At 65.3% G+C, this 56009-nt stretch carries 56 protein-coding genes, 1 tRNA gene, 1 rRNA gene and 2 pseudogenes (1 of these 60 running past the window's edge); 28 read left to right on the forward strand and 32 right to left on the reverse strand.

The features are described from left to right. The first annotated feature begins 2 nt into the window (after positions 1 to 2). From rrf to RF641_RS15475, 8 genes are all read left to right on the forward strand, one after another. Positions 3 to 119: ribosomal RNA gene (rrf, locus tag RF641_RS15440) — 5S ribosomal RNA — on the forward strand. A gap of 262 nt (positions 120 to 381) precedes the next feature. Next, entirely contained in the window at positions 382 to 1164 is a 783-nt protein-coding gene (locus tag RF641_RS15445) for an SDR family oxidoreductase (RefSeq protein WP_082123728.1), read from the forward strand. A gap of 206 nt (positions 1165 to 1370) precedes the next feature. Then, complete coding sequence (locus RF641_RS15450) at positions 1371 to 3344, forward strand: M13 family metallopeptidase (protein WP_082123729.1); 1974 nt, start codon at positions 1371 to 1373, stop codon at positions 3342 to 3344. 76 nt (positions 3345 to 3420) lie between these two features. Further along, a complete protein-coding gene (gene lysS / locus RF641_RS15455; protein ID WP_053797147.1) occupies positions 3421 to 4980 on the forward strand; it encodes a lysine--tRNA ligase in 1560 nt (519 codons plus the stop codon). A gap of 5 nt (positions 4981 to 4985) precedes the next feature. Further along, positions 4986 to 5153, forward strand: coding sequence for a hypothetical protein (locus RF641_RS15460; protein WP_181728182.1), 168 nt, complete (start codon positions 4986 to 4988; stop codon positions 5151 to 5153). Between the two features lie 136 nt (positions 5154 to 5289). Then, positions 5290 to 5610 carry a histone-like nucleoid-structuring protein Lsr2 gene (locus tag RF641_RS15465; RefSeq protein ID WP_047117705.1) on the forward strand — a complete coding sequence of 107 codons (321 nt, stop codon included), beginning with the start codon at positions 5290 to 5292 and terminating at the stop codon, positions 5608 to 5610. A 264-nt stretch (positions 5611 to 5874) separates the two neighbouring features. After that, positions 5875 to 8388, forward strand: a complete 2514-nt coding sequence (locus tag RF641_RS15470; RefSeq protein ID WP_047117706.1) for an ATP-dependent Clp protease ATP-binding subunit — start codon at positions 5875 to 5877, stop codon at positions 8386 to 8388. Positions 8389 to 8498: 110 nt separating this feature from the next. Then, positions 8499 to 8963 carry a hypothetical protein gene (locus tag RF641_RS15475; protein WP_161449867.1) on the forward strand — a complete coding sequence of 155 codons (465 nt, stop codon included), beginning with the start codon at positions 8499 to 8501 and terminating at the stop codon, positions 8961 to 8963. Here the strand turns inward: RF641_RS15475 and RF641_RS15480 are convergent. Genes RF641_RS15480 through RF641_RS15495 form a run of 4 tightly spaced genes read right to left on the reverse strand, consistent with a single transcriptional unit; the run spans position 8960 to position 11493 of the window. Then, positions 8960 to 9406 carry an iron chaperone gene (locus tag RF641_RS15480; RefSeq protein ID WP_053797150.1) on the reverse strand — a complete coding sequence of 149 codons (447 nt, stop codon included), beginning with the start codon at positions 9404 to 9406 and terminating at the stop codon, positions 8960 to 8962. The genes RF641_RS15475 and RF641_RS15480 overlap by 4 nt on opposite strands. Positions 9407 to 9417: 11 nt before the next feature. Then, positions 9418 to 9825 (reverse strand): VOC family protein, encoded by a 408-nt coding sequence (locus tag RF641_RS15485; RefSeq protein WP_424573552.1) that lies wholly within the window; start codon positions 9823 to 9825, stop codon positions 9418 to 9420. A gap of 48 nt (positions 9826 to 9873) precedes the next feature. Continuing rightward, the gene (locus tag RF641_RS15490) at positions 9874 to 10272 is read right to left on the reverse strand and encodes a helix-turn-helix domain-containing protein (protein ID WP_047117710.1); all 399 of its coding nucleotides are present in this window, start codon (positions 10270 to 10272) and stop codon (positions 9874 to 9876) included. A 3-nt stretch (positions 10273 to 10275) separates the two neighbouring features. Beyond that, entirely contained in the window at positions 10276 to 11493 is a 1218-nt protein-coding gene (locus RF641_RS15495; RefSeq protein WP_424573553.1) for an MFS transporter, read from the reverse strand. A 131-nt stretch (positions 11494 to 11624) separates the two neighbouring features. On the opposite strand from RF641_RS15495, the gene RF641_RS15500 reads away from it, so the two are divergent. Then, complete coding sequence (locus RF641_RS15500; RefSeq protein WP_047117660.1) at positions 11625 to 12131, forward strand: amino-acid N-acetyltransferase; 507 nt, start codon at positions 11625 to 11627, stop codon at positions 12129 to 12131. Position 12132: 1 nt separating this feature from the next. On the opposite strand, the gene RF641_RS15505 is transcribed toward RF641_RS15500, so the two are convergent. Both RF641_RS15505 and RF641_RS15510 read right to left on the reverse strand, forming a co-directional pair. Next, positions 12133 to 12933 (reverse strand): DUF1206 domain-containing protein, encoded by an 801-nt coding sequence (locus tag RF641_RS15505; protein ID WP_047117661.1) that lies wholly within the window; start codon positions 12931 to 12933, stop codon positions 12133 to 12135. Between the two features lie 52 nt (positions 12934 to 12985). Further along, the gene (locus RF641_RS15510; protein WP_047117662.1) at positions 12986 to 13894 is read right to left on the reverse strand and encodes an A/G-specific adenine glycosylase; all 909 of its coding nucleotides are present in this window, start codon (positions 13892 to 13894) and stop codon (positions 12986 to 12988) included. 84 nt (positions 13895 to 13978) lie between these two features. Here RF641_RS15510 and RF641_RS15515 point away from each other — a divergent pair, with 84 nt between their 5' ends. Then, positions 13979 to 14581 carry a hypothetical protein gene (locus tag RF641_RS15515; RefSeq protein WP_424573554.1) on the forward strand — a complete coding sequence of 201 codons (603 nt, stop codon included), beginning with the start codon at positions 13979 to 13981 and terminating at the stop codon, positions 14579 to 14581. A gap of 19 nt (positions 14582 to 14600) precedes the next feature. On the opposite strand, the gene disA is transcribed toward RF641_RS15515, so the two are convergent. From disA to RF641_RS15530, 3 genes are read right to left on the reverse strand one after another with little or no spacing between them, the layout of a single operon-like run. Further along, positions 14601 to 15674, reverse strand: a complete 1074-nt coding sequence (disA, locus tag RF641_RS15520) for a DNA integrity scanning diadenylate cyclase DisA (protein WP_424573555.1) — start codon at positions 15672 to 15674, stop codon at positions 14601 to 14603. Positions 15675 to 15707: 33 nt separating this feature from the next. Next, positions 15708 to 17102, reverse strand: coding sequence for a DNA repair protein RadA (radA, locus tag RF641_RS15525; protein ID WP_047117665.1), 1395 nt, complete (start codon positions 17100 to 17102; stop codon positions 15708 to 15710). Between the two features lie 20 nt (positions 17103 to 17122). Beyond that, the gene (locus RF641_RS15530) at positions 17123 to 18265 is read right to left on the reverse strand and encodes an FUSC family protein (protein ID WP_424573556.1); all 1143 of its coding nucleotides are present in this window, start codon (positions 18263 to 18265) and stop codon (positions 17123 to 17125) included. Between the two features lie 216 nt (positions 18266 to 18481). On the opposite strand from RF641_RS15530, the gene pstS reads away from it, so the two are divergent. From pstS to RF641_RS15560, 6 genes are all read left to right on the forward strand, one after another. Beyond that, entirely contained in the window at positions 18482 to 19600 is a 1119-nt protein-coding gene (gene pstS, locus RF641_RS15535; protein WP_424573557.1) for a phosphate ABC transporter substrate-binding protein PstS, read from the forward strand. A 115-nt stretch (positions 19601 to 19715) separates the two neighbouring features. Then, complete coding sequence (pstC, locus tag RF641_RS15540; protein ID WP_047117668.1) at positions 19716 to 20651, forward strand: phosphate ABC transporter permease subunit PstC; 936 nt, start codon at positions 19716 to 19718, stop codon at positions 20649 to 20651. Next, positions 20651 to 21793, forward strand: coding sequence for a phosphate ABC transporter permease PstA (gene pstA, locus RF641_RS15545; protein ID WP_424573558.1), 1143 nt, complete (start codon positions 20651 to 20653; stop codon positions 21791 to 21793). The genes pstC and pstA overlap by 1 nt, the downstream gene beginning before the upstream one ends. 49 nt (positions 21794 to 21842) lie before the next feature. Then, positions 21843 to 22622: a phosphate ABC transporter ATP-binding protein PstB gene (pstB, locus tag RF641_RS15550; RefSeq protein WP_047117669.1), complete on the forward strand. Its 780-nt coding sequence runs from the start codon at positions 21843 to 21845 to the stop codon at positions 22620 to 22622. A gap of 204 nt (positions 22623 to 22826) precedes the next feature. After that, positions 22827 to 23303 carry a hypothetical protein gene (locus RF641_RS15555; protein WP_052772149.1) on the forward strand — a complete coding sequence of 159 codons (477 nt, stop codon included), beginning with the start codon at positions 22827 to 22829 and terminating at the stop codon, positions 23301 to 23303. Next, positions 23303 to 23500 (forward strand): helix-turn-helix transcriptional regulator, encoded by a 198-nt coding sequence (locus tag RF641_RS15560; RefSeq protein ID WP_047117670.1) that lies wholly within the window; start codon positions 23303 to 23305, stop codon positions 23498 to 23500. The genes RF641_RS15555 and RF641_RS15560 overlap by 1 nt, the downstream gene beginning before the upstream one ends. 24 nt (positions 23501 to 23524) lie before the next feature. On the opposite strand, the gene RF641_RS15565 is transcribed toward RF641_RS15560, so the two are convergent. The 4 genes from RF641_RS15565 to RF641_RS15580 form a co-directional block, all read right to left on the reverse strand. Continuing rightward, entirely contained in the window at positions 23525 to 24544 is a 1020-nt protein-coding gene (locus RF641_RS15565; protein ID WP_424573559.1) for an anion permease, read from the reverse strand. Between the two features lie 5 nt (positions 24545 to 24549). After that, positions 24550 to 25164: a hypothetical protein gene (locus tag RF641_RS15570; RefSeq protein ID WP_047117672.1), complete on the reverse strand. Its 615-nt coding sequence runs from the start codon at positions 25162 to 25164 to the stop codon at positions 24550 to 24552. 242 nt (positions 25165 to 25406) lie between these two features. Beyond that, on the reverse strand, positions 25407 to 26618 hold the full coding sequence (locus RF641_RS15575) for an MFS transporter (protein WP_231736035.1): 1212 nt from the start codon (positions 26616 to 26618) through the stop codon (positions 25407 to 25409). A 74-nt stretch (positions 26619 to 26692) separates the two neighbouring features. Beyond that, a complete protein-coding gene (locus RF641_RS15580) occupies positions 26693 to 27358 on the reverse strand; it encodes a hypothetical protein (RefSeq protein WP_424573560.1) in 666 nt (221 codons plus the stop codon). A 113-nt stretch (positions 27359 to 27471) separates the two neighbouring features. Between RF641_RS15580 and RF641_RS15585 the strand changes: the two genes are divergently transcribed. Further along, positions 27472 to 27547: transfer RNA gene (locus RF641_RS15585), tRNA-Lys, on the forward strand. Positions 27548 to 27610: 63 nt separating this feature from the next. On the opposite strand, the gene RF641_RS15590 is transcribed toward RF641_RS15585, so the two are convergent. Next, positions 27611 to 28192, reverse strand: coding sequence for a TetR/AcrR family transcriptional regulator (locus RF641_RS15590; protein ID WP_237562437.1), 582 nt, complete (start codon positions 28190 to 28192; stop codon positions 27611 to 27613). A gap of 302 nt (positions 28193 to 28494) precedes the next feature. Here RF641_RS15590 and RF641_RS15595 point away from each other — a divergent pair, with 302 nt between their 5' ends. After that, positions 28495 to 29418 (forward strand): alpha/beta fold hydrolase, encoded by a 924-nt coding sequence (locus tag RF641_RS15595; protein ID WP_082344592.1) that lies wholly within the window; start codon positions 28495 to 28497, stop codon positions 29416 to 29418. Positions 29419 to 29428: 10 nt separating this feature from the next. Here the strand turns inward: RF641_RS15595 and RF641_RS15600 are convergent, their stop codons facing one another. From RF641_RS15600 to RF641_RS15630, 7 genes and pseudogenes are all read right to left on the reverse strand, one after another. Beyond that, the gene (locus RF641_RS15600) at positions 29429 to 31165 is read right to left on the reverse strand and encodes an MOSC domain-containing protein (protein WP_424573561.1); all 1737 of its coding nucleotides are present in this window, start codon (positions 31163 to 31165) and stop codon (positions 29429 to 29431) included. A gap of 46 nt (positions 31166 to 31211) precedes the next feature. Next, positions 31212 to 31805 (reverse strand): annotated as a pseudogene (locus RF641_RS15605) (dienelactone hydrolase family protein); the annotation flags it as partial. A 69-nt stretch (positions 31806 to 31874) separates the two neighbouring features. After that, positions 31875 to 32126, reverse strand: a complete 252-nt coding sequence (locus RF641_RS15610) for a hypothetical protein (protein ID WP_047117676.1) — start codon at positions 32124 to 32126, stop codon at positions 31875 to 31877. Between the two features lie 65 nt (positions 32127 to 32191). Further along, positions 32192 to 33796 carry an ABC-F family ATP-binding cassette domain-containing protein gene (locus RF641_RS15615; RefSeq protein WP_424573562.1) on the reverse strand — a complete coding sequence of 535 codons (1605 nt, stop codon included), beginning with the start codon at positions 33794 to 33796 and terminating at the stop codon, positions 32192 to 32194. 267 nt (positions 33797 to 34063) lie between these two features. After that, positions 34064 to 34765: a class I SAM-dependent methyltransferase gene (locus tag RF641_RS15620; RefSeq protein WP_053797159.1), complete on the reverse strand. Its 702-nt coding sequence runs from the start codon at positions 34763 to 34765 to the stop codon at positions 34064 to 34066. Between the two features lie 56 nt (positions 34766 to 34821). Continuing rightward, the gene (locus RF641_RS15625) at positions 34822 to 35793 is read right to left on the reverse strand and encodes an SRPBCC family protein (RefSeq protein ID WP_424573563.1); all 972 of its coding nucleotides are present in this window, start codon (positions 35791 to 35793) and stop codon (positions 34822 to 34824) included. Positions 35794 to 35803: 10 nt separating this feature from the next. Next, positions 35804 to 36142: an ArsR/SmtB family transcription factor gene (locus tag RF641_RS15630; protein ID WP_424573564.1), complete on the reverse strand. Its 339-nt coding sequence runs from the start codon at positions 36140 to 36142 to the stop codon at positions 35804 to 35806. Positions 36143 to 36440: 298 nt separating this feature from the next. Here RF641_RS15630 and RF641_RS15635 point away from each other — a divergent pair, with 298 nt between their 5' ends. The 8 genes from RF641_RS15635 (at position 36441) to RF641_RS15670 (ending at position 44022) form a co-directional block, all read left to right on the forward strand. Further along, entirely contained in the window at positions 36441 to 37664 is a 1224-nt protein-coding gene (locus RF641_RS15635; RefSeq protein WP_424573565.1) for a transcriptional regulator, read from the forward strand. A gap of 235 nt (positions 37665 to 37899) precedes the next feature. Next, complete coding sequence (gene exaC, locus RF641_RS15640; RefSeq protein ID WP_120991912.1) at positions 37900 to 39423, forward strand: acetaldehyde dehydrogenase ExaC; 1524 nt, start codon at positions 37900 to 37902, stop codon at positions 39421 to 39423. A gap of 155 nt (positions 39424 to 39578) precedes the next feature. After that, a complete protein-coding gene (adhP, locus tag RF641_RS15645) occupies positions 39579 to 40604 on the forward strand; it encodes an alcohol dehydrogenase AdhP (RefSeq protein ID WP_047117683.1) in 1026 nt (341 codons plus the stop codon). Positions 40605 to 40792: 188 nt separating this feature from the next. Then, positions 40793 to 41206: a DUF779 domain-containing protein gene (locus tag RF641_RS15650; protein WP_047117684.1), complete on the forward strand. Its 414-nt coding sequence runs from the start codon at positions 40793 to 40795 to the stop codon at positions 41204 to 41206. Positions 41207 to 41498: 292 nt separating this feature from the next. Then, positions 41499 to 42695 carry an epoxide hydrolase family protein gene (locus tag RF641_RS15655; RefSeq protein WP_424573566.1) on the forward strand — a complete coding sequence of 399 codons (1197 nt, stop codon included), beginning with the start codon at positions 41499 to 41501 and terminating at the stop codon, positions 42693 to 42695. Between the two features lie 63 nt (positions 42696 to 42758). Then, positions 42759 to 43217 carry a pyrimidine dimer DNA glycosylase/endonuclease V gene (locus tag RF641_RS15660; RefSeq protein WP_424573567.1) on the forward strand — a complete coding sequence of 153 codons (459 nt, stop codon included), beginning with the start codon at positions 42759 to 42761 and terminating at the stop codon, positions 43215 to 43217. A 38-nt stretch (positions 43218 to 43255) separates the two neighbouring features. Beyond that, a complete protein-coding gene (locus RF641_RS15665) occupies positions 43256 to 43690 on the forward strand; it encodes an acyl-CoA thioesterase (protein ID WP_424573568.1) in 435 nt (144 codons plus the stop codon). Beyond that, a complete protein-coding gene (locus RF641_RS15670; protein ID WP_424573569.1) occupies positions 43690 to 44022 on the forward strand; it encodes a hypothetical protein in 333 nt (110 codons plus the stop codon). The genes RF641_RS15665 and RF641_RS15670 overlap by 1 nt, the downstream gene beginning before the upstream one ends. A 71-nt stretch (positions 44023 to 44093) precedes the next feature. Here RF641_RS15670 and RF641_RS15675 read toward each other — a convergent pair whose 3' ends face one another. The 9 genes from RF641_RS15675 to RF641_RS15715 form a co-directional block, all read right to left on the reverse strand. Beyond that, positions 44094 to 45077: a diaminopimelate dehydrogenase gene (locus RF641_RS15675; protein ID WP_424573570.1), complete on the reverse strand. Its 984-nt coding sequence runs from the start codon at positions 45075 to 45077 to the stop codon at positions 44094 to 44096. Between the two features lie 245 nt (positions 45078 to 45322). Continuing rightward, entirely contained in the window at positions 45323 to 45484 is a 162-nt protein-coding gene (locus tag RF641_RS15680) for a hypothetical protein (RefSeq protein ID WP_113608018.1), read from the reverse strand. A 36-nt stretch (positions 45485 to 45520) separates the two neighbouring features. Then, on the reverse strand, positions 45521 to 45799 hold the full coding sequence (locus RF641_RS15685) for a metal-sensitive transcriptional regulator (RefSeq protein ID WP_047117752.1): 279 nt from the start codon (positions 45797 to 45799) through the stop codon (positions 45521 to 45523). Between the two features lie 43 nt (positions 45800 to 45842). Beyond that, positions 45843 to 46214 carry a thioredoxin gene (trxA, locus tag RF641_RS15690; protein ID WP_047117689.1) on the reverse strand — a complete coding sequence of 124 codons (372 nt, stop codon included), beginning with the start codon at positions 46212 to 46214 and terminating at the stop codon, positions 45843 to 45845. A 24-nt stretch (positions 46215 to 46238) separates the two neighbouring features. Further along, on the reverse strand, positions 46239 to 47126 hold the full coding sequence (locus tag RF641_RS15695; RefSeq protein WP_082344596.1) for a sulfite exporter TauE/SafE family protein: 888 nt from the start codon (positions 47124 to 47126) through the stop codon (positions 46239 to 46241). 9 nt (positions 47127 to 47135) lie between these two features. Further along, a complete protein-coding gene (locus RF641_RS15700) occupies positions 47136 to 47741 on the reverse strand; it encodes a rhodanese-like domain-containing protein (protein ID WP_047117691.1) in 606 nt (201 codons plus the stop codon). A gap of 33 nt (positions 47742 to 47774) precedes the next feature. Next, positions 47775 to 49172 (reverse strand): MBL fold metallo-hydrolase, encoded by a 1398-nt coding sequence (locus RF641_RS15705; protein ID WP_047117692.1) that lies wholly within the window; start codon positions 49170 to 49172, stop codon positions 47775 to 47777. 639 nt (positions 49173 to 49811) lie between these two features. Further along, positions 49812 to 50264, reverse strand: a complete 453-nt coding sequence (locus RF641_RS15710) for a hypothetical protein (RefSeq protein WP_047117694.1) — start codon at positions 50262 to 50264, stop codon at positions 49812 to 49814. 17 nt (positions 50265 to 50281) lie between these two features. Next, on the reverse strand, positions 50282 to 50935 hold the full coding sequence (locus RF641_RS15715; protein WP_047117695.1) for a GntR family transcriptional regulator: 654 nt from the start codon (positions 50933 to 50935) through the stop codon (positions 50282 to 50284). 132 nt (positions 50936 to 51067) lie between these two features. Here RF641_RS15715 and RF641_RS15720 point away from each other — a divergent pair, with 132 nt between their 5' ends. Then, on the forward strand, positions 51068 to 53899 hold the full coding sequence (locus tag RF641_RS15720; protein ID WP_424573571.1) for an FAD-binding and (Fe-S)-binding domain-containing protein: 2832 nt from the start codon (positions 51068 to 51070) through the stop codon (positions 53897 to 53899). 60 nt (positions 53900 to 53959) lie between these two features. On the opposite strand, the pseudogene RF641_RS15725 reads toward RF641_RS15720, so the two are convergent. Together RF641_RS15725 and RF641_RS15730 are read right to left on the reverse strand one after the other, a co-directional pair. Continuing rightward, positions 53960 to 54376, reverse strand: a pseudogene (locus RF641_RS15725) (FABP family protein); the annotation flags it as partial. Between the two features lie 15 nt (positions 54377 to 54391). Further along, positions 54392 to 54571: a hypothetical protein gene (locus RF641_RS15730; protein ID WP_424573572.1), complete on the reverse strand. Its 180-nt coding sequence runs from the start codon at positions 54569 to 54571 to the stop codon at positions 54392 to 54394. A 148-nt stretch (positions 54572 to 54719) separates the two neighbouring features. Here RF641_RS15730 and RF641_RS15735 point away from each other — a divergent pair, with 148 nt between their 5' ends. After that, positions 54720 to 56009: the 5' portion of a TIGR01777 family oxidoreductase gene (locus RF641_RS15735; protein WP_424573573.1), read on the forward strand. It continues 57 nt past the right edge of the window; only the first 1290 of its 1347 coding nucleotides appear in the window; the start codon lies at positions 54720 to 54722; the stop codon falls past the right edge of the window.

Genomic DNA, 56009 nt, shown 5'->3' on the forward strand with positions numbered 1-56009 from the left:
GTTACGGCGGTCATAGCGTGGGGGAAACGCCCGGTCCCATACCGAACCCGGAAGCTAAGGCCCATTGCGCCGATGGTACTGCACTCGTGAGGGTGTGGGAGAGTAGGTCACCGCCGGACTTAACTTGGTGCGTGTGGTCCTGGACTTGTCAGTCCGGGGCCGCACGTGGTTAACGGGAGGCCCTGACACGTCATGTGTCGGGGCCTCCCGCTATTTAAAACCCCGATTCCGGGCCGATAATTGACTTAGACAATGGAGTTCCGGACCAAGATTGATTTCCTGCTAAACGCCTTTTTGTCGCTAACCTGTTCTTAAGCGCTCACCGCGAACTCATTTCCGCGGTTCAGCGACAGACATCGAGATGAATCGAGGACTCAGGTTTTGAGAACTTACATCGTAACTGGAGCAGGATCCGGAATCGGCATGGCAACCGCAGAACTTCTGCGCGAACGCGGCCAGAAGGTGATCGGCGTGGACCTTCGCGGTGCTGAAATCACCGCAGATCTCTCTACCCCCGAGGGACGCAAGGCTGCCATTGAAGAGACGCTGCGCTTGAGCGAGGGCAAGATCGACGCAGTGATCGCAGCTGCTGGCATTTCCGCTCCCAAGGCGCTGACCGTTGCCGTCAACTTCTTCGGCGTCACCCAGTACCTCGAGGGACTGCTGCCGGCACTGTCTCAGTCCGAGGCCCCACGCGTTGCCGTGGTGTCCTCGATGGCGTCGCTGCAGCCGAACTCGGTCGAGCTTGTCGACGCCCTGCTGTCGGGCGACGAAGACGCTGCACTGGCCATCGGCAAGTCCCTGGAAGAGCAGGGCCCGAGGACTGGCTACCTGAACTACCCGTCGTCCAAGCGTGCCCTCAGCCGCTGGGTCCGCCGCGAATGCATCACCCCCGCCTGGGCCGGCGCCGGCATCCCACTGAACGCCGTGGCGCCAGGCACCGTGATCACCAACATGACGCGCGAGATGCTTTCGACCGAAGAGGGCCGTGCCGGCGTTGACGCCCACGTGCCAATGCCGCTGAACTACCACTCGGAAGCGGTTGTCATCGCCAAGCTGCTGCTCTGGCTGACCAGCGAGGAAAACACCCACGTCACCGGCCAGACCATCTACATCGACGGCGGCGCGGATGCCTCGCTGCGCGGCGATGATATCTGGAGCTGATTCTAGGCACGCGAAGCCTGCTGACCGCAGCGAACTGTTGCGGATTTCAGGCTTTCCCATGTATCTGCTGCCCCGAACACCATGGTGTTCGGGGCAGCAGCTGTTTAAGCCGTGGGTGGAGGACTCCCGGAGCCGAACCCTATTTCAGAAGAACTGGTTACAGTGTGTAATAGGTTTAGCCCGATCTTCTACGAAGGAGCAGCTCCTTGACTACCGAATTGCCTGATGTCCTGAAGTACCGCGACGACGCCATTCGCCCGCAGGACGACCTGTACCGCCATAGCAACGGCAAATGGTTCGAGACGGCGACCATCCCCAGCGACCAGGGCATTTACGGCTCCTTCATGGAACTGCGCGACGAGGCCGAGGCCGCTGTGCACGCCATCATCGAAGACGCGGTCGCCGCGCACCAGTCCGGTGCCGAGATCGACGGCGCAACCCGGCGCATCGCCCACCTCTACGGGTCCTTCATGAACGAGCAGATCATCGAGGAGCGCGGCGCGGCCCCGGTGGCCAGCTACCTGGAAGCCATCACCCAGGTCCAGGACGTCCAGGGACTGCTCGAGCTCTCCGGCTCGTTCTACCGCAAGGGCATCAGCGGCTTCGTCGACATCGGCGCGATGAGCGACGCCGGAGACCCGGACCGCAACCTGCTGACCTTCCTGCAGGCGGGGCTTGGCCTGCCGGACGAGTCCTACTACCGCGAGGAGCAGTTCGCGCAGACCGTCGCGGACTACCGCGAGCACCTTGCGCGCCTGTTGGGCCTGGGAGGCATCGAGAACGCCGAATCCGCCGCGGAATCCGTGGTGCAGCTGGAAACCGCCATCGCCTCCCACCACTGGGACCGGGTCAAGGTGCGCGACGCGCAGGCCCGCTACAACCTGCTGACCGGCGAAGACCTGTTCGGCCTCATGCCGGGCCTGCGCGCCTGGCTGGATGGCGCCGGCATCGATCAGAAGTACTTCGGCGAAGTGGTGGTCTGGCAGCCGAGCTACATCGAGGCGCTCTCGGGGCTGCTGGCGGAGCAGCCGCTTCAGGCCTGGAAGAACTGGCTGACCGTGCAGGTGCTGCGCTCGTTCGCGCCGTACCTGTCCAGCGCATTCGTGAATGAGAACTTCGCCTTCTACTCGGCCAAGCTGGGCGGCGTGGAGAAGCTCAAGGACCGCTGGAAGCGCGGGGTTGCCTTCACCGAGGGCGCCGTCGGCGAGGACCTTGGCCAGCTCTACGTGGCCCGGAACTTCCCGCCGGAGGCCAAGACCGCCATGGACGCGCTGGTACAGCGCCTGATCGAGGCCTACCGGATCTCCATCAGCAACCTGCCGTGGATGGGCGCGGACACCGTGCAGAAGGCTTTGGACAAGCTCTCCAAGTTCCGCCCGAAGATCGGCTACCCGGACCAGTGGATCGACTACTCGTCGATTCAGACCGACGAGCTGGACGTGATCGCCAACCGTGCAGCCGCCAACGAATTCGAGTTCAAGCGCGAGCTGAAGAAGATCGACGACGGGGTGGACCGTGAGCTGTGGTTCATGTACCCGCAGACCGTCAACGCCTACTACCACCCGCTGCTGAACGAGATCGCCTTCCCGGCCGCGATCCTGCGCCTGCCGTTCTTCGACGTCGACCGCGACATCGCCTCCAACTTCGGCGCCATCGGCGCGGTGATCGGCCACGAGATCGGGCACGGCTTCGACGACCAGGGCTCGCAGTACGACGGCAGCGGCCAGCTGACCAACTGGTGGACCGACGAGGACCGTGCAGCCTTCGAGAAGCTCACCGGCAAGCTGGTTGACCAGTACAACGCGCTGAGCCCGACCGAGGCCCCGGACCACCAGGTCAACGGCGCGCTGACGCTGGGCGAGAACATCGGCGACCTGGGCGGGCTGGGCATCGCCTACAAGGCCTACAAGCTCGAGCTCGCCGCCAACGGCATCGTCGAGGACGAGGTCATCGACGGCGTCACCGGCGACCAGCGCTTCTTCTATTCGTGGGCCGAGTGCTGGCGCACGCTGATCCGCCCGGAGACCGCGGTCATCCGGGTGACCACCGATCCGCATGCGCCCGGGGAGTTCCGCTGCAACCAGGTGCCGAAGAACCTGGACGCATTCCACAAGGCCTTCGAGACCAAGCCGGGGGACGGCATGTGGCTTGATCCGGAGGATCGTGTAGTGATCTGGTAGACCGATTGCCGGGCGCGGAAGGCACAGGCCTTCCGCGCCCGGCGCGTTAACCGCGCTGTGAGGTGTAAGTCTGGTCATGATCAGGCCAACACCCCCGGAATCACACGTAGAATGGGATACTGTGACTTCCGAAATTAATTCCGCACAGGCCCCTGATCCGAACGACCAGCGTCAGGTCCGCACCGATAAGCGCAACCAGCTGCAGGCACTTGGTGAGGAAGCCTACCCAGTTGGCGTTGCCCGCACCCATTCCCTGCAGGAGGTCCGCGAAAAGTACGCGCACCTGGAAGCGGGCCAAGAGACCGAGGACGTCGTCGGCATTGCCGGCCGCATCGTCTTCATGCGCAACACCGGCAAGCTGTGCTTCGCCACCCTTCAGGAGGGCGGCCCGCAGGGCGTCGGAGTCCGCCTGCAGGTCATGCTCTCGATGGCGAACGTCGGCGAAGAGCGCCTGGCCCAGTGGAAGTCGCTCGTCGACCTGGGCGACCATGTTTTCGTTTCCGGCAAGGTCATCTCATCGCGCCGCGGCGAGTTGTCCATCATGGCCGACTCCTTCCAGATGGCGTCCAAGGCGCTGCGCCCGCTGCCGGTGCTGCACGCCGACCTGAATGAGGAAACCCGCGTCCGCCAGCGCTACGCCGACCTGATCGTTCGCAACGAAGCCCGCGAGATGGTCTACAAGCGCGCCGCCATTGTCCGCGCCGTGCGCAACACCCTGGAGAACCACGAATACGTCGAGGTCGAAACCCCGATGCTGCAGCTGGTGCACGGCGGCGCCTCGGCCCGCCCGTTCAAGACCCACCTGAACGCGTTCGACCAGGAAATGACCCTGCGCATCGCGACCGAGCTGTACCTCAAGCGCTGCGTCGTGGGCGGCGTGGACCGCGTCTTCGAAGTGGGACGCATCTTCCGCAACGAAGGCGTCGACTCGACCCACTCGCCGGAGTTCACCACCCTGGAGTGCTACGAGGCCTACGCCGACCAGTACGTCATGGCCGACCGCATCAAGGAGATCATCCTCAACGCGGCGGACGCCATCGGTGCCGGCCGCACCATCGAGACCTCCAAGGGCACCGTCAACCTCGACGGCGAATGGCGCTGGCTGAGTGTCTACCCGGGCCTGTCGGAAGCTGTTGGCGTTCAGATTACCCCGGAGACCGAGGCCTCGGTGCTGCGCGAGATCGCCGAAAAGCACGAAGTGAAGTTCGACCCGGCCTGGGGCGCCCAGAAGCTGGTCATCGAGCTGTTCGGCGAGATCGTCGAGCCGACCCTGATCGACCCGACCTTCGTCTGCGACTACCCGCCGCTGGCCCAGCCGCTGGCACGCCCGCACCGTTCCAAGCCGGGTGTCATCGAAGCCTGGGACCTGATCATCGGCGGCATGGAGCGCGGCACCGCCTTCTCCGAGCTGATCGACCCGGTCATCCAGCGCGAGCGCCTGACCGAGCAGTCGCTGATGGCCGCCGGCGGGGATCCGGAAGCCATGCAGCTGGATGAGGACTTCCTGCGCGCACTTGAATACGGCGCCCCTCCAATGGGCGGCATCGGCCTGGGCATCGACCGTCTGGTCATGCTGTTTACCGATGTAGGTATTCGCGAGACAATCTTGTTCCCACTTCTCAAGCCGGAGGCGTAATTACCATGCCATTTGTAGAGGCGTTCGTTCCCAGCATCGCGCTTGGATTGCTTTTTTGGTACGTAATGAAAGCACTTACCAATGCAGACCGTAAAGAGCGGCAGGCGGAATCAGAAGCGGATGCGCTAATTGAGAACCGAACTGAATCGGATACTCGTTCAACGCGCGAATAAGCTATTCCTGATAATTCCTTGTGAATTGATCTTCTAATTCGAAATGTTTCGTATTAATGTCTATACTTGAGCTACGAAATTGGAGTAACGCTTGCAAGCACTACTCAACGACATTAGAGCCGGAGGGAATTCTCAAATGGCACGTCAGGTTCAAATTGCGCTGATTGATGATATTGATGGCAGTGAAGCAACCGAATCCATTGCCTTCAGCATCGCTGGTCAGCATTTTGAGATCGATTTGAACGATGAGCACGCTGCGCAATTCCATGCGGCCTTGGAGCCTTATATTGAGGCAGCGCGCTCCTCGAAGCAGACCGCAGCGAGTGAAGCCCCGGCAATTCGTGCCTGGGCCAAGGAAAACAACATCAAGGTAAACGCCCGTGGGCGCCTGAATGCCGATGTTGTCGACGCCTACAATGCAGCAATGCGCAAGGGTGGCCGCAACCGCGCCAAGTAATGCGAGCGCTAGGAATAAGCCTCTATTTTAGGAAGCCCGTACTTTTTAAGTGCGGGCTTCCTGCTTTAATCACTTGCTGAAGAAAATTTCTCTCGCTATTTACTTGGTGTACTAATAAATGAATTTCTATCTACTTGCGGTTATCTTCTCGAACCGAAGCGAACGCGAAGCGGCCGCATCGGTTATCCCCGTGGCGAACAAGGGAGAATTGCTGGCCCCGGGTGCGTAGCATCGAACTATTGGTAAGCAAGGAGTGTGCCGAAGATGTTTGAGAGATTTACCGACCGTGCCCGTCGAGTTGTCGTGCTCGCCCAGGAAGAGGCGCGCATGCTCAACCACAACTACATCGGCACCGAGCACCTGCTGCTCGGTCTAATCCACGAAGGCGACGGGGTGGCCGCGAAGGCCCTCGAGTCGCTGAATATTTCGCTGGGTGCCGTCCGTGAGCAGGTTCAGGAGATTATCGGCAAGGGCCAGCAGGCTCCTTCCGGTCACATCCCGTTCACTCCTCGCGCCAAGAAGGTTTTGGAGCTCTCGCTGCGCGAAGCGCTGCAGCTGGGCCACAACTACATCGGTACCGAGCACATCCTGCTCGGGCTGATCCGCGAAGGCGAGGGCGTCGCAGCCCAGGTGCTGGTCAAGCTCGGTGCCGACCTCGGTCGTGTGCGCCAGCAGGTCATCCAGCTGCTCTCCGGATACCAGGGCGGCAAGGAAACTGCCTCGGCCGGCGTCAGCTCGGGCGGCCAGCAGGAAGGCGTGCCGGCAGGCTCGGCAGTGCTGGACCAGTTCGGCCGCAACCTGACCGCGGCAGCCCGCGAGGGCAAGCTCGACCCGGTTATCGGCCGCGAGCACGAGATGGAACGCGTCATGCAGGTTCTCTCCCGCCGCACCAAGAACAACCCGGTCCTGATCGGTGAGCCGGGCGTCGGCAAGACCGCAGTCGTCGAGGGCCTCGCCCAGTCGATCGTGCGCGGCGACGTGCCCGAGACCATCAAGGACAAGCAGCTGTACACCCTGGACCTCGGTTCGCTGGTGGCAGGCTCCCGCTACCGCGGCGACTTCGAGGAACGCCTGAAGAAGGTCTTGAAGGAGATCCGCACCCGCGGCGACATCATCCTGTTCATCGACGAGATCCACACCCTGGTCGGTGCCGGTGCCGCAGAAGGTGCCATCGACGCGGCGTCGATCCTCAAGCCGATGCTGGCCCGTGGCGAGCTGCAGACCATCGGTGCCACCACCTTGGACGAGTACCGCAAGAACATCGAGAAGGATGCGGCCCTCGAGCGCCGCTTCCAGCCGATCCAGGTCAAGGAACCGTCCGTCGAGCTGACCACGCAGATCCTGCGCGGCCTGCGCGACCGCTACGAGGCGCACCACCGCGTGACCATCACCGACGGCGCGCTGCAGGCAGCGGCCCAGCTGGCGCACCGCTACATCTCGGATCGCTTCCTGCCGGACAAGGCGGTGGACCTGATCGACGAGGCCGGCGCGCGGCTGCGCATCCAGCGTATGACCGCTCCTCCAGCCCTGAAGGAGATGGACGAGGAGATCGCCACCGTCCGCCTCGAGAAGGAAGCTGCCATCGACGCGCAGGACTTCGAGGGCGCTGCATCGCTGCGCGACAAGGAGTCCAAGCTCATCGAGGCCCGCAACGAGAAGGAAAAGGCCTGGCGCAACGGCGACCTTGACGAAATTTCCGAGGTCACCGAGGATCTGATCGCCGAGGTTCTGGCGAACTCGACCGGCATCCCTGTCGTGAAGCTGACCGAGGAAGAGTCCACACGCCTGCTGAACATGGAAGACGAGCTGCACAAGCGCGTCATCGGCCAGGATTCGGCCATCAAGGCCATCTCCCAGGCAATCCGCCGCACCCGTGCAGGCCTGAAGGACCCGAACCGCCCGGGCGGCTCGTTCATCTTCGCCGGCCCGACCGGCGTGGGCAAGACCGAGCTGGCCAAGGCGCTGGCGGAGTTCCTCTTCGGTGAAGAAGACGCGCTGATCACCCTGGACATGTCCGAGTACTCGGAGAAGCACACCGTTTCCCGTCTGTTCGGTGCCCCTCCGGGCTACGTCGGCTACGAAGAAGGCGGTCAGCTGACCGAGAAGGTCCGCCGTCGTCCGTTCTCCGTGGTGCTGTTCGACGAGGTGGAAAAGGCCCACGCGGACCTGTTCAACTCGCTGCTGCAGATCCTGGAAGACGGCCGCTTGACCGACTCGCAGGGCCGGGTGGTGGACTTCAAGAACACCATCATCATCATGACCACGAACCTGGGTACCCGAGACATCTCCAAGGGTGTCATGACCGGTTTCCAGGCTTCGGGCGATACCCGCACCGGCTACGAGCGCATGCAGGCCAAGGTCCAGGAGGAGCTGCGCCAGCACTTCCGCCCTGAGTTCCTGAACCGCGTTGACGACATCGTGGTCTTCCCGCAGCTGAGCCAGGAAGAGATCGAGGAGATCGTCGACCTGTTCATCGGACGACTGCGCAAGCGTCTGGACGAGCGCGGCATCACCATTGAGCTGACCGCCGCCGCCCGCACCCTGCTGGCACAGCGAGGCTACGACCCGGCCATGGGCGCCCGCCCGCTGCGCCGCACGATCCAGCGCGACATCGAGGACCAGCTCTCCGAGAAGATCTTGTTCGGCCAGATCGTCACCGGCCAGAAGGTCACCGTGGACGTCGAAGGCGAGGACGAGCAGCGGAAGTTCGTCTTCCACGCCGAAGGCGGCCCCGGTGAACTTGAAGGCGAACCGGCACCGGCAGCGCTGGAAAGTTAGGGCAAGCACTAAACAACCCGCGGGGCGCGGACCTGGAGCAATCCAAGTCCGCGCCCTGCGGGCTTTAACATTCCTTGGGCAACCGGCCTGCTGGCCGGTAGGCTCGGAATATGTCTGCAGCTCGCAAATATTCCATATTGCTGATCGGGCCCGGCGCAGCGCTGCTGCTCTACGCAGGGTCCTATCTGCTACTGCGTGCGGGTCTTCCCGCCCAGCTGGTCCGCCACCTCGGGCCGGAGGGGGCAGGCTACGGTTCGACGCCCCTGGTGCTGGGGGTGGTTGCCGCGATCGCTGCGGCTGCGTTCGGCATCGGGGTTTGGACCTGCAACGACCTCACATCGCTGGGGCACTGGTATGCCGGACCCAAAGCGATCGTCGTGTGTTTCCTGGCTGCCGGCTACGCGGTCCTGGCCTTGGGCCTGGGAATGATGCTGGCTGCCAGCATCCCCGGAGCCGAAGACCAGGGCGCGAACGTGATCGGATTCAGCTTGCTCGCGCTGCTAGCGGGTTTTAGCGCCGCGGCCGCGGTGCTGAGCGGAATCCTGCCCGCGGCGCGGCCGGAGGCCCTGGGCTAGTTTCCGACGGCCTTGCCGACCAGCGCGGCGACCTGCGCCTCGAGCCGTTCGTCCAGCGAGGTGATGGCGTAGGCGGTCGGCCACATGCTTCCCTCATCAAGCTGGGCCGCGTCGTTGAACCCGAGGGTCAGGTAGCGGGCCCCGAACTTCTCCGCGTCCTGGATGAAGCACAGGATCTGTCCGTCCAACGCGTAAGCGGGCATCCCGTACCAGGTCCTGGGCTCGAGCTGTGGCGCGGTTGTGGTGATGATGTGGTGCAGCCGTTGGGCGATTTCCTTGTCGCTTCCGCTGTAGGAGGCGATCTTGACTTCAACGTCCTGGCGGGCTTGGGCCGCTTTTTCGGCTTTGGTCATGCGCTTCTTCGGGGCGCGGACCTCCGCCGCGCGTTCTTTCATGGCCGCTTTCTCCGCGGCGCTGAAGCCTTCCTGATCGGTGGTGGTCATGATGTTTGCTCCTAAGCTGCCTGATTGATGCGGATCATGTTGCCCGACGGATCCCGGAATGCGCAGTCGCGTGGTCCCCAAGGCTGCTGCATGGGTTCCTGCAGCACTTCGGCCCCGCCTGACGACAAGGAGTCGAACAGCGAATCGAGATCCGGCACGGTGAGCACCAGCCCTCCCATGGCGCCCTTGGCGACCAGCTCACCGAGCGCTTGCGCGTCCTCGTCGGAGCGGCCCGCGCCAGGCGTCGAGAGCACCAGATTCAGGCCGCCTTGGGCAGGGACGGACAGCGAGACCCAGCGGAACCCTGCGTTGGATACGTCGGAGACCATGTCCAGCCCCAAACCGTCACGGTAGAAGCCGAGGGCTTCGTCCACGTCCAGCACGGTGACCGGGATGTATTGCACTGAAATGTTTGTCATGGTTTCAGGCTAGGGGAGCCTGCTGCCGCGACGCTTCTCCAAAACTGCTCAGAATCTTTCGGGCCGCAGAAGGACCTTGGCAATGCATGACGGGATCTGTTCGGTCTGCGAATGCTCGCGTTCCCGGTAGGCCGAGGGGGACTCCCCGACGACTTCGGTGAAGCGGGTGCTGAAGGAGCCCAACGACGTCCATCCCACCTGCATGCAGGCATCCGTGACTCCCACCCCGGCACGCAGCAGGTGCATGGCCCGTTCGATGCGCCGGGTCAGCAGGTAGGAGTGCGGAGTTTCGCCGTAGGCCCGTTTGAACTCGCGCGAGAAGTGCGCCGGGGACATGAGCGCGCGCTGAGCCATGGCGGGCACGTCCAGCGGCTCTGCATAGTGCCGGTCCATCAAATCCCGTGCCCGGCGCAGGTGGGCCAGCGTTTTCAGCATCTTGGCATCCATGGGCTAGGAGCTCCTGCGGCGCCGGAACACCAGGAACAGGCCGAGCAGGGTGCAGCTGAGGTAGATGCAGACCACGGCGATCCAGCCAGCGGTGAAGCCGCCCGGGGAGCTGATCAGCAGGCCCATGGCCAGCGGGCCAATGGTGAATCCGCCGAACTGCCCTGCCGAGACGATGCCGCTGGCGCTGCCCATCCGGCTGATTGGAATGGCGCGCAGCAGGGCGGCCATCAACACCACCGAGACGCCCAGCGCCGACGCGCCGTGAAGCACCACGGCAAGCCACAGAAGCACGGCCGAATGAGCCTGCTGGGCCATCAGGAAGCCGAGGCCTCCGGCGGTGGCGAGCACTGCGAGCAGGAGCAGCAGCTTCGGCGCGGGAACGCCGCGGGACATCATCCTGCCCCAGCCCACGCGGGCGCTGACGCCCACCACTCCGGCCACTGCGGCGGTGAGGCCGCCTGCAACCAGCGAGAAATCCAGTTCGCGCACCGCAAAAAGCGGGATGTAGACGTTCGTCGCTTGGACGCCGATGCCGTTGATGAAGCCGAAGAGGGCCAGCGCGAAAACGATGAAGCGGGTAGAGGCGGTATCCGGGCTGGCCGCCTGTCCGGACACCGAGCGGGGCGCCGCGGGCGCCGGAGCCTGCAGCAGCGGGACCGCCGAGACCACCTTGATGGCAAGAACGCCCAGCAACGCGGCGACCACGGCGCCAATCAGCGACGCGCCGTGCCAGCCGATGACCGCAGCGAGCATAGGGAAACCCACGCTGCCGATCAGCTGGGACACCTGGACGCCGGACTGCTTGATGCCAGTCCAGGCGATGCGTTGGTCCTTCGGCACCCGCTGGGCGAGAATGCGGTTGGTGACCCCGTTGGGAAATGACTGGGCGAAGCCCGAGATGCCGGAAGCAACCAGCAGGAAGGCGTACCCCGCCGGCAGCGCGGCAAAGCCCATGGCCAGCGCGGCCATGCCGAAGACCAGCAGGAGCAGCCGGATATCGGGTTGCCGATCGGCGAACTGGCCGAACGCCACGTTGCCGATGGCTGCGCAGCCGAAGCACACGGTGGCGAGCAACCCGAACTGGGTCTCGCTGATGCCCAGATCCCTGATGACCAGGTCGCTGGTGGCACTGAGTCCGTAGTTCAGCAGCGGGGCGATGCCAACCGCTGCAAGAAGGATGGATAGCAGCCCCATTCCCGGGCGAGCTGTGCTCTGCGACATTCTCATCCTTCACTTCAGCCGGTAGTCATCACCGACACCAAGTTTGGCACAGGTCACGTGGCACGGTGCGCTCCGTGACATATCGGCCGCGAAGCTCGAATCCATGATCCTGCGGGCATAGGATTTGAAAGGTGAATACTTTTACCGTCCGTTCAGCGAAGACCACCGATGTCCCTGCAATCCGGAACCTCGTGCGACCACTGGCCGAGGAGCGCATTCTGCTGGACAAGGAAGCGGTGACCTACTACGAGTCCATCCAGGAATTCGTGGTCGCTGAAGACGCAGACGGGAACGTAGTCGGTTGCGGCGGTCTTCACGTGATCTGGGAAGACATTGCAGAGATCAGGACCTTGGCCACCTCCGCAGATCTGCGTGGCAAGGGCGTGGGGCACGTACTGCTTAAGGAGCTGCTCCAGAGGGCACGCCAGGTAGGGGTGCACCGTGTCTTCTGCCTGACCTTCGAGGTGAAGTTCTTCGAGCGCCAGGGCTTCAGCGTCATGGCCGACCAGAGCGCCGTGGACCCGTCGGTGTACCAGGAAATTCTGTTGTCCCGCGACGAGGGTGTGGCCGAATTTCTGGACTTGGCTAGGGTCAAGCCGAATACGCTGGGCAACACCCGGATGATTATTTCCCTCTAGCTCAATCCTCCATGGTGTCGAACCGGGAACGGAAGACCAGAAACAGCGCATAGGACAGCAGGCCCGCGCCGACGAGTACCAGCGCAAAGGGGCCGAACTGCTGCTCGCCCAGAGCCTTCAACGCCCCGTCGATACCCGTCGATTCCTCGGGATCGCCCTGCACTGTGGAAACGATGAACAGCAGACCCGCCGCTGCCAGCACCAGGCCCTTGGCCGGATAGCCAACGACGCCCGAGACCGTAATCGCCTTGCGCAAGGCGCGATGGCCGGTGGTCTGCAGGTCCTTCAGGAATCCGCGGGTTATTCCGCGGTATACGAAATAGCCGCCGACCCCGATCAGCACCACTCCCAAGGCGATCAAGGCTCCGCGGCCTGCGGTGGAGCGCATCAGCATGGCGCTGAAGGAGCTGGTGGTCTGCCCCGAATCGCTCTGGTTGCCGAGAGCGAATTGCAAAAATGCCCCGCTGAGCCCGAGGAAAACTATTCCGGTGCCCGCGGATTTAAGCCTTCTGAACGCTTTGGATTGGGGCAGCGCTGCCTGTGCGAGGGACCAGAGGCCCAGCAGGGCAGCTCCGATCGCGCAGACCCACAGGAGCACGATCCCCCAGGGTTGCCCGGCCAGCGTCTGCAGCGCCCCGCTCTGGTCGGCTTCGGCGCTGCCACCCCTGGCCAGCACCAAGGCAAGAAAACCGAGCGTCGCGTGCAGCACCGCATTGGCCACGTAGCCGAGCCGCGCCGCGCGTTGGAACCATGGGTTCCGGGCCGTCTGGCGTGCCTTGCCGGCAGCAGAAGAAATGTCCATGACCCTAGCTTAGGGGCGCATCCGTATTCTGGCACAGGCTTTCGGCCATCGCTCAGGAGGGGAGCCTGACGCCTTCCGGGTCGGCAACCGCCAAGCCGTCCTTGAGCAATCCCGCCAGCGCCCGCTCGCGCTGCTCCAGCGGGGATTCGAGCTTGCCCAAAGCGACATACATCGCGTGGGTTTGCGCAGAAAGATCCGCCAGGAACGTCGTCTCCGGCACCGGATCTTCGTGCTCGCGCAGGATTGCCATGATGGCCCCGCGCACCTGGCGGTCCGTGCCGTGCCAGGCCTGCCCCTTGGGGGTGTAGTGCGGTTCCGGCCTTCCTGCAGTGATCCAGGCGCAGTCATCGAAGACCGGGCACAGCTCGCACTTGGGGCTGCGTGCGGTACAGACCAGCGCGCCGAGCTCCATGACGGAGATGTTCCAGAGGTTCGCCTCCCGGCGGTCGTCCGGCTGCACCTCGCGGGCCCGGGCGAACTCGCTGGCGCGGGGGTTGGGTTCGGGCAATGCCATGCCGCCGAACACCCTGGCCTGGACGCGGCGGATGTTCGTATCAACCACCACGGTAGGCTCGCCGAAGGCGAAGCAGGCGATGGCAGCTGCGGTGTAGTCTCCCACTCCGGGCAGCGCCCGCAGTTCGGCTTCGGTCTGCGGCACCTGGCCGTTGTATTCGGTGGTGATCTCAACCGCCGCGGCATGCAGCCGCTGGGCGCGGCGCGGATACCCGAGCCTGCCCCAGGCTTTCAATGCCTCGGACAGCGGTTCGGCCGCCAGATCTTCAGGAGTTGGCCAGCGTTCCATCCACTCTTCCCAGACCGGAAGCACCCGCACCACCGGAGTCTGCTGCAGCATGAATTCACTGACCATGACTTCCCACCCGGTGACCCCGGGGCGGCGCCATGGCAGGTCGCGTTGGTTGTTCAGGTACCAGTGATTGATCTTCTCGTGAATTTGCTGCACCCATCCACTCTAAGTCAGCTGATTCACGGTGCAGAACCTCTGGATATCACACGGTGCGGGCGTGCAATGAACTAGCCTTAAGCCATGAGCAACACATCCGGGGGCAAGCCATCGGCCCGCGTCTATCGGCGCCGGCGCATCACCGTGGCTGTTTTGGCTCTCGTGCTTGTCGGACTCATCGTCTGGGGCGTCACCGCTGTCGTCGGAATGTTCGGCGCAGACGACGAACCGAAGGGGGCGAACCCGACCCCTGTCGAAGCTTCGCCTAATGCCTCCGAGCCCTCCGGGGAAACGGAACCCAACGCCTGCAAGGCCGGGGAAATCACCATTACCGCATCCACCGACAAGCAGTCCTACGCCTCGGAAGAGGACCCGGTGCTCACCTTGGGAATCGAAAACACGTCCAAGCGCGACTGCGAGCTGAATGTTGGCACCAGCCAGCAGGAATTCCTGATTTCCAGCGGCTCGGACAGGATCTTTTCCACGGTCGACTGCCTGAGCAACGGCGAAGACGTCGTGCTGGCTTTTGCCGCCGGGCAGAAGGAAAGCGCGAAGTTCACCTGGAACCGCAACCGCTCCGCCCCGGGCTGCAAGGCGGTCAACGCCAAACCGCTGCCGGGAACCTACAAGTTCACCGCTGCGATCGGCGAGATGACCAGCGACCCGACGACATTCGTGCTCAAGTAGCCGACCGCCCGGCGCGCGCCTAGATGTAGCGGTCAAGCAGCGAGGACTCGGCCATGCGCGCAAGTCCCTCGCGGATCGAGCGGGCACGCTGCTCGCCCACGCCCTCGATCTCCATCAGCTGGCTGGTCGACGCGGCCATGAGCAGCTGCAGGTTGTCGAAGGACGCAACCAGGCGCTCGCCGATGGCCTTGGGCACCGTGCGGATCTGCGACAGCAGGCGGTACCCCTTGGGGGTGAGCGTATCTTCCTGGTCTGCTGTCGAATTCGGGAACAGGATCTTGGTCAGCGCCTCGGGCTCGATCAGCTGGGCATCGGAAATCTCGTGCAGCTTCTCCAGCGCCGCCTCGATGTCCAGTTCCTGCCCCTCGGCGTGGGAGTAGTCGCGCAGCAGCAGCTGGTTGTCCACCTGGATGCCGGCCAGCAGCTCGGTGTGCTGGGAGGCCAGCAGGCGGCCATCCGCGCCGAGCTCGAGCACTGAACGGGAAATTTCTTCGCTGGTGCGGCGCAGCATCTCGGTGCGCTGCAGCACCGCCAGCACCTCGCGCACCGTGGCGGTGTCCTCGATCTCCGCGGCGGACAACGCGCTGGTCACCTGGTCGAGCCGGTGGCGGTAGCGTTCGAGGGTGGCAATCGCCTGGTTGCCGCGCGCCAGCAGGCGTTCGGCCGGCTCGAGCACATGGCGCTCGCCGGCGGCGTAGAGGGTAATGGTCTGCATCGACTGCGACACCGAAATCACCGGGAAACCGGTCTGCACCGCGACGCGTTCAGCGGTGCGGTGGCGGGTGCCCGATTCCTGGGTCCCGATGGCCGCATCCGGCATCAGCTGCACCCCGGCCTGCAGGATCTGGCGGGCCGAGGCGTCGAGGATGATCGCGCCGTCCATCTTGGCCAGCTCGCGCAGGCGGGTGGGGGTGTAGTCCGTGTTGATCCGGAAACCGCCCGAGCAGATGGATTCGACCTCCTTGTCGTGCCCCAGCACGATCAGTGCGCCGGTGCGCCCGCGCTGGATGCGTTCCAGTCCTTGGGCCAGCTCGGTGCCCGGGGCGATCCGGGCCAGGGTGGAGAGTAGTTCGGGGGCGGGATGCGATTTCAACGTGCGTCCTTTCAACGGGCAGCAGCTCCCATTTTATCGTGTGGGCTTCTGCCTCTGGTTGAACGCGATATCCAGGGCCTGGGCAATGTTCTCCACCTGGAAAACGCGGATGCCGTCCGGGATGTTCTTCAGCGGCTCGGGTGTCGCCGGGGCCATGGCGAAGGAGAAGCCCAGACGCTGGGCCTCGGTGATGCGCCGCGCGATTTCCGGAACCTGGCGGACCTCGCCGGCCAGCCCCACCTCGCCGAAGGCGACGAAGTCCTGCGGCAGCGGGAACTCATTCAGCGAGGAGGCCAGTGCCAGCGCGCAGGACAGATCCGCGGCCGGCTCGCTGATCTTCACCCCGCCGACCGTGGCGATGTATGAATCCATGGAGGACAGGTCCATGTGGGCGCGGGCCTGCAGCACCGCGACCACCATCTGGGCGCGCGCCGCATCCAGCCCGCTGGTGGCACGCCGCGGGGCTGGCCCGCTGCCGCGCGAGAGCAGGGTCTGCACCTCGGCGACCAGCGGCCGCCGGCCTTCCAGCGTGACCGTGATGCAGGTCCCCGGAACCGGGTTCCGGGTGCGGGTGACGAAGAGCTTGGAGGGGTCGGTCAGCGATTCGATGCCGTCCTCGTTCAGGTCGAAGCAGCCGACCTCGTCCGTTGCCCCGTAGCGGTTCTTCAATGCGCGAAGTATGCGCAGGCGGGAATGCTTCTCTCCGTCGAACTGGCACACCACGTCAACCAGGTGTTCCAGCAGGCGTGGACCCGCCACCGAGCCTTCCTTGGTCACGTGCCCGACCATGATGGTGGTCATGCCGCGGGTCTTGGCCGAGTTGATGATGGAGGCCGCCACCTCGCGCACCTGGGAGACGCCGCCGGCTGCGCCGTCTACCTCCGCGGAGGAGAAGGTCTGCACCGAGTCGAGGATGAGCAGCTGCGGGTTGATCTCCTGGATCTGGCCCAGCGCCAGCGAGAGGTCGGTTTCGGCCGCCAGATAGAGGTTGTCCGCGACGGCATTGATGCGCTCGGCGCGGGACTTCACCTGCGCTGCGGATTCCTCGCCGGTCAGGTAGAGCACCTTCAGCCCGGTGTGGGCCGCCTTGGCCGCGACGTCCAACAGCAGCGTGGACTTCCCGACCCCGGGCTCCCCGGCCAGCAGGATGGCCGCGGCCGGCACCAGGCCGCCGCCCAGCACGCGGTCAAGTTCCGAGACCCCGCTGGGGCGGAAGGCGGCTTCGGAGCCGTCGATCTGGGCAATGGGCTTGGCCGGATGCGCGACCTTTGCCGCGGGGGCGGTGCGCGCGGAGACCACACCGACCTCTTCCACGGTGCCCCAGGCCTGGCATTCGCCGCAGCGTCCCACCCATTTAACCGTGGTCCAGCCGCATTCGGAGCACTTGTAGCTTGCGGTGGATTTGCTGCGCGTGGAAGTTTTGGCCATGGGTTAATGCTAGCGACCGGCTAGGACAACTTGGGAAGCACCCCGATGGCGGCCTCGTGGTCGCGTCCGGCGGCTTCCAGCAGATCCACCAGCATCGGGCGCAGCAGCAGCACCAGTCCTTCGCCCTGCAGGCCCTCGACACCCAGCGCCCGCGGGTCGAGCTGCGCGGCGGCGGCCTCCAGCTGGCTGCGGGCGCCCTTCTCGAACTTGCGCTGACCGGCCAGATTCGGCTCGCGCACCGAGTGGGCCAGCGCATTGATACCTTCGGAGATCTCGCGCAGCAGCGGCGCCAGGCTGGCGGATCCTTCCGGGGTCAGCGCGCTGTTGCTCAGTACCGAGGAAAGCCTGCGGGCGAAAACGCGGGCGTTGCGGGCGGCCCAGTCGTAGTGGTTGAAGCGTTCGGAGAGCCGGGTGAGCTCCTCGCGGTGCCGCCGCCCGGCCGGGGAGAGCATCGCGATTTCCTGGGCCGCCCTGAACGCTCCGGGCAGCTGGTCCAGGTGCTTTTGGGTGGCGCGGGCCTTGATCAGCGCGTGGAACGCCGCCCGGCGGTCGTCATCCCGGATCGCCCAGGAGCATTCGAGCATCGCCTCGGAGAGCTCCTTGAACAGTTCCGAGAGCGCTGCCACCGGGATGCGGCGCGGGTCCGAGGGCCACAGGATGATGATCAGCAACGCCAGCACCGAACCGGTCAACGCGTCCAGGGACCTGGAGAACGGCCCGTCCACGCTGATCGGCAGCAGCACCACCAGCGCCGACTGCATACCCAGCTGGGTGGAGAAGATCGGGCCCGAGTCCAGATAGCGGGCCACCACCAGGCTCAGCGACATCACCACCGCCGCCTGCCAGATGCCCTGCCCGAGCAGGTGCATCAGCGTATCGCCCAGGGCCACGCCCAGGGTGCACCCGAGCGCCACCTCGGCGGTGCGGCGGATGGTGGTCGCCCCGCCGAAGCCCAGCGAGATCAGTGCGCTGGTCGCCGCGAAGATCGGCTGGGTATGCCCCAGCATCGTGTCGGCCACCCAATAGGCGCCGACCGCGCCGAGGGTCATGCGGATGATCCGCGGCAGGGAGTTCCCGGCGCGGGCCAGCCCGGCGGCGTTGCGCCGGGCCAGGAAGTTCACGAGGTCTCGGCGATTGCTGCCGGAGGTGCGAGCGGTGGCCATGAGCCTAGTCTTTCATGAGCCGCGCGGGCTCCTGGGGCAGAGACACAGCAGATGCGGTGATCAGGATCACTGCAAGTTAAAGGCGTTGTTAACCTTTCGTTCACCTTCGCTGGGGAATCTGGTTACTTTGGCTCCTTAGCCTCGTAAGTGAAGCGGGACAAATGACCGCTGAAGGTTCAGATTCTTATCTACCGACTCTTATGGGGAGTAACTCTCGTGAAGCTCAATCGTCTTGGCAGTGCAGCTGCTGTTCTTTCCGTCGCAGCTCTCGCACTGACCGCTTGCGGTTCGGACAACCCGACCGGCGCCGGCGCGTCGGCATCGGGCGAAGCCCCGGCCGCCAACGCCGAAGTCACCGGCACCCTGACCGGCATCGGCGCGTCGAGCCAGAAGTCGGCCATGGAAGCCTGGATCACCGGCTTCAAGGCCGAAAACCCGCAGGCCAACGTCCAGTACTCGCCGGACGGCTCGGGCGCCGGCCGCAAGGCCTTCCTGGCCGGCGGCGCGCAGTTCGCCGGTTCGGATGCCTACCTGAAGCCTGAAGAGGCAGAAGAGGCCAAGCAGGTCTGCGGCCCGGACGGCGCATTCAACGTCCCGGCCTACGTTTCCCCGATCGCCGTGGCCTTCAACCTGGATGGCGTGAAGGAGCTGAACCTCGACGCGGCCACCATCGCCAAGATCTTCAAGAAGGAGATCACCACCTGGAACGATGAGGCCATCGCCAAGCAGAACCCGAACGCCACCCTGCCGGACACCGCGATCACCGTGGTGCACCGCAATGACGAGTCCGGCACCACCGAGAACTTCGTGGAGTACCTGAAGGCCGCCGCAGGCGACGTGTGGACCTACGACGTCTCCGGCGACTGGCCATCGGACATCCAGTCGGAGAACGCCAAGGGCACTTCCGGCGTGGTCTCCACGGCCGGCTCGACCGACGGCGCCATCACCTACGCCGACTTCTCCGCGGTGGGCGACCTGTCCACCGTGAACGTCAAGGTCGGCGACGAGTACACCAAGATTTCCTCCGAGGCCGCAGCCAAGGCCCTGGAGACCGCAACCCCGGTCGAGGGAGCCGCCAAGAACGACCTGGCCCTGGACCTGGAGCGCGACACCACCGAGGCCGGCACCTACCCGATCGTGCTGCTCTCGTACCACATCTTCTGCACCACCTACAAGGACCAGGCGACCGTTGACCTGGTGAAGGCCTTCGGCAACTACGTCGTCTCGGCCGACGGCCAGAAGACCGCTTCGGAATCGGCCGGCAACGCCCCGCTGTCGGCCAGCATGGAAGAGAAGGCAGCGGCTGCCATCGATTCCATCACCGTCGCCAAGTAGCACCCCGCCGGGAAACCGGCATCCGGTGTGGGCGGGCAACCGCCCACACCAAACCCCCTCCACCCCCGCAGCGCAAGCTGCAACACCCCTCCAATATCCGTAAAGGCTTAAGCCAATGACTACCAATGCTTTGACGAGCAAGTCATCGACTTCCGGCCGCGCCGGGGACAAGATCTTCTCAGGCGCCGCGCTCGGCGCCGGTGTACTGATCCTGATCACCCTGTTCGCGGTGGCGGTCTTCCTGCTCATCCAGGCCCTGCCGACGTTCTTGGCCGATCCGGCCGATATTTCCGGCGGCGCCGGCTTCTTCTCCTACATCGCTCCGATCATCGTCGGAACCGTCGTCGCAGCGGCCATCGCCCTGCTGATCGCCACCCCGGTCGGACTGGGCGTGGCGCTGTTCATCTCGCACCTGGCCCCGCGCCGCATCGCCGGCCCGCTGGGCTACGTGATCGATTTGCTGGCCGCCATCCCGTCGGTCATCTACGGCGCCTGGGGCTACATGGTGCTGGCCCCGGCGCTGGTTCCCGGCTACGACTGGCTGGCCACCAACCTGGGCTTCATCCCGATCTTCGAAGGCCCCGCCAGCCAGACCGGCAAGACCATGCTCACCGCCGGCATCGTGCTGGCAGTGATGGTGCTGCCGATCATCACCTCGCTGTCGCGCGAAATCTTCCTGCAGACCCCGAAGCTGCATGAGGAGGCCGCCCTGGCCCTGGGCGCCACCCGCTGGGAAATGATCACCACCGCAGTGCTGCCCTTCGCCCGCCCAGGCATCATCTCAGCCACCATGCTCGGCCTGGGCCGCGCACTGGGCGAGACCATGGCAGTGGCCCTGGTGCTCTCCACCGGCAACCTCATCCCGTCGCTGATCAAGTCCGGCAACCAGACCATTGCCGCCGAGATCGCGCTGAACTTCCCCGAGGCCTTCGGGCTGCGTCTGGCCGAGCTCATCGCCGCCGGCCTGGTCCTGTTCCTGATCACCCTGGTCGTGAACATGATCGCCCGGGCAATCATCGCCCGCCACAAGGAATTCTCCGGAGCCAACTGATGAGTGCCATGACTACTTCCGAACGCAGCAACACCACGACACAGCCGACGCCTCCGAGCCGCAAGCGCAATTCGCTGGCCAAGGGCAAGCTGCCCAAGTGGGCCATCCCGGCCATCGCCGGCGGCTCGATCATCCTCGGCGCGGCGGGCTCCACGCTGACCGGCTTCAACGTGGCGAGTTTCGCCATCTACTCCGCAGTCATCTTCCTGATCGCCGCCTCGGTGGCCACCACGGTGGTGGAGGGCAAGCGCCGCGGCAAGAACGCGACCTGGACCTACCTGATCTACGCTTCCTTCATCCTGGCGCTGATCCCGCTGGCCTCGGTGCTCTACACCGTGCTGGAAAAGGGCCTGCCGGGCATGAACATGCACTTCCTGTTCAACTCCATGAACGGCGTGACCGGCGCGGTCGACAACCAGACGGTCGAAAACGGCACCCCGGTGCTCGGCGGCGCCTACCACGCGCTGATGGGCACCTTGCTAATCACCCTGTGGGCCACCGTGATCTCGGTGCCGGTGGGCATGCTCACCGCCATCTACCTGGTCGAGTACGGCAAGAACGGCCCGCTGGCCCGCGCCATCACCTTCTTCGTCGACGTGATGACCGGCATCCCGTCCATCGTCGCAGGCCTGTTCGCCGCCGCCTTCTTCGGCCTGATCCTGGGCCCGAACTCGCGCATGGGCATCGTCGCGGCCGTCGCCTTGAGCGTGCTGATGATCCCGACGGTGGTCCGCTCCACCGAGGAAATGCTCAAAATCGTCCCGAACGAGCTGCGCGAGGCTTCCTACGCGCTGGGCGTGCGCCGCTGGCGCACCATCCTGAAGGTGGTCATCCCGACCGCGATCTCCGGCATCGCCTCCGGCGTGACCCTGGCCATCGCCCGCGTCATCGGCGAAACCGCCCCGATCCTGGTCACCGCCGGCATCGCCAGCAACATCAACCTGAACGTGTTCGCCAACTGGATGTCCACGCTGCCCACGTTCATCTACTACCAGATCATGACGCCGACCAGCCCGACCAACGTCGACCCGTCGATCCAGCGCGCCTGGGCAGCTGCCCTGCTGCTGATCCTCATGGTCATGGCGCTGAACCTGGCCGCCCGGCTGATCGCCAAGCTCTTCGCTCCAAAGAAGGGCCGTTGAGCCAGCGCTCCGGCCCTCGACACCCCAAGAATTTTCAAGGATAAACACCATGGCAAAACGCATCGACGTCAACGACCTGAACGTCTACTACTCCAAGTTCCGCGCAGTTGAGGGCGTGTCCATCAACATCGAGCCGAAGTCGGTCACCGCCTTCATCGGCCCGTCGGGCTGCGGCAAGTCCACCTTCCTGCGCACCCTGAACCGCATGCACGAGGTCATCCCCGGCGGCCGCGTCGAGGGCGAGGTCCTGCTGGACGGCGACGACCTGTACGGCCCGGGCGTCGACCCGGTGACCGTGCGCAGCCAGATCGGCATGGTCTTCCAGCGCCCGAACCCGTTCCCGACCATGTCCATCAAGGACAACGTGCTGGCCGGCGTGAAGCTGAACGGCAAGAAGATCTCCAAGTCCGACGCCGACGCGCTGGTGGAGAAGTCGCTGCGCGGCGCGAACCTGTGGAACGAGGTCAAGGACCGCCTGGACAAGCCGGGCTCGGGCCTCTCCGGCGGCCAGCAGCAGCGCCTGTGCATCGCCCGCACCATCGCGGTGAAGCCCGACGTGATCCTGATGGACGAGCCGTGCTCCGCCCTGGACCCGATCTCCACCCTGGCCATCGAGGACCTGATCAATGAGCTGAAGAACGACTACACCGTGGTGATCGTGACCCACAACATGCAGCAGGCCGCACGCGTCAGCGACAAGACCGCCTTCTTCAACATCGCGGGCACCGGCAAGCCGGGCAGGCTCATCGAGTACAACGACACCGCCGCCATCTTCTCCAACCCGGAGCAGAAGGCCACCGAAGACTACGTCTCAGGACGCTTCGGATAAAGATTTCGTCTACCGCCTGCCGTCAGCAGGCCGGTAGGTGAACCGGAAGGGGGGTCTTCCGGGGATCCTGGAGGGGATCACCGCCAGCGGCGCACCGAGAGGTGCGCCGCTGGTTTTTAAACCTTGATGTAAAGCAACCTTGACTGTAAAGGAAGCTTAACTGTAGATTGATGCCACGAGGAAGAACCGACAGGAGGAAGAGCGATGACCGAGATCAAGAAGTCGGCCTGGGGCCGCATGCGTTCGGGCGGGAACACCCGCACACTGCTTTTGCTGAGCTTCGGAGGAGGCCTGGCCGCCGCGCTGGGTGTTGCCGCGCTCGTTGCCGCCGCGGGGCCCGAGGAGCGGTTCCTTGCCACGTTGCTGGCCTTCGGGTTCAGCTTCTGGCTCCCGTTCTCCGCGCTGCTCTGGGTGCTGCTGGTTGACCGCGGGACCATGCGCGACGCGCCGCGCAACGTCGAGGACTCGGTGGAATACCGCTGGAGCGAACGCGCTTCGGCAGGGGTGTTCCGCGACATGCTGGTGCTGCTGGGTGCGGGCGCGGCTGTGCTCAGCGTCTTGGAGGTCGCCATCGACCTGACGCTGCGCTGGCCGCTGCACCTGGTGCTCGCGGGCCTGGTGGTCCTGGCAATGGTGGATTTCGGCATCCGGATGCAGCTGAGCAAGCGGGCTGAGGGCTAGTGCGCAATTCACTGGCCGAACGGCGCAAGGACAGGGGATTGTCGCAGCAGGCGCTCGCCGACGAGCTGGGGATCTCGCGCCAAAGCATCATCTCCTTGGAGAAGGGCCGCTACGACCCCTCGTTGCCGCTGGCGTTCAAGCTGGCCGCGCTGTTCGGGTGCCCCATCGAGGACCTGTTCACGCCGGATCCGGACTAGCCTGGCCAGTCGCCGGGAAAACCGCTAGAACAGCGGGCTGATGGCCAGCGTGAGCACCGCGCCGCCGAAGACGCACACCACGGGCGTCAGTACCCAGTGCCAGGCCACCCTGGCGACATTGCGCCAGAAGACCGACTCGAAGGCCTGGTTCTTGCCGGCGCCGACGATGCCGCTGGTGACGGTCTGGGTGGTGGACAGCGGCAGATGGAAGACCAGCGAGCCGACGAACAGCATGATGGCGGAGACGCCCTGGGCGATCATTCCGCGCATCGGGTCGAAGTTCACCAGGCGGCGTCCCAGCGTGTGGGTGATGCGCCAGCCGCCCAGCAGCACGCCGAAGGACAACGCGGCGCCGGCGGACAGCTGGATGGCCCAGGTGACCGGCCCTGGGTCCATGGCGTCCCCGGTGATCAGCACCAGCGCGATCAGCGCGCCGGTGCGCTGGCCGTCCTGCAGGCCCAGCCCCAGGGCCGAGGCGCAGGCGGTGACCGCCTGGCCGGCGCGCGAGACCTCGTTCACGGTGCGCGAGGTGTCGTGCCGAACCAGCCACATCGCCGGGATCACCACCAGGTACGACAGGGTGTAGGCGATGATCGGGGAGATCAGCAGCGGCAGCAGGACCGAGCCAACCAGCAGCGCCCAGGCCCCGGACATCGACGCATCCCCCATGAAGGCCGCGGCGCCGCTGGCGCCCACCAGGGCGGAGAGCAGCGAATGGGTCGAGCTCATGGGCAGGCCGCGCCACCAGCAGTAGAGCCCCCAGGCGCCGGCCATCAGCAGGCCGCAGATCACCAGCTTCAGCCCGTCGATGCCGTCCGGGACGTTGAAGTTCAGCGCGTCGACCAGCGCGGTGCTCAATCCCGAGGTGGCGATGGTGCCGAGGAAGGCGAAGAACGATGCCACCACGACGGCCACCACCGGGGTCAGCGCCCTGGTGCGCACCGCGGCGGCCACCGCTGTGGAGGCGTCCCTGAAACCATTGAGCACGGCGTAGCCCAGGGTCAGGACCACCGCAACGGCGGTAAGGGACGAAATAACGGTCATGGGTCTTAGGACTCCTTGACCAGCACGCGGCCCAGGTGATCGGCGAACTGGCGCAGGGTGTTGGCGGTGAGCATCAGGTGGTCGGCCACGCGCTGGTGGCGGTGGATGGTGCTGGCCTTGGAGAAGCCCGCGATTTCATCCACCCACACCAGGTGGGTCCTCGCCGCGCGTTTGGAGGACTGCACCATCTGCAGCCAGTTGTCTTCCAGGTCGTCCAGGTTGCCAAGGTGCTGGACGGAGTCGGAGGCCAGGTCGGCCAGCTGCGAGATGAGCTCAAGCTGCTCCGAGGAGCGCTCAGAAAGCGGGGTGGTGCCGATGTTCATGATCAGCTCTCCGGTGCCGCGCAGCTGTTCCATGGTTTCGTGCAGCAGCCTCGAGAGCGTGTACATGTCCTCGCGGGGCAAGGGGCTGATGTAGCTGGTTCGCAGGTGGGTCAGCACCGCGTGGACCAGGTCGGAGGCCTCGGCCTCCGCCGCGGCCAGGTCGCGCAGCTGCTGGGGGCGCCCCTCGGGGTTGCCGATCATCTCGGAAACGCTGGCGACCGAGCGTCGAATCGTTGCGGCGAGGTCGCGCAGCAGCTCAATGCCGCGCGAGGCTGAGGGAAAAATCTGGAACTTCACTTTGTACGGCGCACCATTCGACTAGGGCATGCGGGCAGGTACCAACGCAGAACAGTTTACGTCGTTGAAGTGAACACAAGAATTGTGGTGGTGCCGGACCGGGAACGCCTCTCGGCGGAAGGCCGCTCTAGGCGGCAGAGTTTTGGAGCCCGGGGTTACCAGCAGCCCGGCACCGACTCCTAGTTTTCTCGCTTGAAGCGCTTGCTGTCAACCGCCTGCCCGACGGCGTGCCGTTTCTCACGTTATCGCCGCAGCGACTTCTCGATTCCGCTGATCCCCAGCAGCGCGCAGCAGAACCAGATCGCCCCGGCAGGGCCCATGCCAGCCGCCACGGTACTTGCGATAATCGGCAAACCTACTTGTCCGAGTCGGTTTCCCATGAGCCGGAGGGCCAGCGCGGCACCCCGGTCGGCCGGTTCCACCGAGGTGGAGATCATGGTCATGGTCAGCGGCTGGCCAAGTCCCAGGAAGAAACCGCCGACCAGCATCGCGGCGCCCGAGATCCACAGCGAGTCGATGAAGAACGGCGCGATGGCGATGGTGGCGGCCGCCAGGTACAAGCTGGTGGTGAGCAGGGCCGGGCGGCTGAAGTGCGCGGATAGCTGCGGGATCACCAGGCGCGAGACCACCGACGCGCAGCCGCGGATGGCCAAGAGCACACCAACTGCCACAGGTGTGACGTTATGTTGCTCGGCGACCAGCGGCAGGAAGGCGGTGAGGATGTCCAGCATGGACAGCAGTGTCAGCGCCGCGAGCATGTGGGAGGTCATGCCGCGAACCCGCAGGATGGCCCAGGCGGAGGTCTTGGGGCGGGCCGATGCCGCGGAAGCGGTGTTCTTGGTGGTCGACGGCTGGAAATTGGCCAGCAGCAGCGGGGCCGCCAGCAGCGAGCAGCCGGCACCGATCCACAGTGACAGGCTGATGCTGGCGATGCGCTCTGGGGAGTCGGCCGCGGTGCCGGTGCCCAGGATCAGGCCTGCGGCCAGCGGACCGAGGAATTGGCCGGCGGAATACGCGGCGGTGAACCAGCCGAATCCCTTATCCAGTTCGCTGTCGGGCAAAAAGCGTGCGATGGAGGACTGGCCGCCGATGGTGAACATCAGGTGCCCCATGCCCAGCACCGCGCTGGCGGCCGCGACCAGCAGCGCGTTGGGGGACAGGGCGATGCCAGCGCCGCCGAGCGCCAGCAGGACGACGCCGCCCAGCATCAGGTAGCGGATCTGGCGCATGCGGGAGCTGAGCCGGCCCATGGAAATCGCTGTCACCAAGGGCAGCAGCGCGAAGGCGGCCGTGGCCGCGCCAACCGTCACCGGACCGGAACCCAGCGCAATGAGCTTGTAGGTCGTGACCGGGCGGATTACGTTCAAGGCCGTCTGGGACAGCAGCGCGGTGGCAATCAGCACCAGGAGCCAGCGCATGGCGCCCGAGGATGCCGCCTTGTTGTTTGCGCCCACGCACCGGCCCTTCGCTTGAGGAATTCTGCCGTCCCAATCCTAAGGCCACAGGGAGGCGGAGCCGATTTTTGTTGCTAGTCCAGCGTGCCCTGGCGCCACATTCGGGCGCAGATCTCCAGATCCTTGGCGGTGTTGTCCAGCGAGCGCGCCCGCAAGGTCAGGTTGGTGCCGCGCTCGCTGCTGGCCATGTCCGCGGCGTCGGCGTGCTCGGTCATGCCCAGGGCCAGCACTCTGCAGTAGGCGGCGGTGCGCTCAAGGGCGTGGGCGAAGTCCCCGTTGAAGGCCCCTGAGAGAATCGAGCTGGTCATCTTCTTCAGCTCCTCGGCGCTGGGCGGCTCGGCGGCGCCGGCGACGATGCGTTCGACCTCTGCGCGGTGGGCTCCGGCGGAGAACCGTGCGGCCATGACGTCGGGCATGTTCAAGGTGGCGGTGCGGACCGCGTACAGGCGCCAAAGCGCGCCGGGCAGCGAATGCGCCGGGGCCTCGCTCCAGAGTTCGGCGAGCACCTCGATGCCCTCGTCCTCGGCGACGGCAATCAGCCTCCGGGTGACCTCCGGGTCGTCGTTGGCCAGCCCTTGCTGGACGAAGGCGCGCGCGGACAGGTGCGCGGCCTCCGATACCCGCGCGGGATCGGCCCCGCCTTCATAGGGCTCGAAGTCGATCGGGGCGAAGGGGCGGGGTTTGTGATGCCGGTACCCCGACTCGTGGGCGGTTTGCGATCCGGAACGTGCACCTCTCATGGCGACTAGGTTACTCCCTTATCCTTGGCGTTTTCCGCTGCTTGCGACGTGGATCGGCCTCGATTAAGGATGGACGGGCACTTCAGGTAATATGGTTTCTGGCCGTAGGCCGTGCGCCTTTAGCTCAGCTGGTAGAGCACTGGACTTTTAATCCATTGGTCGCGGGTTCGATCCCCGCAGGGCGCACCAGACAAAACCCCGCCACCCCGGTTTCACCGGAGGAGGCGGGGTTTTCCGTGTTCCGGCAGGAGGCTAGCTATCGAGGCAGGCGGCCAGGGCGCGGCGGATAACCGGCGCGAAATCCAGCGAGTCGTCGACCGTGATCCGGTGCAGCAGTGCGCCGTCGAGCGTGGCCATGATGAATCTCGTGCAGCCCAGGGGGTCTTTGGCGCCCAGGGCGGCCAGCGTCGCGGTTGTCCAGTGTTCGAAGACCCTCCGGTTGTCCTTCAGCGGCGCAACAAGTTCCGGAGAATGGGCCAAGTCGATGAACAGCGCGTAGCGGGCCAGGGTCCTGCTGCGGAAAATCCCGCTTTGGGTTTCCAGCATTCTGGTGAATGCCTCCTCTGCCTCCGCGCGCTCGAGGATTGGCGCAGCTTGGCCGAAATCCTCGCGTTCGCGCTGGGCAAGGTGCGATGCGACGCCCTCGAGCAATGCCTGCTTGGTACGAAAATAGTTGGATGTCGATCCTGCCGGCAGCCCGGCTGTCTGGTCGACGCGGGCATGGCTTAGTGCCCGCACTCCTTGCTCGCCGAGGAGCGCAAGTGCTGCGTTCAAGGCCCGCTCTGCCCGGGAACTTGGGTTGGAAGTGGAAGTCTCCATAATTTCATTCTCCATCACTATAATCATAGTGACAATTCATTGTGGACGTAGTATTGTGTGAGAGTGGGCAAAGCTCTCAAAGTTGAATACGCCATGTTGTTGGCGCGAGCCGGTCTGGGCGTTAGGCGACAGGAAACCCTCGGGTGCTCCTGCGGGTCCTTCCAAATGACCCGAGCGCGAGCATGCGCCCTGGCTTTTGGCCAAGGTTAGTCGATAAGCCTGGGTCCCTTCCCGCGGTCCCCGATGCGTGATTGCTTGGCGCGCGGCAACACGGCGGTGAGAAGGATCCCAAGAATTTCACTGTGGTGGGATACAAAATGACTACGGAAAGCCAAGCATGGCCGGCCATGCCGGTGGTGGCTGGGGTCGACCACGAATTCCTGGAAGTCGCCGGTGGGCAGATGCACGTGGCGGCTATGGGGTCCGGCGACCCGGTGCTCCTGTTGCACGGATTCGGTCAGACGTGGTGGCAATGGCGAGAAATCATGCCGGCACTTGCGGCTCAGGGGTATCGGGCCATCGCGCCCGACCTTCGCGGTGAGGGATGGACTCGCCTGCCGTACCGGGACATCGATAGGACCCGCCGAACTCGAGACATCCTGGAATTGCTCGACGTTTTGGAGCTGGGCGAGGTTCGCATGGTGAGCCAGGACATGGGAGCCGTTTCTGCATTCCAGCTGGCGATGCACTACCCGGAACGAATAACCAGTCACGTGATGATTGCCGTGCCGCCTCCGCAAATGCGATTTGATCTGGGCATGATGCCAGGCATGAGGCACTTGTGGCACCAGGAAGCGCTGTCCATGCCGAAGCTCGGTCCCTGGCTCATGCGCTCGGGACGAATGACCCGCCATTTCTTCTCGCCGATTTTCATGGTCCAGCCCCTGGACCAGGCAGTGGTCGACCAGTATCAGGCAATGATGAGCCATGAAAACTCCGCACGGGCCGCCGTGCCCCTTTGCCGCCGTATGGTCCTCCCGGAGCTGATGCGGATAATACGAGGCAGCTACAGGGCTGAACGCTTTGCCATGCCATCATTGTTCATTTTCGGAACCAAGGATGCTGGGTTCCCACCGGCAGTCGTGCGCAGGGCTTTCGCTGATACTTCCATTTATGGGACTGATGTGCGCTTGGAAATTATCGAGGACGCCGGGCATTTCATAGTCGACGAACAACCAGCGGCGATCATGAAGGCGATTTCCGAATTCTTCGACTCGCTCAGGCCGGACCCCAGAGAGTAGCTCCGCATGCCTAGAGCTGCAGTTCCAGGTCCTCGGCGGGAGCCGCCATGCAGGCCAGAATCTGGTTCTCCGCCACCCGGGCGCTGGGATCCAGCGGGTAGCCGACGCTGCCGCGGCGCAGCGTCAGTGCGCATTCGCCGCAGGACCCTGCCCGGCAGGAGCTGTTCGGGGTGAGCCCTCGGGCCTCCAGCGATTCAAGCAGCGTGCCGTCCTGCGGGCGCCAGGTGAATCCCGCCGCGCCGGAGGAGAAGGAAATCCGTGCCGGGGCGTACTGCTGCAGCAGCTCGCCCAGGTCGGCGGCGGGGGAGGCAAAGGTTTCCCGGTGGACGTGCTGCGGCGCGATGCCGGCCAGCTCGCAGGTCTCCAGTGCCAGCTGGGTGAATCCGGCCGGGCCGCAGATCACCACGCTGTCGCAAGACTCGATGGCCTGGGCCAGCAGCGCCGCGGTTGGCCGGCCTGCCCGGGAATCGACGTGGCTGATCCGGGCGGGCAGCCCCAGGCCGCGGGCCAAGGCGCCAGCGCGCGTGAACAGCTCGCCACCGGGCCCGCGCTCCACATGGAACAATCGCAGTTCATTCAATTCAGGTGCCTGGCCGGCTCCGCGAAGCAGCCCCAGGGCGGGGGTGATGCCGATGCCGGCGGTGAGCAGCGCGGTGCGGCCGTGCAGCACGCGGCGTGCGGTCATGGTGCCGTGGGGTCCCGAAGCCAGCAGCTTGTCCCCGGCCCGCAGGCCGGCCATCTTCTGCGAGACGGTTCCGGCGGTGCGCACGGCGATGCTGATGACGTCCCGGTGCACCGCGGTGATGGTGTAGTTGCGCCACAGCGGGTCGGGCAGGTGCACCCGCAGATGGGTGCCCGCCTCGTCGTGGGCCGCGATCCAGCCGTGCGGGTCGCGCAGCGAAATTTCCACCGCATCGCCGTCCAGCTGCCGGCGCTCGATGACCTCGAGGTAGCGCGGGGTGCGCTTGGCAGGCGCCAATGCCAGCGCGCGCCGGTCTTCGGAATCAATGCGGATCTCGTCCCCTGCCTGCAGCGTCCCGCCGGCCAGGACCGTGCCGTAGACGCCGCAGTGCAGGTGCCCGAAATGGCTTGCCAGCAGCCGCGGCCCGTTGACGTCCACTTGCGTGGTGGCGGGATTGACCGACGTGGCAGGGCAGCGCTCGATGGACTTGGTGATCGCGATCCGGGTCTCGCCGATACGCAGGACCTTGCCGATCAGCTCGAACTCGCCGAAGGCCGGCACCCCGTCCAGCAGGATGTTGCCGCGGTAGCGCAGTGGATCCAGCGTGACGCCCGCGGCCTTCGAGAGCGCCTCCACCGTGCGGGGGTTGATCAGCGAGATGCCAGAGAGGCGGGAATCGAACATCCCGTGGGAGGCGGCGACCAGGGTGCGGGCATGGCCTCCCTGCGCCGGGATGTGCGCTGCCATGTAGTCAGCGGCCGCCGAGCGCTCGCCGGCATCGGAGGAGTCGAAGGTGAAGGGAGCGGCCCCCGTGGCCGCCGGGGCTGTCACCGTGATGAATGGGGGAGCGGAGACGACCTGCCACTGTTGCAGGGACGTGTCGTTTTTCAGCGCGGTGAAGGAGCCGCAGGACTGCCACTGCCCGTCCGCGACCGGGGTGCTGCCGTTGCCCAGTGCGACGGCGCGGTCCCCGGCCACCCCGCCCTCGGCGCTCACCGCGGCGCGGGTGAGCTCCTCGGCGGGCAGGCCCTTGACGGGGAAACGGAACAAACGCTCGATTCGCATGTCAAGAGTCTAGTGGGCGGGGGATTTGCCGGGCAGGTTGATGGCCTTAGATGTCGGCCAGGAACTTCTTGATGCGCTCCATGACCAGCGCGCGAGCCTGCGGGTCGTGGGACGGCAGCGAGCTGTCGGTGAACAGGTGCTTGTCGCCGGGGTAGGTGAACAGCTGCGCGAGCCCCTCGCCCTGGTCGTTGACGAAGCGTTCGGCCGCCTCCAGGTCGCCTTCGCGGGCGAAGAACGGGTCGTTGTCCATGCCGTGGATCTGTACCGGCACGGCGGTCGGCCAGGGGCCGAAGCTCCAATCGGCATCCAGGTCCACGAATGACTCGAGCAGGACGGCGCCCAGCGCGCCCGGACGCTGCTGCGCGCACTGCTGGGCCAGGGCCGCGCCCCAGGAAGTGCCGATGTAGACCAGTTCGTCGGGCAGGTTCTTGAACAGCTTGTCCACGCGCTGCTGGATCTTGTCCTCGCCGACCTTGTTGGCCAGCAGGATGCCAGCCTCCAGGTCCTTGGGAAGCTTGCCGGCGAACAGGTCCACCGGGTGCACGGTGTGCCCTTCGGCCCGCAGTTCCGCGGCCATTGCCTGGACTCCCGGGGTCAGGCCCTGGACGTGGTGGAATAAAACAATGGTTGCCATGGGAAAACTCCTAGGATCGGCTCGATGCGAGCCGGAATTCGGGGGTGCCGCGGTCCAGCGGGGCCGCGGCGGTGCTCAGCGTTCGTCGACCAGGTTGTCGATGCGTGCCGGCAGGTGCTCGATGGCGTGGGCCCAGCCGGGCATCTGGCTGTTGATTTCCACGCTGTAGCCCTCGGCCAGGTGGAACTCGGCGCAGGTCAGATCCTCGGCTTCCGTCCCCGCGTCGTAGATGAAAGCTCGTCGGATATCCTCCCAGAGCAAGGTGGCGGACTGGTCGATGACCAAGCCGGCGTCGACGACTTCTACGGTGCGCTGCGGGTAGGACATGGTTGAACTGCTTTCGGTCCTGGGCGTTGTGCTTTATTCAAGTCTACGCGGGCTTCCTGCATGAATCACGCCCCTGGGACCTCGACCTTGGCCAGATTCCGCGCGGAATCAAGGCTGAGCGCGTAGTCCAGTCCCAGCTGCGCGAGGAAGTCCTGGTCGTGGCTGACTACCAGCAAGGCGCCGCGGTAGGCATTCAGGGCTTCGGCCAGCTGGCGCACGCTGTCGATGTCCAGATTGTTCGTGGGCTCGTCCAGAATCAGCAGTTGATTCACAGGAACCGCTACCAGCAGGCAGGCCAGGTAGACGCGCAGCCGTTCGCCTCCGGAGAGGGTTCCCAACGGGCGGTCGACGCTGGCGCCGCGCAGCAGCAGCCGGGCCAGCGTATTGCGGATGGTCCCGGAGGGGACGTCCGAAGCCGCGCGCTGGACGTTGTCCAGGGCGCTGAGCGTATCGTCCAGTCCAGCCAGCTGCTGGGGCAGGTAGCCCACCCGGTCCACATGCAGGGTTCCGCTGATCCCGTCGGAGGGCTCGGCTCCGGAGAGCAGCTGCCGCAGCAGCGTGCTCTTGCCCGCGCCGTTGGGGCCGGTCAGCGCCACGCGCTCGGGGCCCTGCAGCAGATGCCAGCTGGTGCCGTCGTCCAGCTCAAGCACCCGCCGCCCGGCCGGCAGCCCGGGATCGGGAAGTTCGAGGTTGATGTGCTCGATCTCCCTGATCCTTGACTGCGCCTGGTCGACGTGCTGCTGCGCGGCGTCGATTTTCGCCTCGTGCTGGGCGCGGGTCTTGCCGGCGTTCGCCTCGGACTTCTGCTTCAGGGAGTTGGCCAGGATGCGCGGCATGTTGCCGCCGAGCTGTTCGGCGCGGCCCTTGCGTTTGGTGCGCGCCAGCTTGGTCTCCGCTTCGGCGCGCTGCCGCTTTTCCACCTTCAGCGCGGAGCTGGCGGTTTTGGCCGCCTGCAGCGCCGCCTGCTGCTCGGTCGCCAGCTGCTCCTGGTACAGGCTGTACGGGCCGCCGAAGAAGCGTAGCTGTCCGTGATGCAGTTCGATGGTGTGCTGCATCTGCTCCAGCAGCTGCAGGTCGTGGCTCACCACGACGAGTGTTCCGGGCCAGGTGCGCAGCAGCCCGTACAGCAGCTGCCGGGTCTGGCCATCGAGGTTGTTCGTCGGCTCGTCGAGCAGCGTGACGGGCTTGCGCGCCAGGCGCAGCCCGAGGACCGCCAGCAGCATGGTTTCGCCGCCGGACAGCTCGTCGACCCGGCGCGACAGGTCCAGGCCGCCGAAGCCCAGCGGGGTCAGTTCGGCCTGGATCCTGGCTTCAAGGTCCCAGTCGGAGCCGACGGCGTCGAAATCCTCCGGGGCGACGCTGCCCGCCTCGATGGCCTGCAGCGCGCGGTAGGCAGGGGCGATGCCCAGCAGGTCCGCAAGCGTTGCGTCCGATTGCAGAGTGATGTTCTGCGCCAGGTAGGCGACGTCGCCAGTCGCCGAAACCTGTCCGGAGCTGGGGGCCAGGCGCCCGGCGATCAGCTTGAGCAGGGTGGATTTTCCGCTGCCGTTGGCACCGATCAAGCCGCTGGCGCCGGCGGGGAAGGTGCCGTCAAGCTGGGAGAGCACCTGCTCGCCGTCTGGCCAACAGAAGCTGAGGGAGGTCAGGGTGATGGGTGGGGTCAAGGCCATGGTGGCTCCTGTGAAGGCTGAGGAGGCAACCGGGAAAAGACGTCGTTGGAGGGTTCGTGGCAACAGCTGGGGAACCGGGGAAACGGAAATCTGCACCGGAAGCCGTGAATGAACGTGCGCCGCTGAATGGGGCGCGAGACTGTTCGAGGCTATGCGCAGATGAGATCCATGGTTTCGAGTGTAACAGGCGCACCCGGCCGTGGGGCTGGGCAGAAAAAATCGGGGCGTGCCGCCAGGCATGCCCCGATTCACAACTTGCTGTTCAGCTTACTTCCACGCGCGGTGCACCGCGACGATGCCGCCGGTCAGGTTGCGGTACTCGACGTTCTTCCAACCCACGTTGACGAACTTGCGGCCCAGCTCTTCCTGGCCCGGCCAGGCGGCGATGGACTCGGCCAGGTAGGCGTACGCCGAAGGATTCGGCGAGACCATGTAGCCCAGGGCTGGAATCACGCGCGGCAGGAACTGCTGGTAGGCGACCTTGAGCGGGGTTACGGTCGGGGTGGAGAACTCGGCAACCACAATGCGTCCGCCGGGCTTGGTGACGCGGTGCAGCTCGGACAGCGCCTTCTCGGTGTCGTCAATGTTGCGCAGGCCGTAGGAGATGGTCACCGCATCGAAGGTGTTGTCCTCGAATGGCAGATCGTGGCCGTCGCCGTAGACGAATTCCAGCTCGGGGTAGCGCTTGCGGCCCTCGGCGAGCATGCCGTGGGACATGTCGCACGCGGTCACGCGCGCGCCGGCCTTGGCCAACGGCACGGACGAGGTGCCGGTGCCGGCTGCCAGATCCAGGATGCGCTCTCCGGGCTTCGGGGCGATCGCCTCGGTGGTGATCTTGCGCCAGTAGTTCACAATGCCGCCGGTCATCAGGGTATTGAGCAGATCGTACTTTGGAGCAAGATTGTCGAACATTTCCTGAACCTGATTCGCCTGCTTGTCCAGGCCTGCGCGCACATTGTGGGTACTCATGACACTAAGTGTTTCACATTTGCCCCGGCCCTTATCGCGATTGTGGGGCGTATCGCTCAGAGCAGTGATTCAAGGCGTGCGTAGCTGGCCTCCATTCCCTCGGTCATTCCGGTGGCCAGCACCATGTCGCGGGTTTGGGCGTCGGGGTAGGTGATGACCAGGCTGAGCAGGGTGCCTGACTGCACCGGGGTGAACGTCGTTTCATTGACTGTTGCCGGGTAGTCGGTGTCGATCATCTGCTCGGTGAAGGATTCGAAGCTGCGCGGGGTGCTGGACAGGCAAACGCCGGCGAATCCGAACCCCTGGCCTTCGACGCCGGAATTCGGCTCCCACCAGTAGCGGTAGCTGTCTCCCACCTCCTTGGGCAGGATGCATTCGGTCATCTGCCAGCCGTCGGGGCCCAGCAGCCAGCGCTTCATGAGCTCCGGATCGTGGTGTGCGCGCCAGACCTGCTCCTGGGTGCCGCGGATGAGGCGGCTGACGCGCACCTGGGTGTCGGAAAGCAGCTGGGCTTCGGTGGCGAAGGTCTGCGCGTAGTTGCGCAGGTCGATCAGCACCTGCTCGATCTGGCTCATGGCCGAACGCGTGCCATCGATCATGCCCATGGCGACCACCTGCTCGAGCTCCTCGGCCGAGTCGAAGTTGGCGGTGATGGTCAGCGTGGACCCCTCCTCGTGGGGGTCGAAGCTGAAGACGGTGCGGGTGGCGGGAAGGTCTTCGTTCACTGATCCGTCGGAATGGGCGAAACCGTCGGTGACCTCGAAGAACTTGTGCTCGACGACCTCGTTCCAGATCCAGTATCCGTGGAACTGCTCGCCTTCAGGCGAGGTCATGTAGTAGTTGCTCCGGCCTCCGACCGCGCCGTCGTGGCGCGTGAAGGTGGCAGGGTATTCAACCGGGCCCCAGAACTTTTCGATCTGGCGGGGGTCGAGATAGGCATCCCAGAGCCGGGAAACGGGAACCGGGAAATTGGCGTGAACGGTCAGTGTCAGCGTTTCCGGGTCCTTGAGTACGGAGGTGACAGGCATGGCGAAATCCTTAGTCGGTTTCATCTGCGAGGAAGTCATCGAGCCTGCTGATGCGCTGACGCCAGATGTCCTCGTAGGCGGTTAGCAGTTCCTGGACGTGTCGGATGGTGTCCGGCTGGCCGCGGACGATGCGTTCGCGGCCACGTGCGATCTTGGTAACCAGGCCCGCCGCTTCAAGGGCGGCCACGTGCTTCTGCACCGCGGCAAACGACATGTCGTAGGCCGTGGCCAGGTCGCTCACGCGCACCTCGGCGCTTAACGTCCGCCGCACGATGTCTCGTCGTGTGGCGTCTGCCAAGGCGCGGAAGACCTTGTTTACCTGTTCATCGCTCAACTCATATACAACCATTTGGTTGTATATTACTCCCGCTGCGCGCCAGAGGGAAGGGGGCGGATCAAGTTAGTTCTCCGGAGCCCGCATTGTGTCTAAAGAGGAGATAAATCACCTATTATTCAAGGTGTTAAGTCTCCTGTGGATCGCGTCCGACCAGCGGCGACGCCGCCGTTTCGTGCGGGGAGTCCAGGAGTTGTGGAGCGGATCAACAGGATGATCACTACACATCCCCACCCGCATGCCCTAGTGTGTAAGGTACGCATGGGAAAGTGACCTGCGTTACGCTGAATTTTTACAGGTATCTGGAGTCACGGTGGGCGAAACTGGCATGGACTGGTCGGCTGCGGCGAGCCAAGCGCGCAAAGCGCACGAACTCTTGGGGTCGCATCTGGCTGACCTTGACGCGCTTCCATTGAGGAGCGTCGTTCGCGAGTCGTGGCGGCGATCCCTCTCGAACCCTTTTCAATTCAGCTATCCCTCGATGCTCAGCGACGACAGCCTTCGTCTGGCGCGGGAGCGCAGCGAACTGCAGCGCATTTGGCCTGTTTTCGAAAAGCTGCTGGTTCCCGCCGCCAGCGACGCTAATCTTCTGGTGGCCCTCGCCGACGCGCAGGGGACGCTGCTGTGGGTTGCCGGCAACCACGGAGCCATGGACGGCGCTGAAAATGTCGGGTTCAGCGCGGGCGCGAACTGGGGCGAATCTTCGGTGGGCACGTCGGCTCCAGGGCTGGCGCTTGCGACGGGAAGCGGCGTCCAGGTTTCCGGCGCTGAGCACCTCTATGAGCACGTGCACCACTTGAACTGTTCCGCGGTGCCGATCCGCAACCCGCGGACCGGCCGCACCATCGGCGCGGTTGATCTGACCGGCGGTGCTGATGCGATTGCCGTGCATTCGCTGCCGCTGCTTCAGGCGGCGGTGGCTGCGGCTGAGGGGCAGCTGCTTCTTCCGTCACTGGCTGAGGAGCGGGCGGATGAGGATTTCCTCGATTTGTGCGCCAGTGACGGCCCGCGGCTTTCCGGCAAGCCGTTGTCCCTACGCCATGCGGAGATCCTGACCATACTTGCGGCGCATCCGCGCGGGCTGAACAGCGCCCAGTTGGTCGAAGAGCTTTTCGAGCAGCCCGATAATGCTTCCGAGGGGACCCTGCGCTCCGAGCTGGTGCGACTGCGCAAGGCGCTCGCTGATTCGCCTGACCGCCGCATCGCCGCACGCCCCTACCGCCTGGAATGGGAACTGCAAACCACGCTGACCATGCTCTGGCAGGCCATGGAGGAAGGCGATCTGGAACGGGCGCTGCAGCTGTATCCCGCCGAGATCCTCGTGCGCTCGCAGGCCCCTGGCATCGTTGCGCTTCGCTACCGCGCGCAGATTGCCCTGCGGGAAATGGTGCTGGATCGCGGCACCGCACAGCAGTTGCTGCGGCTTGGAAGGCAGAGCGCGGATTCTCAACTGCTGCTGGCCGCCCTGCGTGAATTGCCGCTGGATTCGCCGGCGCGTTCACTGGTTGTCGCCGAGATTGAAGCGCTGGACGGGTAGTCGATCCCGGAGTTCGTTCGCGTATTTTTCGCAACACGGCCCGATGCCACGGCGCTTGCCGCGGGGAGTGCGGGTCGGGCCATGTCGTGGATCCGGTGCACTCCCTGACACCGCTGTGCAGCGTTGCAACGTTGTGCAACCTTCTTGCAACGTTTATGTGACTAGAGTCACATGCCAAGACGGCGAGGCATCCAGCCACCGGCACGAAGCGAAGAGACGAAGGAGTCACGCAGCCATGAGCATCTACGCAAACCCGAACACCGATGGAGCATTGGTCAACTTCAAGTCGCGGTATGAGAACTACATCGGCGGCCAGTGGGTTGCTCCGGCCAAGGGGATGTACTTCGAAAACATCACCCCGGTTACCGGCAAGTCGTTCTGCGAGGTCGCACGATCCACCGCCGAAGACGTTGAAACCGCACTGGATGCGGCGCACGCGGCGGCACCGGCCTGGGGCAAGACCAGCCCGGCGGACCGTGCCCTGGTCCTGAACCGCATCGCAGACCGCATCGAGGAAAACCTTGAAATGCTGTCCGTCGCGGAAACCTGGGACAACGGCAAGGCCATCCGCGAATGCCTCAACGCCGACCTGCCGCTGGCAGTGGACCACTTCCGCTACTTCGCAGGCGCTATCCGCGCCCAGGAAGGCAGCCTCTCGCAGCTCGATGACAACACCACCGCCTACCACTTCCACGAGCCGCTGGGTGTTGTCGGACAGATCATCCCGTGGAACTTCCCGCTGCTGATGGCCGTCTGGAAGCTCGCCCCGGCGCTGGCCGCCGGCAACGCGATCGTCCTGAAGCCTGCCGAGCAGACCCCGGTATCGATCCTGGTGCTGATGGAACTGATCGGCGACCTGCTTCCGGCCGGCGTGCTGAACGTCATCAACGGCTTCGGCGTCGAGTGCGGCAAGCCGCTCGCCTCGAACAAGCGCATCCGCAAGATCGCATTCACCGGCGAGACCACCACCGGCCGCCTGATCATGCAGTACGCTTCGGAAAACCTCATCCCGGTCACCCTGGAGCTCGGCGGCAAGTCGCCGAACGTGTTCTTCGAGGACGTGGCGGCCAAGGACGACGCCTTCTACGACAAGGCCCAGGAAGGCTTCACGATGTTCGCGCTGAATCAGGGCGAGGTCTGCACCTGCCCGTCGCGCGCGCTGGTCCAGGAAAGCATCTACGGCGAATTCATGGAAAAGGTCGTGGTCCGCACCAAGGCCATCAAGCAGGGCAACCCGCTGGACACCGACACCATGATGGGTGCCCAGGCCTCCAACGACCAGCTGGAAAAGATCCTGTCCTACATGGACATCGGCAAGGCCGAGGGAGCCAAGCTGCTCACCGGTGGCGGGCGCGCGGACCTGGGCGGCGACCTGTCCGGCGGCTACTACGTGCAGCCGACCATCTTCGAAGGCACCAACAACATGCGCATCTTCCAAGAGGAGATCTTCGGCCCGGTGGTCTCGGTGGCGAAGTTCAAGGACTACGACGATGCGATGGCCATTGCCAACGACACCCTCTACGGGCTGGGCTCGGGCGTGTGGAGCCGCAACGGCAACACCGCCTACCGCGCAGGCCGCGACATCCAGGCCGGACGTGTCTGGGTCAACCAATACCACGCCTACCCGGCGCACTCGGCTTTCGGCGGCTACAAGTCCTCGGGCATCGGCCGCGAAAACCACCTGATGATGCTGGATCACTACCAGCAGACCAAGAACCTGCTCGTCTCCTACTCGGAAGACAAGCTCGGCTTCTTCTAAACTGCGATACCCCAACGCAGCCCATCCCCCATCCCCTGTCACCATCCCCACGCACGACCGACAGTTTCACAGACCCCGAAGGCTCGGGACGGTTCCGGAGCACCAGCTCCGGGACCGGCCCCGGTCTTCGAAAAACACTGCAAAGGACTTTTCCCATGAGCACCATGAAAGCTGCCATCGTTGAAGGCTTCGGCGAAGAACTCAAAGTAGCCGACACCTCGATCCCCGAGCCCGGCCCGGGCCAGGCCCTGGTCAAGCTCATCGCCTCGGGCGTGTGCCACACCGACCTGCACGCCGCCGAAGGCGACTGGCCGGTCAAGCCCAAGCTTCCGCTGATCCCGGGCCATGAGGGTGTCGGCACCGTCGTCAAGGTCGGCGAAGGAGTCACCGAGGTCAAGGAAGGCGACCTCGTCGGCAACGCCTGGCTGGCCAGCGCGTGCGGCAGCTGCGAATTCTGCCGCACGGGCTGGGAGACCTTGTGCGAATCCCAGTCCAACGGCGGCTATTCGATGGATGGCTCCTTCGGGCAGTACATGCTGGTGGACGCGAAGTTCGCCGCGCACATCCCCGAAGGCTCGGACCCGCATGAGATCGCCCCGGTGCTCTGCGCCGGCGTGACTGTCTACAAGGGCCTGAAGATGACCGGCGTGCGCCCCGGCCAATGGGTTGCGATCTCCGGCATCGGCGGCCTGGGCCACATCGCAGTTCAATACGCGGTAGCCATGGGCATGCGAGTTGTCGCCATCGACGTCGCCGATGACAAGCTGGCCTTGGCGACCAAGCACGGAGCTGAACTCACGGTGAACGCCTTTGCGCAGGATCCCGCCACCGTGATCCAGGAAAAGATCGGCGGAACCCACGGCGTGCTCGTGACCGCGGTCCACCCGGCGGCTTTCGGCCAGGCCATTGGCATGACCCGTCGCGGCGGAACCATCGTCTTCAACGGCCTGCCGGCCGGCGACTTCCCGGCCCCGATTTTCGACATCGTCCTCAAGGGCCTGACGATCCGCGGTTCGATCGTCGGCACCCGACAGGACATGATCGAAGCGCTGGACTTCTATGCGGCAGGAAAGATCAAGCCGACTTTCCACACCCGCCCGCTGGAAGACATCAACGCGGTCTTTGACGAAATGCGCCATGCGAAGATCGATGGCCGTGTCGTGATCGACTACACCAAGTAACCATCCAACCCCCAACCCCAACCGATTAACCAACCCAACCCAACCGAATAACCCAACCTCCCCCCAAATCCCTGTGGCCCGGCATGACATCGTCTGCCGGGCCACAGGGGCATGGACTCCCGGAGACGTTTGGAGGACACTGAGCTTAAAGCCAAGGCCAGTGATCCCGAAGACCAGAGGAGCGAGTCATGAGCACGATTACCGAAACCCGTGCGGCGATTGCCGGTGAGGAATTTTCCCGCGTCGCCTTCACCGATGAGTCCCTTCAACTGCTGCGCAAGCTGTGGGGCATCCACGGCCCGCTGATGTTCCACCAGTCCGGCGGTTGCTGCGACGGCTCCTCGCCGATGTGCTATCCGGCCGGCGAATTCCGCACCGGAGGATCCGACGTCCTGCTCGGAGTGCTCTGTCTTGACGACGGTTCCGGCGGCACCCTGGGCGACATCGATTTCTGGATGTCCAAGGAGCAATTCGAATACTGGAAGCACACCAAGCTCACCGTAGACGTGGTGGCCGGCCGCGGCTCGGGCTTCTCCGTCGAGGCTCCCGAAGGCAAACGATTCCTGATCCGCAGCGAGATCATCGAATTCCCCCAAAGCTGATCGGCTGACGTAAAGCCCTGGCCGGATTCTCTCTTTTTGCGGAGCCAGCGAGGGCAATGCGCGGCGGGTCTGCGCCCGCAGTGCGCCGGACATCAACTGCATCGCCAAGTTGCGCCGGTTCCTTCGCCAGGTATCGGGATGCCCTGCTTCCGCCCGAGCGCCTGCGTCAAGCCGGCGCCTGCTTGAACCGTGATAGCCGGTATTCCAGCTCTCCACAACGGCGGCAGCCGCTAGGCTGGCACGACGCAGCCCCAAGGGCTGCGCCCCTGACCGTCCACGAGAGGTGCACCGAATGCCGAGCATTCCCTATCAATTCCGCTTCGAGGCAAACGCGGTGGACGAACTGCGAACCCGCATCACACAGACTCGCTGGCCGCGGCGCTTCACCGCGCAGAACTGGGACTTCGGAGTCGACCAGGACTATCTGCGCGACGTGGTGGACTACTGGCGCGACGGCTTCGACTTCGAGGACGCCGAACGCAGGATCAATGCGGTTTCCAACTACCTGACGTCCATCGACGGGCTGCCAATCCACCACCTGCACTCCCGCTCGGCGCAGGAGGACGCCGTCCCGGTGCTGCTGCTCCACGGCTGGCCTGGCTCAATCGTCGAGTTCCTCGAGGTCATTCCGAAGCTGTCCGCCCCGGAATCGGCGGAACTGGAATCATTCCACGTGGTGGCACCGTCGTTGCAGGGCTTCGGGGCTTCTCCCGGGATCGGAGAACCGGGGATGACCCCGGTCCGTATCGCGCATCGGATGGCTGCGCTGATGCGGGAGCTGGGCTACGAGCAGTTCGTCGTGCACGGGGGCGACTGGGGCACGCTGCTGGCCACGCACATCACATCGCTCTATCCCCAGCGGGTGCTGGGACTGCATGTGACATTGACGCACCCAATCCCGCCGGGCGATGTGCCGGATGCCATGGCCCTGGTGCAGGACCACGAACGGGAGTGGCTCAAGGGCAACGAATTCAACGCGCTGGATGGCCGCGGCTACTTCGAGATCCAGAAAACCCGCCCGGAAACGCTGGGTTTCGCGTTGAACGATTCACCGGCGGGATGGTGCGCCTGGGTCCTGGACAAGTTCTACCAGTGGACCGACTGCGAACGCGACGGCATCAGGGACGTGCGCCATGCGGTGAGCTGGGAGAAGTTCCTGGCGAACCTGTCCGTGTACTGGTTCACTGACACGATTTCCTCGGCCATGCATTTCTACCGGGAGCAGTACCTGGCGCTGCGAAACGGGACCGGGGCGGCCGGCGAGGTCGTGGTCCCCACCGGGGCTGGCATTTTCCCCCAAGAAATCCTCAAGTCACCCCGGGCGTGGTACCAGCGGCGGTTCCCGCTGGTGCACTGGACCGAACATGAAGCCGGCGGACACTTCGGCGCGATGGAACAGCCCGAAGCCTTCGCCAGCGACCTGAGGGCCTTCGCCCAGACGGTTGCCGACCTGGGCCCGGTGGCCCTCGAGCAATCGAAGAGTGGTTGAACGGCGAAAATGCGGGTGGATCGGCCAGGTGGTGGCGCGGGGTGCCGACACTACACTTGAAGCATGCGCCTGTGGTCACTTCACCCGTCCCTATTGGATTCCAAGGGCTTGGTAGCCTGCTGGCGCGAAAGCCTGTTGGCCCAGAAGGTGCTCGCCGGCCAGACCCAGGGCTATGCAAATCATCCGCAGCTGATCCGGCTGCGCGGGCAATCCGACCCGCTGGAGACCGTCGGCGGCTACCTGCAGGGGTTGCTGGAAGAAGCGAAGCTGCGTGGCTACAAATTCGAAGCGGCCAAAATCCTGCACCCCGCACTGCCGGAGCATGCGGGCTTGGTGCCAGTGAGCACCGGACAGATCGGATTCGAGGCGGAGCATCTGCTGCGCAAACTGCAGCAGCGCGACCCGCCGCGCGCGACTTACTTGGACTCGTTGGGTGCCGGGCAGATTCCCCTGCATCCCTTATTCACCGCGGTCCCGGGGCCCATTGAAGCCTGGGAGAAGGACGCGGCAGTACGTCATTGAAGATGCATAGAAAGTGAATGTTTGTTGCAATGAGCCACATGAGTCGAAGTGAAAATCTCCCCGAGGGCGGGGAAGAAGTGGAAATCCAGCTGCGGTGGAGCGACCAGGACAGCCTTGGACATGTGAACAACGCCCGCGTGGTGACACTCGTGGAAGAAGCGCGGATCCGCTGGTCGGGCCGCCATGGCGAGTCGGACCTCTTTCCCCACGGGCTGGTGGTTGCCTCGATGAACCTGGACTACCTGCGACCGGTCTACTACACCTCCAGCGTCATGGTGCGGGTCGGTGTCCAGCGTATCGGCACCAAGTCCTTCGTGGTGCGGCATATCGGGTTCCAGGACGGAGCCCCCGTGTTCGACGGCAGCAACGTCATGGTGGCGCTCGCCGAGGACAAGCTCACCCCGCGGCCGCTGAACGAAAACGAGCGCGGCTGGCTCAGCGAGCGGCTTTTCCGAACGAAGGAGGCCGTGTGATGAACGGCCCAGCAGAACGGCACGTGCTTCTGCACGCCACCCAGGGACCGGAGGACATCGCGCGGGCCGTGGCGGCGCTCGCGACGCTGGGCGAATCCCTGCCCGATGCCCGGATCAGCGTCATCGTGAACGGCAAGGCGCTGGCCGGGGTGCGCAAGGATGCCGAGCCCATTGACCCGGCCAGCCGTACACAGGTTTTCGCCTGCGAACTGGGCAGGAGCCGCAACGGCATCACAGCTGACGACCTGCAGGAAGGCTTGGGCACGGTGCCCTCGGCGGTGGTCGCCTTGGCCGCCGGGCAGCTGGACGGCGCTGCCTACATCCGGATCTGAGCGGACGGTCCGCAGCTTAAGCAGACCACGCCATGCCGGTTGCCGGCATGGCGTGATCCTATGGTGCGAGTTTAGAGCATTTCGGCACGCAGCTGCGCGGCCGACTTGGGCGAGAGCAGACCCGGGGCGACGTCGAAGACGGTCTGCGCACCGGTGAGACCGGCTTGGTTCATGCGGTGCACGGCCCGGGCGTAGGCCACCAGCACGCTGGAAGTGAACTCGGGATTCGAGCCCAGCGCCAGCGAGTACTCGATGACCTGCTTCTGCTCATCGCTGGTGTTGCCGGAGCGGATGACGAATCCGCCATGCGGCATGTCCGCATGCTCGCGGGCCAGGGTCTCGGCGTCGATGAATTCAACCGTGGTGTCGTACTGGTCGAAGTAGTGCTCCATGGTGACGATCGCCTCGCGCACCGCTTCGGCGTCGGCGCCGTCCTCGAGCACCACGAAGCATTCGCGCTGGTGCTTTTCGCGGGTGCTCAGCGTTGGGCGCAGGCCGGCGCGGACCTTGTCGATGGCTTCCTGGCTGGGGATCGTGTACTGCACGGCGCCGGCGACACCCGGGACGCGGCGCACCGCGTCGGAGTGCCCCTGGCTCAGGCCGCGGCCCCAGAAGGTGTAGGTCTCGCCGTCGGGCAGCAGCGCCTCGCCGTAGACGCGGTTGATCGAGAACATTCCCGGATCCCAGCCGGCGGAGATCAGCGCGGTCTTGCCGGCGGCCTTGGCCGGGGCGTCCACGGTTTCGTAGTATTCCGGGATGCGTGCGTGGGTGTCGAAGCTGTCCACGGTGTTGTACAGTGCGGCGTACTTCGGGCCCTGCTCCGGCAGGTCCGACTTCGAGCCGCCGCACAGGATCAGCACGTCGATCTGATCGGTGTGCCGCTCCAGCTCGGTGATGGCAAAACGCGGCGCCGGGCTGGCCAGCTGCAGTTTCTGCGGGTCGCGGCGGGTGTAGACGCCGACCAGCTCCATGTCGGGGTTCTTCGCGATGGCGGCCTGTACGCCGCGGCCGAGGTTGCCGTAGCCGGCAATGCCAATACGGATTTTTGCAGTCATCGAGCTTGTTTTCCTTTGGGGTTTCATCCGGGGACCTGCGGTGAATGCCGCCTTCGCTTGCGGGCATCCGGCATGCTGCACGCCCATGGCCAGTGCTTCGGATTATTCCAAAGAACGCGGGCGCAGGGTAACTGCGAGCTGACTATGTCGTCGGGCCGCGCCCCTGCTCCTTGCAAATCCGCTTAAATGAAGCGGCCCCCGTGCGGACCTCGGGGTGGAGGTCCGTACAGGGGCATAGGCCGGGTTTAGCGGCCGAACAGGCGACCGAAGAAGCCCTTGCTCGGCTCATTCTCGTGGCCTTGGCAGCGGTCGCGGGCTGGAACGCCGCGCATGACCGAGTCAACGTGCTGGCCGCACCCGGCCCAGGTGGTCTTGCCGCACTTCTTGCATGAAACCTGTCGGCACATGAGATGCCTCCTTCTCTGGCTTTTAAGCCGTAAATACTAGGAAAGTGAAAGGAAGAGCTTTTCCAGCTCTTCGACGGTCAAGCCGTCTTCTGCTTCGGCGGTCTTCTCCGGATCAACCAGGCAATGCTGCATGGCCGAGGAGACGATGGCGAATCCTGCGCGGTCCAGCGCGGTGGACACGGCAGACAGCTGGGTAACCACATCGCGGCATTTGCCGTCGTTCTCAACCGAGTTGATGACGGCGTCAAGCTGGCCACGGGCCCGCTTCAAGCGGTTCAGGATTCGCTTGCGTGTGGCGTCGTCTGCGTTGCGCATGATGTGCTCCATTTCGAAAAAGACCGTGGGGCGGACCCCGGGATTAAGACTGGGACTTCTGTGCGTCGGCCATTTCGGCGTGCACGGCTTCCATGTCCAGGTTCTTCAGCGAGGTGATCAGTTCCTCCAGGCCGCGGGAGTCCAGTGCGCCGGGCTGGGAGTAAACCAGCACGCCGTCCTTGAACGCCATCAGCGTCGGGATGGAGGTGATCTGGGCGGCGGCCGCCAGGTTCTGCTGCGTCTCGGTGTTGACCTTGCCGAAGGTCACGTCCTCGTGCAGGCCGGCAGCGGTGTCGAAGACGGGCGCGAAGTTGCGGCACGGGCCGCACCAGGCTGCCCAGAAGTCGACCAGCAGCATGGGGGAGGACTTGACGGTTTCAGCGAAGTTCGTCTCGGTCAATTCTAGCGGTTTCATGGGTACTCCTTGGGTAGATGTGAGCTAGTCCGCAGCCGGTGCCAGCGGAGCAGGGGCCTTGCGCCAGGGGCAGATCGTGGCCAGCGCAGGGATCTTGGTGCAGAGCACCCAGACAAGCGCGGCGACTGCGGCGGCAATGGCTAGTATGAGTCCTGCCGGATGCGGCAGCTCCTGGGACAGGACGAAGACGCCCATGACCAGGACGAAGTAGCCGAATCCTCGGCGCAGCTTCTTCTCCGGCACCATGGCGGTCAGTCGCGCTCCGATCAGCGAGCCGATGATCGCCGCTGCCGTAATGGACAGGGTCAGCGGCCAGTTGACGGAGGTGGAGTTCAGGTGCCCCAGCATGCCGGAGGCCGAGTTCAGCGAGATGACCAGCAGGGAGGTGCCTACCGCGTGCTTCATTTGCAGGCCTGCCAGCAGCACCAGGGCCGGGACGATGAGGAATCCGCCGCCGGCTCCCACCAGGCCGGTGACCAGGCCGACCACCAGGCCGACGGGAATGTACATCAGCAGCGAACGGCCCTTGGCCTCGGCACCGGAGCCCTTCTTCCGCCCGCGGATCATGTTCCCGGCGCTGGCCAGCATGATGACGGCGAAGGCCACCATCAGCACCGCGCCGGGAATGGCCGCGCTGGCCAGTCCGCCGAGGAACGCGCCGCTCGTGCTTGCCGCAGCGAAAACCAGGCCCGGGACCCAGCGGACGTTGCGGGCTCGCGCATGCGGCAGCAGGCTGGCCAGCGACGTCACACCCACTACGAACAGCGAGGTGGTGATGGCCTGTTTGGCGTCCATGCCCGCGACATAGGTGAGCAGTGGAACCATCAGGATGGAACCGCCGCCACCCAGCAGACCCAGGGTCAGTCCGACGACAACCGACAGGGCCAGGACCAGAATCATTATTGGTTCCACTGCCGCCTCCTACTTGCCGTTCGGGTTCAGCAGTTGCCCGGCATTGGGGATCTGGGCCAGGGGGTTGGCCTTGCCGGCGGTGCTGATCTGGTTCCACGGCATCTTGGACAGCAGGCTGGCCATGGCGCAGGAGTTGCTGGCAGCGGAGTAGGCAAGGCCCGCTCCGATGGCCGCCGACAGGTAGCCGAGCTTGGGGCTGATCAGCTTGGAGCCGAGGAAGCCCAGCAGCACCAGCGAACCTGCGGTCATGCGGACCTGGCGGTCCATGGCCCAGCGCTGGGTGCCGCGCACCACCTCGCCGCCTGACTTCTCGTAGGCGGCGATGCCTCCTTCCAGCACGCTGCCGGCTTCGATCTCGATGTCGATCAGCTTCTGCTGCGCCTGGGAGGCGCGGGTGCCGGACTGGCAGACCAGCACGATCTGCTTGCCCAGCTTGCGGGTCACATCATGGGCGTGTTCCGACACCAGGTCCAGCGGCAGGTTGTAGGAGCCTGGGATATGCACGGTCTCGAACTCCGCGGGGGTGCGTACGTCCAGGACTGCCACTCCGGACTCATCTGAAGCCAGCAGCTTCTTCAGGGTCGGCGCGTCCATGACATCGATGGGGGTGCTCATGCTTGGGGGTGTTTCCTTCGTGGTGGGGGTGGGTTAGGCGTTGGTCTTGTTCATGGCCGCGTCCCAGCCGGCGTAGCTGCCGGTCAGCTCGACCACGTCGTACCCGGCATCGCGCAGGGCGCTGGCGACGATCGAGTTGCGCAGGCCGCTCTGGCAGTAGGTGACGATCTTGCCGTCGGTAGGCAGCTCGTCCAGGGCCCACAGGGCGCGGCCGCCGGAGATGTGCTTGGCGTTCGGGATGGCTCCGGCATTGAATTCGCTGCGGCCGCGAACATCCAGCAGCAGGGCGTGCTCGAAGTTCTCCAGATCGGCCGGGTCCACGCTCGGCGGGGTGAAGGCCGGCAGGCCCTCGAGGGTGGTGGCGTAGCCGGAGACCGCGTCGATGCCCACGCGCATCAGGTGGTCGCGCATTTCCTCGGCTGCCTTCAGGTTCTCGGCGAAGAGGATCAGCTGGCGGTCGTCGGCTTCCGGATCGAAGGCCCAGGCGCCGAAGTTCGCCATCTTGGAAATGGCAGGGATGGCCAGTGCGCCGGCGACGGTGCCTTCAGCCACTGCCACGTGGCCGCGGGTGTCCACGAAGACCGCGTCGTTCGCTGCGGTCTGCTCGATGATCTGCTCCGCGGTGAACTCGACCAGCTCAGGCAGGGGGCCGAGCACCTTGGCACCGTCGCGGTTCTGGCGCTTCATGCGGGCGAAGTAGGCGTGGGCATCCGGCTGCCCGTCGAGCAGCTGCGCGATGAAGCCTTCCTCGTCGTTGTTGGCCAGATAGCTGCCCCACCAGGCGAAGTTGCGCTCGTAGCCCACGGTGGTGGATGGTACTGCGCCCAGTGACTTGCCGCAGGCGCTGCCCGAGCCGTGGCCCGGGTAGACCTGGATGTGGTCGGGCAGTTCCAGGAAGACATTCTTCAGCGAGGCGAAGAGGTCCTTGGCTCCGGCGAAGCGGGTGTCCACGCCGCCGGCTGCCTCGTCCAGGAGGTCGGGACGGCCTAGGTCGCCGGCGAAGATGAAGTCGCCGGAGAACATGTAGCCTGGCTGGTCGCTGAAGGCGCCGTCGGTGACGAGGAATGACAGGTGCTCCGGGGTGTGGCCCGGGGTGTGGCGTGCGGTCACGGTGATGTTGCCCAGCTTGATGGTGTCCTTGTCCATCAGGCGCTCGGCCTCGAAGCCGTACTGCCAGTCGGCTCCGCCTTCGCCCGAGACGTAGGTGGTGGCGCCGGTGGCTGCGGCCAGCTCGCGGGTGCCGGAGAGGTAGTCGGCGTGGATGTGGGTCTCGGTTGCCGCAACGATGCGCATTCCGTTCTTGGCTGCAAGCGCCAGGTACTCGGAGATGTCGCGGCGGGCATCGATGACGATTGCTTCGCCTTTGGCCTGGCAGCCGATGAAGTAGCTGGCCTGTGCCAGGTCTTCGTCGTAGAAGCGTTCCAGAAGCATGGGATGTCCTTTCGTTGGGGTGTCTGAATCCACCATAAACTATACCCCCGGGGGTATGTCAAAAATAGGGGTGGGGGTATACGTGCAGTTGCGTGAAAGGATGGCCGCCACCTGGGCCTGGCGTGCGCCAAGACTGGCAATCGCCTTGGAATCCGGAAGTTTGCGTTTCGCCTGCCCGAACGGTGGGTAGCGTGAAAAGACGTTCAGTCGGCGGGCGTCAAACCGCCGGCGCGATGATCAAGGAGAGGAAAAGATGTTCAACCGCCATCCCACCGACCCACCCATCAATCCCACTGACCCCACCGGGCCCATCGCACCCCCGAGCGACCCCACCGCTCCGGACGGTCCGGTCATCGACCCCACGGGGCCGACTGACCCGCCATTCGATCCGACCGCTCCGCCGGTCCCGCCGGAGCCGGAAACCGCCCCCGAACGCTAGCGCAACGAGAGGGAAGAATCCATGGGAGAAAAGCACATTCCTGAAAAAGGGCACCCGGTCCCGGGGGAGGGTCTGGCATCCAAGGGCCATGTCTCGGACCCGAAGCGCTCTGATGGCGCTCGGCGCGACTGGAGCGACGAAGGGGGAGCTGCCGAAGAGGGCTCGGCTGCGCCGAGCGGTGCCGGTGAGCGCGACCGGGGCTAGGGGCGCGGGAAGAGCGCGAGCCAGCTGGCGATCCGCTGCTGGTCCGCGGTGCTGAATAGTGCCAGGCGCCGCACCTCTTCGCCGGCCGGCATCAGGAGTCCCGCCTCGTCCTTCGCCGCGTGCGCCAAGGCATCGCCCGCGGGGGAGCCTGTTCCCGCGTGCGCGCCGGTGGCGATGAACAGCGTGCTCGGTGAGCCGGACAGTGTTTCGATGATGCCGAGTCGTCCGCCCAGGAAGGAGCCCAGCTCGTCGGCGCGGAAGTGCCCGGTGGCATCCCTCGTGACCACTTCGACTGCGGGGATCAGCTTCTTGCCGCGCCGGCCCACGCCCAATTCCCGGGCTCGGAAGGTCGCTTGGCCTGCCTGCAGCGGTTCCAGGCTATCCAGCGCCCGCTCCGGGGCGCGCCCGGTTCCGGAGGCGGTTGGCTGCTTGCGTGAAAATAAGCCCATGGTCGTTCGTCCTTTCGCTAGCTGAGGGTGTCCAGATGCGCGGCCAGCTTGGCGCTCGCCGTCTGCAGGTGCTCAGCCAGCACTTGGGCCGCCTCCTGCCGGGACCCTGTGGAAATCAGTTCCAGCAGGCGCGCGTGCTCGGCGGCGATGTCCTGGGTGGACAACAGGGTGGCGTCCTGCACGTGCGTCATGCACAGCCGGATTTCATCCGTGAGCTGCGCGTAGATCGCGCTGGTGCGCGGCGAGCCCAGTGCCTGGACCAGGGCCGCGTGGAAACGCACGTCCGGTTCCACGATCTCGATGGGCGAGGCGTTGGATAACGCGGTGATCTGCGCGTTGGCCGCCAGCGCTGCCTCGGGTACCTGGCCGGTGCCGGCCAGCAGGCGCACGGCCTCCGCTTCGATGATGGCTCGGGTCTGGTAGATGTCGCGGGCATCGGCCGCGGACAGCACCCGCACCTTGGCGCTCTGGTGGGCGTTGCGCGCGAGCAGCCCGCTGGACACCAGGTTCTCCAGCGCGGCCTTGGCAGTGGGGCGGGCGACCTCGTAGTAGGCTGCCACGTCGACCTCGCCCAGCGGGGTGCCGGGAGAAAGCTCGCCGCTGAAGATGCGTTCGCGCAGCGACCTGATGACGGCCTGCACCACCGAAACCACTCCTAGACGGGCAGCCACATGCGTCCTTTCGGGCAGAAGTACATTGGACCTACCAAGTATCCCATGGCGCGTACTACTATGGCATGTGTACTTGTAAGACAATTTCCCGCGACGGTAGGCCACGCCTACGATCCCACACAGGAGCGCACCATGGCATTGAGCACGCCAGCACTCGGCGAAACCACGGTTTCATCCAGCATCCTCGACCTGGTCGGCGAGCCCGACCGGGTTAAGACCCGATCCATCGACCGCGTGGCCTATGCCTCGGACGCGTCGCACTACCTGTACACCCCGCAGGCGGTGGTGCTGGCCAAGGACGCCCGCGAGGTCTCGCAGCTGCTGGCCGCCGCCAACCGGAACAACCAGCCGGTGACCCTGCGCTCAGGCGGCACTTCGCTGGCCGGCCAGGCCAGCGGCCACGGGCTGATGATCGACGTGCGCAAGAATTTCCGCGGCATCACCGTGCTGGACGGCGGGCAGCGCGTACGTGTCCAGCCCGGCGCCACCATCCGCCAAGTCAACGCCCGGCTGGGCGTCTACGGCACCAAGCTGGGACCGGATCCCGCCAGCGAGGCCGCCTGCACCGTGGGCGGCGTCATCGCCAACAACTCCTCCGGCATGGCCTGCGGCACCGAGTTCAACACCTACCGCACCCTCGAATCCATGACCTTCGTGCTGCCCAGCGGCACCATGGTCGACACCGCCGCTCCGGACGCCGACGCCCAGCTGGCCGCCGCCGAACCGCAGCTGGTGGCCACCTTGGAAAAGCTGCGCGACCGGGTGCGCTCCAACCCGGATTCCGTGGCGAAGATCGAGAAGCACTTCGCGCTGAAGAACACCATGGGCTACGGCATCAACGCATTCCTCGACTTCGACTCCCCGGCGCAGCTGATGGCCCATCTGATCATCGGCTCCGAAGGCACGCTGGCCTTCGTGGCCGAGGCGGTTTTCCGCACCGTGCCGATCCGCAAGCTGGCCGTCGCCACCCTGGCGGTCTTCGACAACCTGGATCTGGCCACCCGCGCGCTGCCCGAGCTGCTGGATTCGGGCGCCGCGACCCTTGAGCTCATGGACTCCACCTCGCTGCGCGTCGGGCAGTCGCTGCCCGGCGTGCCCGAAGCCATCATGGGCTTCGAGGTGGACCGGCAGGCCGCCCTGCTCATCGAATACCACGCAGACAACGACGAGCAGCTGCGCGGGCTGCAGGATGCCGGACAGAAGCTGCTGGACACCGCCGCGCTGCGCGCCCCGGCCGTGCTCTCCCCGGACGCGAAGAACCGCCAGGCGGCCTGGAAGTTCCGCAAGGGGCTGTACGCCTCGGTGGCCGGAGCCCGCGTCTCGGGCACCACCGCGCTGCTGGAGGACGTCGCGGTGCCGGTGCCGTCGCTGGCTGAAACCTGCGGCAGCCTGCAGGAGCTGTTCACCGAATACGGCTACGAGGACTCGGTGATCTTCGGCCACGCCAAGGACGGCAACATCCACTTCATGCTCACCGACCGCTTCGAGGGCGAGCGGGCGCTGAACCGCTACAACGGATTCAACGACAAGATGGTGGACCTGATCCTGTCCAAGGGCGGCAACCTGAAGGCCGAGCACGGCACCGGCCGCGCCATGGCCCCGTTCGTCCGCGCCCAGTACGGCGACGAGCTCTACGACGTGCACCTGGAACTCAAGGCCGCCTGCGATCCGCGCCTGATGATGAACCCCGGGGTCATCATCGACGAGGACCACTCGGCCCACATCCGCAACATCAAGCTGAACGCCACCATCGAGGTGGAGGCCGACCGCTGCGTCGAATGCGGCTACTGCGAGCCGGTCTGCCCCTCCAAGGACCTGACCCTCACCCCGCGCCAGCGCATCGTGGTGCGCCGCGCCATCGCCAAGGCGGAGGCGGAAGGCAACCGGGAGCTGGCCGCGGAGCTTGAGAAGGACTACGACTACAACGGCGTGCAGACCTGCGCCGTGGACGGCATGTGCGTCACCGCCTGCCCGGTGGGCATCAATACCGGCCTGCTGGTCAAGCGCCTGCGCCGCGAGGACGCGAACCCCGCGCTGGCCGCCGGGTTCAAGACCGCCGCCAAAGGCTGGGGCGGCGCCACGCGCGCCGGCTCGCTGGCCCTGAGCGTGGCTGACAAGTTCCCCGTGGGCCTGGTCCGCGGGGTCACCGATGCGGCACGCAAGGTCATCAGCACCGATGTCATGCCGCGCTACGACGCGGAACTGCCCGGCGGCGGCAAGGCCCGCAAGCCGCTGGCCGGAATCCTGGGCGCCGCCGGCACCGAACCGCTGGCCATCTACCTGCCGGCCTGCGTGAACTCAATGTTCGGCCCGGCCGGCGAGGGCCAGGGCGTCGCTTCGGCGTTCACGCAGCTGCTGCACGCGGCCGGCGTCTCGGTCTACGTCCCGCAGGGCATCGAGTCGATGTGCTGCGGCACCCCGTGGAGCTCCAAGGGCTACGCCGACGGCCACGACCTCATGGCCCAGCGGGTGCTCGACGAGGTGGCGGCGGCGCTGCCGGGCAGGAACCTGCCGGTCATCTCCGACGCCTCCAGCTGCACCGAGGGCTTCGCCCACACGCTGGAAGAGCACGGCTACACCGTGGTGGACCTGCTCGCCTTCACCGCCCAGCACCTGCTGGAAAAGCTGCCCGAGGGCCGGAAGGTCTCCTCGCTGACCCTGCACCCGACCTGCTCCTCCACGCAGATGGGGCTGAATCCCGATTTGGAGAAGGTGGCGCGGGCGGCCGCGGACACCGTGAACGTGCCGGTCAATTGGGGCTGCTGCGCCTATGCGGGCGACCGCGGCATGCTGCATCCGGAGCTGACCGCCTCCGCCACCGCCGCCGAGGCAGCCGAGGTGCGCGAACTCGATGCCCAGGCCCATGCTTCCTGCAACCGCACCTGCGAGCTGGGCATGACGCGCGCAACCGGCAAGGACTACCGCCATGTGATCGAATTGCTGGCGGAAGCAGTCGCGCGGTAGGCGCAAGGCCGGACGGCGGCGGGGCCGGGTGCGATATTCGCATCCGGCCCCGCCGCCGCCTTATTCTCCCGGATGGAAGCGCTTGACCCGGTGCAGGGTATTGACGTCGGTATGGCGCATTTCCGCGCCGAGGGCCACCAGGCGCAGCAGCAGGTCCGAGGTGTAGCTGAAGCTGCCGTCCTCGTGGAAGGTGAAGGAGCTGCTGAACTCCTTGATCTCCGCGCGTTCCATCAGGTACTTGTTCTGCAGCACCCCGTAGGAGGGATCTCCCGGGGTGGCGTTGAAGTGCACGGTGGTGTCGCGCGGTCCGGCGGTGCTACCGTCCAGCACCGCGATGCCGCGGCCGAAGACCACGTTGCGCATCACCTGGCTGTTCTCGCGGTCCCAGAGCAGGAAGCCGATTTCGTCGTAGAACGGGCCCATGGCCTCCTCGCCGTGGCGCCAGGCCGTCATCGAGTAGTTCAATCCCCACAGGGTCTGCTTGCCGTTTTCCTAGATCGGGATGGGCTTGAACACCGCGCGCTCGTAGTAGACGGTTTCGCTCGTTTCGTCGGTGAGGTTGTGGTAGGAAAGGTCGACCCCGGCATTCCCCTCCCATTCGCCGACGAGCGGGGTGAGTGGACCGAGCTTCTGCGGTCCCTGGATGGTCGAGGTTCTTGCCAAGACGGTCATGGCTGGGTTCTCCGATCAGTGAGTGGTAATGGTGGTGCCGTGTGGTGCAGCCGGCAGGGTCTGCCGCGTGGCATCGGGCGTGGGCGGAGCTCCTTGAAACTTGCTTGAAGTCGTATCCGCAAGTGGCGAAAACTGGTTGAATGTGGGCATGGCCGTCATTCTTGAAACAGCAATACCGTTCCCCGCCGACGAAGTGTTCGCCTGGCACGAGCGGCCCGGCGCGATGAGCCGGCTGCTTCCTCCATGGCAGCCGGTCCGCGCAGTGAGCCAAGCGGAAAACCTGCGCGACGGCAGCTCTGAGCTGGCGATGCCTGCCGGATTGCGCTGGCACGCCCGGCATCTTGCCGACGGGTATGTGCCTGGTCGCGTCTTCGTAGACGAGCTGGCGCCGCAGGGGCTCGCTCAGGCGCCGCTGCGGCCGATCCGCTGGCGCCACGAGCACCACATCCTGCCCGACGGGCCGCAGCAGTGCGTGCTGCGCGACGAAGTCAGCACCAATATGCCGCAGAACATGGTGCGGCGCATGCTCGCCTACCGGCACCGTCAGCTGTCCGAGGACCTGCGGGCCCACCAGCGCGCGGCGCAGCACGACCTGAAGCCGCTGACCGTCGCACTGACCGGTTCGCACGGCATGGTGGGAACCTCCCTGGGTGCTCTTCTCGAATCGGGTGGGCACCGGGTCATCCGGTTGGTTCGTTCGGCCCCCCAAGGTCCGAATGAACGCCTTTGGAATCCCGAGAGCCCCGACGAATCCTGCCTGGATGGGTGCGACGCGGTCGTCCATCTGGCCGGGGCGAGTATCGCCGGGCGATTCAATAGTGAGCACCGCAGGAAGATCCGCGACAGCCGCATCGAGCCCACGCGCCGGCTGGCGCAGCTGGCTGCGCAGTCCGGTGTCGCGGTCTTCATCAGCGCCTCGGCCATCGGCCTGTACGGCGCCGACGCCGGAGAAGACGAGCTGACCGAAGACGCCCCATACGGCCGGGACTTCCTTGCGGAAGTTGTCCGCGACTGGGAGCAGGCGGCCCAGACGGGGCCCGACGGCGGCATGCGCCGGGTCCAGGTCCGCACCGGTCTGGTGCAAAGCCCCACCGGCGGGCTGCTGCGCCAAATGCGTCCGCTCTATGAAGCAGGGCTGGGCGGCAGGCTCGGCGATGGCCGGCAGTGGCAGTCCTGGATTGGACTGGATGACCTGGTGGACATCTACCACCGCGCACTGTGGGACAGCGAACTTCAGGGTCCGGTCAACGCGACCGCGCCCACCCCGGTGCGCAACAGCGAGTACTCGGCCGTGCTGGCCAAGGTGCTGCACCGCCCCGAGATCTTCCCGGTGCCTGCCTTCGGGCCGCGGCTGCTGCTGGGCGACGAAGGTGCGCAGCTGCTGGCGTTGGCCAGTCAGCGGGTCGTTCCCGCGAAGCTGTTAGCCCGAGGCCACACC

Source organism: Arthrobacter sp. 'calajunan' (assembly GCF_046940185.1).
Classification (GTDB): Bacteria; Actinomycetota; Actinomycetes; order Actinomycetales; family Micrococcaceae; genus Glutamicibacter; species Glutamicibacter soli.

Coding starts and splice junctions, on each gene's coding strand:
- RF641_RS15655 (WP_424573566.1), top strand. CDS start 41,499: ATGCCGAGCATTCCCTATCAATTCCGCTTCGAGGCAAACGCGGTGGAC.
- exaC (WP_120991912.1), top strand. CDS start 37,900: ATGAGCATCTACGCAAACCCGAACACCGATGGAGCATTGGTCAACTTC.
- RF641_RS15650 (WP_047117684.1), top strand. CDS start 40,793: ATGAGCACGATTACCGAAACCCGTGCGGCGATTGCCGGTGAGGAATTT.
- RF641_RS15700 (WP_047117691.1), bottom strand. CDS start 47,741: ATGAGCACCCCCATCGATGTCATGGACGCGCCGACCCTGAAGAAGCTG.
- RF641_RS15615 (WP_424573562.1), bottom strand. CDS start 33,796: ATGGCCTTGACCCCACCCATCACCCTGACCTCCCTCAGCTTCTGTTGG.
- RF641_RS15475 (WP_161449867.1), top strand. CDS start 8,499: ATGTCTGCAGCTCGCAAATATTCCATATTGCTGATCGGGCCCGGCGCA.
- RF641_RS15580 (WP_424573560.1), bottom strand. CDS start 27,358: ATGAGAGGTGCACGTTCCGGATCGCAAACCGCCCACGAGTCGGGGTAC.
- pstC (WP_047117668.1), top strand. CDS start 19,716: ATGACTACCAATGCTTTGACGAGCAAGTCATCGACTTCCGGCCGCGCC.
- RF641_RS15590 (WP_237562437.1), bottom strand. CDS start 28,192: ATGGAGAATGAAATTATGGAGACTTCCACTTCCAACCCAAGTTCCCGG.
- RF641_RS15555 (WP_052772149.1), top strand. CDS start 22,827: ATGACCGAGATCAAGAAGTCGGCCTGGGGCCGCATGCGTTCGGGCGGG.
- adhP (WP_047117683.1), top strand. CDS start 39,579: ATGAGCACCATGAAAGCTGCCATCGTTGAAGGCTTCGGCGAAGAACTC.
- RF641_RS15600 (WP_424573561.1), bottom strand. CDS start 31,165: ATGCGAATCGAGCGTTTGTTCCGTTTCCCCGTCAAGGGCCTGCCCGCC.
- RF641_RS15710 (WP_047117694.1), bottom strand. CDS start 50,264: ATGGGCTTATTTTCACGCAAGCAGCCAACCGCCTCCGGAACCGGGCGC.
- trxA (WP_047117689.1), bottom strand. CDS start 46,214: ATGAAACCGCTAGAATTGACCGAGACGAACTTCGCTGAAACCGTCAAG.
- RF641_RS15610 (WP_047117676.1), bottom strand. CDS start 32,126: ATGTCCTACCCGCAGCGCACCGTAGAAGTCGTCGACGCCGGCTTGGTC.
- RF641_RS15625 (WP_424573563.1), bottom strand. CDS start 35,793: ATGCCTGTCACCTCCGTACTCAAGGACCCGGAAACGCTGACACTGACC.
- RF641_RS15465 (WP_047117705.1), top strand. CDS start 5,290: ATGGCACGTCAGGTTCAAATTGCGCTGATTGATGATATTGATGGCAGT.
- RF641_RS15470 (WP_047117706.1), top strand. CDS start 5,875: ATGTTTGAGAGATTTACCGACCGTGCCCGTCGAGTTGTCGTGCTCGCC.
- lysS (WP_053797147.1), top strand. CDS start 3,421: ATGATCAGGCCAACACCCCCGGAATCACACGTAGAATGGGATACTGTG.
- RF641_RS15675 (WP_424573570.1), bottom strand. CDS start 45,077: ATGACTGCAAAAATCCGTATTGGCATTGCCGGCTACGGCAACCTCGGC.
- RF641_RS15530 (WP_424573556.1), bottom strand. CDS start 18,265: ATGGCCACCGCTCGCACCTCCGGCAGCAATCGCCGAGACCTCGTGAAC.
- RF641_RS15505 (WP_047117661.1), bottom strand. CDS start 12,933: ATGGACATTTCTTCTGCTGCCGGCAAGGCACGCCAGACGGCCCGGAAC.
- RF641_RS15460 (WP_181728182.1), top strand. CDS start 4,986: ATGCCATTTGTAGAGGCGTTCGTTCCCAGCATCGCGCTTGGATTGCTT.
- pstB (WP_047117669.1), top strand. CDS start 21,843: ATGGCAAAACGCATCGACGTCAACGACCTGAACGTCTACTACTCCAAG.
- RF641_RS15620 (WP_053797159.1), bottom strand. CDS start 34,765: ATGAGTACCCACAATGTGCGCGCAGGCCTGGACAAGCAGGCGAATCAG.
- RF641_RS15595 (WP_082344592.1), top strand. CDS start 28,495: ATGACTACGGAAAGCCAAGCATGGCCGGCCATGCCGGTGGTGGCTGGG.
- pstA (WP_424573558.1), top strand. CDS start 20,651: ATGAGTGCCATGACTACTTCCGAACGCAGCAACACCACGACACAGCCG.
- RF641_RS15515 (WP_424573554.1), top strand. CDS start 13,979: ATGAGCAACACATCCGGGGGCAAGCCATCGGCCCGCGTCTATCGGCGC.
- RF641_RS15630 (WP_424573564.1), bottom strand. CDS start 36,142: ATGGTTGTATATGAGTTGAGCGATGAACAGGTAAACAAGGTCTTCCGC.
- RF641_RS15685 (WP_047117752.1), bottom strand. CDS start 45,799: ATGCGCAACGCAGACGACGCCACACGCAAGCGAATCCTGAACCGCTTG.
- radA (WP_047117665.1), bottom strand. CDS start 17,102: ATGGCCAAAACTTCCACGCGCAGCAAATCCACCGCAAGCTACAAGTGC.
- RF641_RS15670 (WP_424573569.1), top strand. CDS start 43,690: ATGAACGGCCCAGCAGAACGGCACGTGCTTCTGCACGCCACCCAGGGA.
- RF641_RS15720 (WP_424573571.1), top strand. CDS start 51,068: ATGGCATTGAGCACGCCAGCACTCGGCGAAACCACGGTTTCATCCAGC.
- RF641_RS15485 (WP_424573552.1), bottom strand. CDS start 9,825: ATGACAAACATTTCAGTGCAATACATCCCGGTCACCGTGCTGGACGTG.
- RF641_RS15480 (WP_053797150.1), bottom strand. CDS start 9,406: ATGACCACCACCGATCAGGAAGGCTTCAGCGCCGCGGAGAAAGCGGCC.
- RF641_RS15660 (WP_424573567.1), top strand. CDS start 42,759: ATGCGCCTGTGGTCACTTCACCCGTCCCTATTGGATTCCAAGGGCTTG.
- RF641_RS15490 (WP_047117710.1), bottom strand. CDS start 10,272: ATGGATGCCAAGATGCTGAAAACGCTGGCCCACCTGCGCCGGGCACGG.
- RF641_RS15495 (WP_424573553.1), bottom strand. CDS start 11,493: ATGTCGCAGAGCACAGCTCGCCCGGGAATGGGGCTGCTATCCATCCTT.
- RF641_RS15665 (WP_424573568.1), top strand. CDS start 43,256: ATGAGTCGAAGTGAAAATCTCCCCGAGGGCGGGGAAGAAGTGGAAATC.
- RF641_RS15565 (WP_424573559.1), bottom strand. CDS start 24,544: ATGACCGTTATTTCGTCCCTTACCGCCGTTGCGGTGGTCCTGACCCTG.
- RF641_RS15705 (WP_047117692.1), bottom strand. CDS start 49,172: ATGCTTCTGGAACGCTTCTACGACGAAGACCTGGCACAGGCCAGCTAC.
- RF641_RS15730 (WP_424573572.1), bottom strand. CDS start 54,571: ATGACCGTCTTGGCAAGAACCTCGACCATCCAGGGACCGCAGAAGCTC.
- RF641_RS15680 (WP_113608018.1), bottom strand. CDS start 45,484: ATGTGCCGACAGGTTTCATGCAAGAAGTGCGGCAAGACCACCTGGGCC.